This is a genomic window from Mycobacterium sp. NPDC048908 (assembly GCF_043197955.1).
Lineage (GTDB): Bacteria > Actinomycetota > Actinomycetes > Mycobacteriales > Mycobacteriaceae > Mycobacterium.
Window position 1 is genome coordinate 394,397 of the sequence record NZ_JBICUE010000004.1, and the last position, 57,671, is coordinate 452,067.

The 57,671-nt window shown below is 66.4% G+C and carries 56 protein-coding genes, 2 tRNA genes and 2 pseudogenes (2 of these 60 running past the window's edge); 28 read left to right on the forward strand and 32 right to left on the reverse strand.

Features of this window, described 5'->3' with window-relative positions:
• A protein-coding gene (locus tag ACGFK1_RS13920) for a TerC family protein (protein WP_393429567.1) crosses the window boundary here: on the reverse strand, positions 1-683 show its 5' portion. Its footprint begins 331 nt before the window's first position; only the first 683 of its 1,014 coding nucleotides appear in the window; it begins with the start codon at positions 681-683; the stop codon falls past the left edge of the window.
• Positions 684-884: 201 nt separating this feature from the next.
• On the opposite strand from ACGFK1_RS13920, the gene ACGFK1_RS13925 reads away from it, so the two are divergent.
• The 6 genes from ACGFK1_RS13925 to ACGFK1_RS13950 are packed head-to-tail and all read left to right on the forward strand — an operon-like array spanning position 885 to position 9,092.
• Complete coding sequence (locus tag ACGFK1_RS13925) at positions 885-1,514, forward strand: DedA family protein (protein ID WP_393429570.1); 630 nt, start codon at positions 885-887, stop codon at positions 1,512-1,514.
• A 12-nt stretch (positions 1,515-1,526) separates the two neighbouring features.
• Positions 1,527-5,462 (forward strand): Pls/PosA family non-ribosomal peptide synthetase, encoded by a 3,936-nt coding sequence (locus ACGFK1_RS13930; protein ID WP_393429573.1) that lies wholly within the window; start codon positions 1,527-1,529, stop codon positions 5,460-5,462.
• Entirely contained in the window at positions 5,459-6,805 is a 1,347-nt protein-coding gene (locus tag ACGFK1_RS13935; RefSeq protein WP_393429576.1) for a M1 family metallopeptidase, read from the forward strand. Before ACGFK1_RS13930 ends, ACGFK1_RS13935 begins: the two co-directional genes overlap by 4 nt.
• Entirely contained in the window at positions 6,802-8,037 is a 1,236-nt protein-coding gene (locus ACGFK1_RS13940; protein WP_393429579.1) for a hypothetical protein, read from the forward strand. The genes ACGFK1_RS13935 and ACGFK1_RS13940 overlap by 4 nt, the downstream gene beginning before the upstream one ends.
• 18 nt (positions 8,038-8,055) lie before the next feature.
• Positions 8,056-8,754, forward strand: a complete 699-nt coding sequence (locus ACGFK1_RS13945; RefSeq protein WP_393430110.1) for a glycosyltransferase family 2 protein — start codon at positions 8,056-8,058, stop codon at positions 8,752-8,754.
• Entirely contained in the window at positions 8,751-9,092 is a 342-nt protein-coding gene (locus ACGFK1_RS13950) for a DUF2304 domain-containing protein (RefSeq protein ID WP_393429581.1), read from the forward strand. Before ACGFK1_RS13945 ends, ACGFK1_RS13950 begins: the two co-directional genes overlap by 4 nt.
• A gap of 168 nt (positions 9,093-9,260) precedes the next feature.
• Here the strand turns inward: ACGFK1_RS13950 and ACGFK1_RS13955 are convergent, their stop codons facing one another.
• From ACGFK1_RS13955 to ACGFK1_RS13975, 5 genes and pseudogenes are all read right to left on the reverse strand, one after another.
• The gene (locus tag ACGFK1_RS13955; RefSeq protein ID WP_393430113.1) at positions 9,261-9,683 is read right to left on the reverse strand and encodes an Ltp family lipoprotein; all 423 of its coding nucleotides are present in this window, start codon (positions 9,681-9,683) and stop codon (positions 9,261-9,263) included.
• A gap of 87 nt (positions 9,684-9,770) precedes the next feature.
• Positions 9,771-9,938: pseudogene (locus tag ACGFK1_RS13960) on the reverse strand (DUF2510 domain-containing protein); the annotation flags it as partial.
• A 31-nt stretch (positions 9,939-9,969) separates the two neighbouring features.
• Positions 9,970-10,371 (reverse strand): DUF2510 domain-containing protein, encoded by a 402-nt coding sequence (locus ACGFK1_RS13965; protein WP_393430116.1) that lies wholly within the window; start codon positions 10,369-10,371, stop codon positions 9,970-9,972.
• Positions 10,372-10,461: 90 nt separating this feature from the next.
• A pseudogene (locus tag ACGFK1_RS13970) lies at positions 10,462-10,636 on the reverse strand (amidohydrolase family protein); the annotation flags it as partial.
• A 28-nt stretch (positions 10,637-10,664) separates the two neighbouring features.
• Positions 10,665-11,609 carry an NAD-dependent epimerase/dehydratase family protein gene (locus ACGFK1_RS13975; protein ID WP_393429584.1) on the reverse strand — a complete coding sequence of 315 codons (945 nt, stop codon included), beginning with the start codon at positions 11,607-11,609 and terminating at the stop codon, positions 10,665-10,667.
• Positions 11,610-11,653: 44 nt separating this feature from the next.
• Between ACGFK1_RS13975 and ACGFK1_RS13980 the strand changes: the two genes are divergently transcribed.
• The 4 genes from ACGFK1_RS13980 to ACGFK1_RS13995 all read left to right on the forward strand — a co-directional run bounded on the left by ACGFK1_RS13980 (position 11,654) and on the right by ACGFK1_RS13995 (position 17,047).
• The gene (locus ACGFK1_RS13980) at positions 11,654-13,417 is read left to right on the forward strand and encodes a hypothetical protein (protein ID WP_393429587.1); all 1,764 of its coding nucleotides are present in this window, start codon (positions 11,654-11,656) and stop codon (positions 13,415-13,417) included.
• 24 nt (positions 13,418-13,441) lie between these two features.
• Positions 13,442-15,739 carry an EspA/EspE family type VII secretion system effector gene (locus ACGFK1_RS13985; RefSeq protein ID WP_393429590.1) on the forward strand — a complete coding sequence of 766 codons (2,298 nt, stop codon included), beginning with the start codon at positions 13,442-13,444 and terminating at the stop codon, positions 15,737-15,739.
• Between the two features lie 95 nt (positions 15,740-15,834).
• Complete coding sequence (locus tag ACGFK1_RS13990; protein ID WP_393429594.1) at positions 15,835-16,611, forward strand: hypothetical protein; 777 nt, start codon at positions 15,835-15,837, stop codon at positions 16,609-16,611.
• Positions 16,612-16,819: 208 nt separating this feature from the next.
• A complete protein-coding gene (locus tag ACGFK1_RS13995) occupies positions 16,820-17,047 on the forward strand; it encodes a carboxymuconolactone decarboxylase family protein (protein WP_393429597.1) in 228 nt (75 codons plus the stop codon).
• Here the strand turns inward: ACGFK1_RS13995 and ACGFK1_RS14000 are convergent.
• Positions 17,021-17,093 (reverse strand) — tRNA-Thr (locus ACGFK1_RS14000). The two genes, ACGFK1_RS13995 and ACGFK1_RS14000, sit on opposite strands and share 27 nt — an antisense overlap.
• A gap of 56 nt (positions 17,094-17,149) precedes the next feature.
• Positions 17,150-18,358, reverse strand: coding sequence for a DNA polymerase III subunit delta' (locus ACGFK1_RS14005; protein WP_393429600.1), 1,209 nt, complete (start codon positions 18,356-18,358; stop codon positions 17,150-17,152).
• A gap of 81 nt (positions 18,359-18,439) precedes the next feature.
• Between ACGFK1_RS14005 and ACGFK1_RS14010 the strand changes: the two genes are divergently transcribed.
• Positions 18,440-20,047, forward strand: coding sequence for an adenylate/guanylate cyclase domain-containing protein (locus ACGFK1_RS14010; RefSeq protein ID WP_393429605.1), 1,608 nt, complete (start codon positions 18,440-18,442; stop codon positions 20,045-20,047).
• 10 nt (positions 20,048-20,057) lie between these two features.
• Positions 20,058-21,386, forward strand: coding sequence for a hypothetical protein (locus ACGFK1_RS14015; RefSeq protein WP_393429608.1), 1,329 nt, complete (start codon positions 20,058-20,060; stop codon positions 21,384-21,386).
• On the opposite strand, the gene topA is transcribed toward ACGFK1_RS14015, so the two are convergent.
• From topA to ACGFK1_RS14030, 3 genes are all read right to left on the reverse strand, one after another.
• Positions 21,383-24,184, reverse strand: coding sequence for a type I DNA topoisomerase (gene topA, locus ACGFK1_RS14020; protein WP_393429611.1), 2,802 nt, complete (start codon positions 24,182-24,184; stop codon positions 21,383-21,385). The two genes, ACGFK1_RS14015 and topA, sit on opposite strands and share 4 nt — an antisense overlap.
• Positions 24,185-24,320: 136 nt before the next feature.
• On the reverse strand, positions 24,321-24,911 hold the full coding sequence (locus ACGFK1_RS14025) for a hypothetical protein (protein WP_393429614.1): 591 nt from the start codon (positions 24,909-24,911) through the stop codon (positions 24,321-24,323).
• A 126-nt stretch (positions 24,912-25,037) separates the two neighbouring features.
• Positions 25,038-25,241 (reverse strand): cold-shock protein, encoded by a 204-nt coding sequence (locus ACGFK1_RS14030; protein ID WP_006243848.1) that lies wholly within the window; start codon positions 25,239-25,241, stop codon positions 25,038-25,040.
• Positions 25,242-25,518: 277 nt separating this feature from the next.
• Here ACGFK1_RS14030 and ACGFK1_RS14035 point away from each other — a divergent pair, with 277 nt between their 5' ends.
• Both ACGFK1_RS14035 and ACGFK1_RS14040 read left to right on the forward strand, forming a co-directional pair.
• Complete coding sequence (locus tag ACGFK1_RS14035; protein WP_393429624.1) at positions 25,519-27,855, forward strand: DEAD/DEAH box helicase; 2,337 nt, start codon at positions 25,519-25,521, stop codon at positions 27,853-27,855.
• 258 nt (positions 27,856-28,113) lie between these two features.
• Positions 28,114-29,157, forward strand: coding sequence for a PAS domain-containing protein (locus tag ACGFK1_RS14040; RefSeq protein ID WP_393429627.1), 1,044 nt, complete (start codon positions 28,114-28,116; stop codon positions 29,155-29,157).
• On the opposite strand, the gene ACGFK1_RS14045 is transcribed toward ACGFK1_RS14040, so the two are convergent.
• From ACGFK1_RS14045 to ssd, 7 genes are read right to left on the reverse strand one after another with little or no spacing between them, the layout of a single operon-like run.
• Positions 29,154-29,459, reverse strand: coding sequence for an Rv3654c family TadE-like protein (locus ACGFK1_RS14045; protein WP_393430119.1), 306 nt, complete (start codon positions 29,457-29,459; stop codon positions 29,154-29,156). The genes ACGFK1_RS14040 and ACGFK1_RS14045 overlap by 4 nt on opposite strands.
• 31 nt (positions 29,460-29,490) lie before the next feature.
• Positions 29,491-29,775 (reverse strand): TadE family type IV pilus minor pilin, encoded by a 285-nt coding sequence (locus tag ACGFK1_RS14050; protein WP_393430121.1) that lies wholly within the window; start codon positions 29,773-29,775, stop codon positions 29,491-29,493.
• Positions 29,776-29,816: 41 nt separating this feature from the next.
• Positions 29,817-30,020, reverse strand: coding sequence for a DUF4244 domain-containing protein (locus ACGFK1_RS14055; protein WP_393429630.1), 204 nt, complete (start codon positions 30,018-30,020; stop codon positions 29,817-29,819).
• A 29-nt stretch (positions 30,021-30,049) separates the two neighbouring features.
• Positions 30,050-30,625 (reverse strand): type II secretion system F family protein, encoded by a 576-nt coding sequence (locus ACGFK1_RS14060; protein WP_393429633.1) that lies wholly within the window; start codon positions 30,623-30,625, stop codon positions 30,050-30,052.
• Entirely contained in the window at positions 30,622-31,407 is a 786-nt protein-coding gene (locus ACGFK1_RS14065; RefSeq protein WP_393429636.1) for a type II secretion system F family protein, read from the reverse strand. Before ACGFK1_RS14065 ends, ACGFK1_RS14060 begins: the two co-directional genes overlap by 4 nt.
• The gene (locus ACGFK1_RS14070; protein ID WP_393429639.1) at positions 31,404-32,570 is read right to left on the reverse strand and encodes a TadA family conjugal transfer-associated ATPase; all 1,167 of its coding nucleotides are present in this window, start codon (positions 32,568-32,570) and stop codon (positions 31,404-31,406) included. The genes ACGFK1_RS14065 and ACGFK1_RS14070 overlap by 4 nt, the downstream gene beginning before the upstream one ends.
• Positions 32,567-33,637, reverse strand: coding sequence for a septum site-determining protein Ssd (ssd, locus tag ACGFK1_RS14075; RefSeq protein ID WP_393429642.1), 1,071 nt, complete (start codon positions 33,635-33,637; stop codon positions 32,567-32,569). Before ssd ends, ACGFK1_RS14070 begins: the two co-directional genes overlap by 4 nt.
• 424 nt (positions 33,638-34,061) lie before the next feature.
• On the opposite strand from ssd, the gene ACGFK1_RS14080 reads away from it, so the two are divergent.
• Positions 34,062-34,919, forward strand: coding sequence for an HAD-IB family hydrolase (locus tag ACGFK1_RS14080; protein WP_393429645.1), 858 nt, complete (start codon positions 34,062-34,064; stop codon positions 34,917-34,919).
• Positions 34,920-35,334: 415 nt separating this feature from the next.
• Here the strand turns inward: ACGFK1_RS14080 and ACGFK1_RS14085 are convergent, their stop codons facing one another.
• Both ACGFK1_RS14085 and ACGFK1_RS14090 read right to left on the reverse strand, forming a co-directional pair.
• Positions 35,335-36,072, reverse strand: coding sequence for an oxidoreductase (locus ACGFK1_RS14085; RefSeq protein WP_393429648.1), 738 nt, complete (start codon positions 36,070-36,072; stop codon positions 35,335-35,337).
• Positions 36,073-36,083: 11 nt separating this feature from the next.
• Positions 36,084-36,563, reverse strand: coding sequence for a DUF6653 family protein (locus ACGFK1_RS14090; protein WP_393429651.1), 480 nt, complete (start codon positions 36,561-36,563; stop codon positions 36,084-36,086).
• A gap of 68 nt (positions 36,564-36,631) precedes the next feature.
• Here ACGFK1_RS14090 and acs point away from each other — a divergent pair, with 68 nt between their 5' ends.
• Positions 36,632-38,578, forward strand: a complete 1,947-nt coding sequence (gene acs / locus ACGFK1_RS14095; RefSeq protein ID WP_393429654.1) for an acetate--CoA ligase — start codon at positions 36,632-36,634, stop codon at positions 38,576-38,578.
• Here acs and ACGFK1_RS14100 read toward each other — a convergent pair whose 3' ends face one another.
• Positions 38,579-39,280, reverse strand: coding sequence for a S1 family peptidase (locus tag ACGFK1_RS14100; protein ID WP_393429657.1), 702 nt, complete (start codon positions 39,278-39,280; stop codon positions 38,579-38,581).
• 91 nt (positions 39,281-39,371) lie between these two features.
• On the opposite strand from ACGFK1_RS14100, the gene ACGFK1_RS14105 reads away from it, so the two are divergent.
• Complete coding sequence (locus tag ACGFK1_RS14105; protein WP_393429659.1) at positions 39,372-39,929, forward strand: phage holin family protein; 558 nt, start codon at positions 39,372-39,374, stop codon at positions 39,927-39,929.
• Positions 39,929-40,882 (forward strand): alpha/beta fold hydrolase, encoded by a 954-nt coding sequence (locus ACGFK1_RS14110; protein WP_393429662.1) that lies wholly within the window; start codon positions 39,929-39,931, stop codon positions 40,880-40,882. The genes ACGFK1_RS14105 and ACGFK1_RS14110 overlap by 1 nt, the downstream gene beginning before the upstream one ends.
• Here the strand turns inward: ACGFK1_RS14110 and marP are convergent.
• Genes marP through nth form a run of 4 tightly spaced genes read right to left on the reverse strand, consistent with a single transcriptional unit; the run spans position 40,879 to position 44,189 of the window.
• Positions 40,879-42,069 (reverse strand): acid resistance serine protease MarP, encoded by a 1,191-nt coding sequence (gene marP / locus ACGFK1_RS14115; RefSeq protein WP_393429665.1) that lies wholly within the window; start codon positions 42,067-42,069, stop codon positions 40,879-40,881. The two genes, ACGFK1_RS14110 and marP, sit on opposite strands and share 4 nt — an antisense overlap.
• Positions 42,066-42,857: an NUDIX hydrolase gene (locus ACGFK1_RS14120; RefSeq protein ID WP_393429669.1), complete on the reverse strand. Its 792-nt coding sequence runs from the start codon at positions 42,855-42,857 to the stop codon at positions 42,066-42,068. Before ACGFK1_RS14120 ends, marP begins: the two co-directional genes overlap by 4 nt.
• Positions 42,854-43,498: a TlpA family protein disulfide reductase gene (locus tag ACGFK1_RS14125; protein WP_393429672.1), complete on the reverse strand. Its 645-nt coding sequence runs from the start codon at positions 43,496-43,498 to the stop codon at positions 42,854-42,856. Before ACGFK1_RS14125 ends, ACGFK1_RS14120 begins: the two co-directional genes overlap by 4 nt.
• Before the next feature lie 10 nt (positions 43,499-43,508).
• Positions 43,509-44,189, reverse strand: a complete 681-nt coding sequence (gene nth / locus ACGFK1_RS14130; protein WP_393430124.1) for an endonuclease III — start codon at positions 44,187-44,189, stop codon at positions 43,509-43,511.
• Between the two features lie 240 nt (positions 44,190-44,429).
• On the opposite strand from nth, the gene ACGFK1_RS14135 reads away from it, so the two are divergent.
• Positions 44,430-44,723: a hypothetical protein gene (locus ACGFK1_RS14135; protein WP_393429675.1), complete on the forward strand. Its 294-nt coding sequence runs from the start codon at positions 44,430-44,432 to the stop codon at positions 44,721-44,723.
• Positions 44,724-44,851: 128 nt separating this feature from the next.
• Positions 44,852-45,526 (forward strand): cAMP-activated global transcriptional regulator CRP, encoded by a 675-nt coding sequence (gene crp / locus ACGFK1_RS14140; protein ID WP_041312815.1) that lies wholly within the window; start codon positions 44,852-44,854, stop codon positions 45,524-45,526.
• Between the two features lie 115 nt (positions 45,527-45,641).
• On the opposite strand, the gene ACGFK1_RS14145 is transcribed toward crp, so the two are convergent.
• The 3 genes from ACGFK1_RS14145 to ACGFK1_RS14155 are packed head-to-tail and all read right to left on the reverse strand — an operon-like array spanning position 45,642 to position 47,083.
• A complete protein-coding gene (locus tag ACGFK1_RS14145; RefSeq protein ID WP_393429679.1) occupies positions 45,642-46,421 on the reverse strand; it encodes an MBL fold metallo-hydrolase in 780 nt (259 codons plus the stop codon).
• Positions 46,422-46,469: 48 nt separating this feature from the next.
• Positions 46,470-46,925: a RidA family protein gene (locus ACGFK1_RS14150; RefSeq protein ID WP_393429682.1), complete on the reverse strand. Its 456-nt coding sequence runs from the start codon at positions 46,923-46,925 to the stop codon at positions 46,470-46,472.
• Positions 46,922-47,083, reverse strand: coding sequence for a DUF4177 domain-containing protein (locus ACGFK1_RS14155; protein WP_013472940.1), 162 nt, complete (start codon positions 47,081-47,083; stop codon positions 46,922-46,924). Before ACGFK1_RS14155 ends, ACGFK1_RS14150 begins: the two co-directional genes overlap by 4 nt.
• Positions 47,084-47,131: 48 nt before the next feature.
• Here ACGFK1_RS14155 and ACGFK1_RS14160 point away from each other — a divergent pair, with 48 nt between their 5' ends.
• Positions 47,132-48,151 (forward strand): ArsA-related P-loop ATPase, encoded by a 1,020-nt coding sequence (locus ACGFK1_RS14160; protein ID WP_393429686.1) that lies wholly within the window; start codon positions 47,132-47,134, stop codon positions 48,149-48,151.
• A complete protein-coding gene (locus ACGFK1_RS14165; protein WP_393429689.1) occupies positions 48,148-49,278 on the forward strand; it encodes an ArsA family ATPase in 1,131 nt (376 codons plus the stop codon). The genes ACGFK1_RS14160 and ACGFK1_RS14165 overlap by 4 nt, the downstream gene beginning before the upstream one ends.
• A 110-nt stretch (positions 49,279-49,388) precedes the next feature.
• Here ACGFK1_RS14165 and ACGFK1_RS14170 read toward each other — a convergent pair whose 3' ends face one another.
• A complete protein-coding gene (locus tag ACGFK1_RS14170) occupies positions 49,389-49,703 on the reverse strand; it encodes a WhiB family transcriptional regulator (RefSeq protein ID WP_232004679.1) in 315 nt (104 codons plus the stop codon).
• Positions 49,704-50,047: 344 nt separating this feature from the next.
• Here ACGFK1_RS14170 and ponA2 point away from each other — a divergent pair, with 344 nt between their 5' ends.
• From ponA2 to ACGFK1_RS14190, 4 genes are all read left to right on the forward strand, one after another.
• A complete protein-coding gene (gene ponA2 / locus ACGFK1_RS14175; protein ID WP_393429693.1) occupies positions 50,048-52,510 on the forward strand; it encodes a transglycosylase/D,D-transpeptidase PonA2 in 2,463 nt (820 codons plus the stop codon).
• Positions 52,511-52,584: 74 nt separating this feature from the next.
• Complete coding sequence (locus ACGFK1_RS14180; RefSeq protein WP_393429696.1) at positions 52,585-53,538, forward strand: metallophosphoesterase; 954 nt, start codon at positions 52,585-52,587, stop codon at positions 53,536-53,538.
• On the forward strand, positions 53,535-54,641 hold the full coding sequence (locus ACGFK1_RS14185) for a PLP-dependent cysteine synthase family protein (RefSeq protein ID WP_393429698.1): 1,107 nt from the start codon (positions 53,535-53,537) through the stop codon (positions 54,639-54,641). Before ACGFK1_RS14180 ends, ACGFK1_RS14185 begins: the two co-directional genes overlap by 4 nt.
• A gap of 263 nt (positions 54,642-54,904) precedes the next feature.
• Positions 54,905-54,978, forward strand: a tRNA-Pro gene (locus ACGFK1_RS14190).
• A 71-nt stretch (positions 54,979-55,049) separates the two neighbouring features.
• On the opposite strand, the gene ACGFK1_RS14195 is transcribed toward ACGFK1_RS14190, so the two are convergent.
• Entirely contained in the window at positions 55,050-55,292 is a 243-nt protein-coding gene (locus tag ACGFK1_RS14195; RefSeq protein ID WP_393429701.1) for a hypothetical protein, read from the reverse strand.
• Positions 55,293-55,470: 178 nt separating this feature from the next.
• Here ACGFK1_RS14195 and ACGFK1_RS14200 point away from each other — a divergent pair, with 178 nt between their 5' ends.
• A complete protein-coding gene (locus ACGFK1_RS14200; protein ID WP_393429704.1) occupies positions 55,471-56,487 on the forward strand; it encodes an iron-containing redox enzyme family protein in 1,017 nt (338 codons plus the stop codon).
• Here ACGFK1_RS14200 and ACGFK1_RS14205 read toward each other — a convergent pair.
• Complete coding sequence (locus tag ACGFK1_RS14205) at positions 56,467-56,685, reverse strand: CDGSH iron-sulfur domain-containing protein (protein ID WP_393429707.1); 219 nt, start codon at positions 56,683-56,685, stop codon at positions 56,467-56,469. The two genes, ACGFK1_RS14200 and ACGFK1_RS14205, sit on opposite strands and share 21 nt — an antisense overlap.
• Entirely contained in the window at positions 56,682-57,374 is a 693-nt protein-coding gene (locus tag ACGFK1_RS14210; RefSeq protein WP_393429710.1) for a HemK2/MTQ2 family protein methyltransferase, read from the reverse strand. Before ACGFK1_RS14210 ends, ACGFK1_RS14205 begins: the two co-directional genes overlap by 4 nt.
• A 118-nt stretch (positions 57,375-57,492) precedes the next feature.
• Between ACGFK1_RS14210 and ACGFK1_RS14215 the strand changes: the two genes are divergently transcribed.
• Positions 57,493-57,671, forward strand: partial view of a phosphodiesterase gene (locus ACGFK1_RS14215; protein WP_393429713.1) — the beginning only. Its footprint extends 496 nt past the window's final position; the window shows 179 of its 675 coding nt (coding positions 1-179); the start codon lies at positions 57,493-57,495; the stop codon falls past the right edge of the window.

The window sequence follows — 57,671 nt, forward strand, 5'->3', positions numbered from 1 at the left end:
GTGAACACCAGGTACGGCTGCTGAGTCAGGCCGTAGATCGCGGGGATCGAGTCCAGCGCGAACAGGAGGTCGGTGGTGCCGAGCGCGACGATGACCAGGAACATCGGCGTCATCAGCCGCTTGCCGTTGTCCTTGATCCACAACCGCAGGCCGCCGTCCCACTTGTCGGTGAGTTTCAGGTGGCTGCGGGCGAACCGGACGACGAAGTTCTCGGCGTCGTCGTCATGGTCGGTGTCGCGGACCAGGCTGACCGCGGTGTAGATCAGGAAGGCGCCGAAAAGATAGAACACCCATGAGAACTGGTTGATGGCCACCGCGCCGAGCGCGATGAAGATGCCGCGGAAGATCAACGCCAGGATGATGCCGACCAACAGCGCCTGCTGCTGATACTTCTTCGGCACCTTGAAGCTGGCCATGATGATCAAGAAGATGAACAGGTTGTCCACGGACAGGCTGTACTCGGTCAGCCAACCTGCGAAGAACTCCAGCCCGTACTGGCTGCCGTGGTAAAACCAGGTCCACAACCCGAATCCCACCGCGAGCGCGACATAGAACGTCAGATACCCGGCCGTCTCGCGTTTCGACGGTTCGTGCGGCCGACGACCGATCACGATCACATCGAACAGCAGCACAGCGATCGTCACGCCCAGCGTGATGGTCCACTCGAGTTGGGTTACCTGCATTGATTGAGCCTCCGGCCGTCGTTGAACGCCGGAGGTCTCTTCCACCTGCGGTAATCGAACAGCAGGCCCGCGGCGCCGGTCGACCGAATGCGGTCGACGTGGTGACGACACAGCGGCGAAGGAATACTCCCCTCCGTTGCCCAGTGTGCCAGCTATGTGCCCCGATCGAAAACGGGGGCGTGTGAACATACGGTTACCCCCGTGGCCGACGCTCAACTCCCCGGTGTTTTCGCAGACGTTCAACCGCTGCTCGAGCACTACGGCTACCTCGGCGTGGCCGGCATGTTGTTCCTCGAAGATTTCGGCGTGCCGGTGCCCGGCGAGATCATGCTGATCGCCGCCGCCGTGTTCGCCGGTGCGGGCCAGATGAACCTCGCCGTGGTGTTCCTGGTCGCCGTGTTGGCCGCGGTACTCGGCGACAACATCGGCTTCGTCGTCGGCCACTTCGGTGGGCGGCCGCTCGCGGAGCGGTTCGGCCGCTACGTCTTGTTGACTCCGCAGCGACTGGACCGCGCCGAGGCCTTCTTCGACCGGCACGGCGGCAAGATCGTCACCGTCGCCCGCTTCATCGACGGGTTGCGTCAGATCAACGGACTGCTCGCGGGCATCGTCGGCATGCACTGGCTGAAGTTCCTCGGCTACAACGCCCTTGGTGCGGTGCTCTGGGTGGGCGCATGGTGCGCGCTGGGATACCTTGCGGGCGAGCACATCGTCGACATCTACGACACGTTCGAACGGTACAAGTGGTACGTCGTCGCCGCAGGCGTCGTCGTTGTCGCAATTGTGATCACGCGCCGCGTGCGGCGCCATCGCACCGGGCGCGCGGCTTAGTAACTTGTACTCGTGACGACGGAAGTAAACGGGCGCCGACCGCAGGTGCCTGCGCAGTACCTGCTGTCGTCGTCTGCGCCGGAACCGCGCACCTTGATCGACATCCTCTACGACACGGCGGCCCGCTATCCGGATGCGCCCGCACTCGACGACGGCGAGGTCCAGCTCACCTACGCCGAGCTGATCGCCGACATCGAAGAGAGCGTCGAATGGCTGGCCGCGCGCGGCATCGGCAGGGGCGACCGCATCGGCGTCAGGATGCCATCGGGCAGTTATGCGCTGTATGTGGCGATCCTCGCGACGCTGGCCGCGGGCGCGGCGTACGTGCCGGTCGACGCCGACGACCCCGACGAGCGCGCCGCACTGGTCTTCGGTGAGGCCGGGGTGGTGGGCGTCATCACCGAGAGGGGTCTAGCCAGGGCGCAGGGCGAGTCGCGCGGCTGGCGGGCCGCGGCGCCGCTGGGTCGCGACGACGCGTGGATCATCTTCACGTCCGGATCCACCGGCACCCCGAAGGGTGTCGCCGTCACCCATCGCAGCGCCGCGGCGTTCGTCGATGCGGAAGCGCAGATGTTCTTGCAAGACAACCCGATTGGGCCGGGCGATCGGGTGCTGGCCGGACTCTCGGTGGCGTTCGACGCATCGTGTGAAGAGATGTGGCTGGCCTGGCGGCACGGGGCCTGTCTGGTGCCCGCGCCGCGCTCGCTGGTCCGCAGCGGCATGGACCTGGGCCCGTGGCTGGTGTCCCGCGACATCACCGTCGTATCGACCGTGCCGACGCTGGCGGCGTTGTGGCCTGCCGAGGCGCTCGAAGCCGTGCGCCTGCTGATCTTCGGCGGGGAGGCGTGCCCGCCGGAACTGGCCGAACGCCTGGCTGTCGAGGGCCGCGAGGTGTGGAACACCTACGGTCCGACCGAGGCGACCGTGGTGGCCAGTGCGTCGCTCCTGAACGGGAAAACCGCGGTGAGCATCGGGCTGCCGCTGCGAGGTTGGGATTTGGCCGTCGTCGACAGAGACGGCACGCCGGTAGCTTCCGGCGAGGTCGGTGAACTCGTCATCGGCGGCGTCGGGCTGGCCCGCTACCTCGACCCGGCCAAAGACGCCGAGAAGTATGCGCCGATGCCCACGCTCGGATGGTCACGCGCCTACCGGACCGGCGACCTGGTCCGGCTGGAAGACGACGGCTTGTACTTCGTCGGCCGGGCCGACGATCAGGTCAAGGTGGGCGGACGTCGCATCGAACTCGGTGAAGTCGACACCGCACTGGTGAACCTGCCCGGCGTGAGCGGCGGGGCGGCCGCCGTGCGGAGGACCGCAAGCGGCACACCGCTGTTGGTCGGCTACGTGGCGAGCGCCGACCCGGCCTTCGACATCGGCAAGGCACGTGCCGCGCTGACGCAGACGCTGCCCGCGGCGCTTGTGCCACGGCTGGTGCTCCTCGAGGAACTGCCCACCCGCACCTCGGGCAAGGTGGACCGCAATGCGCTGCCATGGCCGCCGCCCGGCGGCACCGATGCCGCAGGCGAGCCTGATCTCGGCGGCACCATGGGATGGCTGGCCGGGCTGTGGCGCGAGATCCTCGCGGCGCCGATCGACGGGCCTGAGGCGGACTTCCACGCGCTCGGCGGCGGCTCGCTGTCCGCCGCGCAATTGGTGGCGGCGATGAGACAGCGCTATCCGCAGGTCACCGTCGCCGATCTCTACGACCATCCCCGGCTCGGATCGCTGGCCGGCTATCTCGACGAGCTGGATCCGCCACCCGCGGTGCAGACCCGCGTCGTGAAGCCGACGCCGCGGTTGACGCAGGCCACGCAGATTGCGCTGTCGCTGCCGCTGGCCACACTGACCGGGCTGCAGTGGGTCATCTGGCTGGCCCTGCTGAACAACATCGTCGCGCGACTACATCCGCTGCCGTGGCTGAGGCCGGTGAACTGGTGGTTCGTCGCGATCGGCTTCCTGCTCGTCATCGCCCCGCTGGGTCGGATGTCCGTCGCGGCGTTGGGTGCGCGGATCCTGCTCGGCGGGCTCGAGCCCGGCACCTACCGCCGCGGCGGATCGGTGCACCTGCGGGTCTGGCTGGCCGAGCGGTTGGCGGATGCCAGCGGTGCAGAGAATCTGGCCGGTGCGCCATGGCTGGTGTACTACGCCCGCATGCTCGGCAACAAGGTGGGCAAGGGCGTCGACCTGCACTCCGCCCCGCCGGTGACCGGGATGCTGCGGCTCGGGCACCGCGCGTCCATCGAACCCGAGGTGGATCTGTCGGGCCACTGGATCGACGGCGATCTGTTCCACGTCGGGCCGATCACGGTCGGTAACGACGCCACCATCGGGGCCCGCACCACGCTGCTGCCAGGCGCCGTCGTCGGCAAGAACGCAGACGTGGCACCCGGGTCCGGTGTGGTCGGCAAGGTCAAGAACGGGCAGTACTGGAGGGGCTCCCCCGCGGTGAAGTCCGGCAAGGCCAAGCATCCGTGGCCGGACCATCGGCCGCCACGCGCGCCGTTGTGGGTGGCCGTATACGGGTTGACGTCGATTCTGCTCGGCGCCCTGCCGCTGGCGGCGCTTGCGGCCGGGCTGGCCGTGATCGGTTGGGCCGTGCGCGATGCCACGTCACTGACCGCGGCCGTGGCACCCGCGGCACTGTGGACGCCGGTCGCCACCGTGGCCGCAGTGTTCACCTATGCCGCGCTCACCGTTGTCGGGGTACGCGCGCTGTCCGTGTGGATGCCTGAGGGGTATCACCCGGTGCGCAGCCGGGTCGGCTGGCAGCTCTGGGCGACCGAACGACTGATGGACGCCGCACGCAACTATCTCTTCCCGGTCTACGCCAGCCTGCTGACGCCGTGGTGGCTGCGTCTGCTCGGCGCGAAAGTGGGTCGGGGCACCGAGATCTCGACGGCGCTGCTGGTGCCCAAGTTCACGGTCGTCGAGGACGGTGCGTTTTTGGCCGACGACACGATGGTCGCGTCCTACGAGTTGGGTGGCGGCTGGATCCACGTGGCGAAGGCCACGATCGGCAAGCGGGCGTTTCTCGGCAACTCGGGGATCACCCAACCGGGCAGGCGGGTCCCCGACGACGGGCTTGTCGCGGTGCTGTCCGCGGCACCGCACAAGGCCAAAGCGGGGTCGTCCTGGTTGGGCAGCCCTCCGGTTCGATTGCGCCGCAAGCCTACTGCCGCCGATGTGCTGCGCACCTTCCATCCGTCGCTACGGCTGAAGGTCCTGCGTGCCCTGGTCGAGACATGCCGGCTGATCCCGCTGATCGTGACGTTCGCGATCGGGGTCGGCGTGCTGTTCGCGGTGCAATGGCTCGCGGTGCGCCTCGGTTGGGGATGGGCTGCGCTGTTCAGCGGCGTCGTGCTGCTTGCCGCGGGCGCGTTGGCAGGTGGTATCGCGGTCATCGCGAAATGGGTTGTGGTCGGCCGCATCCGCGCCATCGAACATCCATTGTGGTCATCGTTCGTGTGGCGCAACGAGGTGTCGGATACCTTCGTCGAGACCGTGGCGGCGCCGTGGTTCGCACGCGCCGCGAGCGGAACACCGGTGATGAACCTGTGGCTGCGTGCACTGGGCGCCGACATCGGCCGCGGCGTGTGGTGCGAAACGTACTGGCTGCCCGAGGCCGACCTGGTCACCCTCGATAAGGGCGCGACGGTCAACCGCGGCTGCGTAGTGCAGACCCACTTGTTCCACGACCGAATCATGCGGATGGACACCGTTGTGCTGGAACAGGGTTCGACGCTGGGCACACACTGTGTCGCGCTGCCTGCCGCGCGGATCGGGGCGGGCGCCACCGTCGGACCGGCATCATTGGTGATGCGCGGCGACGAGGTGCCGCCGTCGACGCGCTGGCAGGGTAACCCGATCGCGCCGTGGAACATGTTCGGCAAGAAGCGAGGCGGCGCCCGCAAGCCATCGTCGAAAAAGACAGAAGCCAGCGCCGCGTGACGAGGAGCAAGAAGGCGGCGAAGAAGGCCGCACCTCCGGTCATCGATCCCTATCTGCCCGCCAACGGCAACTTCGGCTACCGGGTGTCCCGTTACGAGTTGGAACTCGAATACAAAGTCGCGATCAACCGACTGGCAGGCTCCGCCGTCATCACCGCCGTCACGCTGGCGGCGCTGCAGAGCTTCACCATGGATCTCTCGGACGCGTTGCCGGTGACGAAAGTGTCGGTGAACGGCAAGCGCCCCGCCCACTTCCGCTCGGCGGGCGGCAAGCTGCACATCGCGTTGCAGGACACGCTTCCCGCAGGCGCCGCGATGAAGATCTCGGTGCGCTACGGCGGCACTCCGCGGCCGGTCCGATCCCTGTGGGGCGACGTCGGTTTCGAGGAGCTGACCGAAGGTGCGCTCGTCGCGGGTCAACCGAACGGCGCGGCATCGTGGTTCCCCTGCGACGACCACCCCAGCGCCAAGGCCAGCTTCCGCATCCAGATCAGCGCAGAAAGCCCGTATTACGCGCTGGCCAACGGTGAGCTGCTGTCGCGGCGGGTGCGGGCGGGCATGACGACGTGGACCTACGAACAGGCCGAGCCGACGTCGACGTATCTGATCACCCTGCAGATCGGCGATTACCACCGTCACCGCATGGCGAAAAACGGCGTCCAGATGCACGCCGTGCTGCCGGAGCGGTTGCGCGACAACTTCGACCACGACTTCGCCGACCAGCCCAAGATGATGAAGTTGTTCGTCAGGTTGTTCGGGCCGTACCCGCTGGCCAGTGGATACACCGTCGTGGTGACCGACGACGATCTGGAAATACCCCTTGAGGCGCAAGGCATTTCGATCTTCGGCGCGAACCACTGCGACGGCACGGGCGGCGCGGAGCGGCTGATCGCCCACGAACTGGCCCACCAGTGGTTCGGCAACTCCGTCACCGCAAAGCGGTGGCGGCACATTTGGTTGCACGAGGGCTTCGCCTGTTACGCGGAGTGGCTGTGGTCCGAGCATTCCGGCGGGCGCACCGCCGAAGAGTGGGCGCGTCACTATCATCAGCGCCTTGCCGATTCACCGCAGGATCTGCTGCTCGCCGATCCCGGGCCTCGCGACATGTTCGACGACCGGGTGTACAAGCGCGGTGCGCTGACACTGCATGTGCTGCGACAGCGCATCGGCGATGAGAGTTTCTTTGCGCTGCTGCGTGATTGGACGACGCGCTACCGCCACAGCACCGCCGTCACCGACGACTTCACCGGGCTGGCCGCCAATTACGCGCACGAATCGGTGCGGCCACTGTGGGATGCGTGGCTGTACTCGACACAGGTGCCTGCCCTCGAAGGCCCGTCGTGACGGAGGCCACAGGCCCGATCACACGCGCCAGTGTGGCGCGGGTCGGCACGGCGACGGTGCTGTCGGCGCTGTGCGGTTATGCCGTGCTGTACCTGGCCGCCCGCGATCTCGAACCGGAGGGTTTCTCGGTGTTCGGCGTGTTCTGGGGCGCGTTCGGATTGGTCACCGGCGCGGCGTTCGGACTGCTGCAGGAAGCCACCCGCGAGGTGCGCTCGGTGCGCTATACCGAGGTGATAACCGGTCCGCGCACGCACCCGGTGCGGGTCGCGGCCTTCGTCGGACTGGTGGCGGCGGCGATGATCGCCGTGACGTCGCCGATGTGGTCGGGGCACGTGTTCGTCGAGTCGCAATGGCTGAGCGTCGCGCTGCTGAGCGTCGGGCTTGCGGGGTTCTGTCTGCACGCCACCCTGCTGGGCATGCTGGCCGGGGTGAACCGGTGGACCGAGTACGGCGCGCTGATGGTCACCGACGCAGGAATCCGGGTGGCGGTGGCCGCAGCGACGTTCGTGGTCGGCTGGGGGCTGGTCGGATACCTGTGGGCGACGGTCGCCGGTGCGATCGCGTGGCTGTGCCTGCTGCTCGCGTCGCCGACCACCCGCGCGGCGGCCCGGCTGCTGACCCCAGGCGGCACGATGACCTTCCTGCGCGGAGCCTCGCATTCGATCGCCGCAGCGGGAGCCAGCGCGATCCTGGTGATGGGCTTTCCTGTGCTCTTGAAGGCCACCTCGGGCGACCTGGGCGCCGCAGGCGGCGTGGTGATCCTGGCGGTCACCCTGACAAGGGCACCGCTGCTGGTACCGCTGACCGCGATGCAGGGCAATCTGATCGCGCATTTCGTCGACCAGCGCACTGAGCGGCTTCGCTCGCTGGTGCAGCCTGCGCTGGTCGTGGTCGGCGTGGGCCTGCTCGGGGTGCTGCTGGCCGGGGTGCTCGGGCCCTGGCTGCTGCGGGAGGCGTTCGGTGCCGAGTACCGGGCCGACGGTGAGCTGCTGGCCTGGTTGACGGCGGCGGCGGTGGCGATCGCCCTGCTGACGCTGACCGGCGCCGCGGCGGTCGCGGCGGCCATGCACCGAGCGTATTCGGTGGGCTGGGTGTCCGCGACGGCGGCGTCGGCGCTGTTGCTGCTGCTTCCGGTCGGCCTGGAAACCCGCACGGTGATCGCGCTGCTCTGCGGCCCCCTGGTCGGAATCGCCGTGCACCTGGCCGCGCTTGCGAGGATGTCGCACGGGTGACCCTGTATTTTTGTCTGCATCGACACGCGCTACCACGACGTCTGGATCATCATCCCCGCCTTCAACGAGGCGAGCGTTATCGGCGACGTCATCTCTGACGTTCGCTCGGTTTTCGACCACGTGGTGTGTGTGGACGACGGCAGCCGCGACGACACCGGCGACGTGGCGTGGCGCGCGGGCGCGCACGCCGTGCGCCATCCGGTCAACCTCGGCCAGGGTGCCGCCCTCCAGACCGGCGTCGAATACGCGCGCCGCCAACCGGGCGCCGCCGTGTTCGCCACCTTCGACGCCGACGGCCAGCATCGGGTCAAGGACGTCATCCGGATGATCGATCGGCTTGCCACCGACGACGCGGACCTCGTCATCGGCACCCGGTTCGCGGATTCAGGCGTCGTCAACCACACGCCGTTGCTGAAACGGGTGGTGCTGCGCTCGGCGGCCGCGCTGAGCAGGCGCAGTCGCAGGCTGGGGCTGACCGATGCGCACAACGGCCTTCGGGTGTTCAACAAGAAGGTGGCCGACGGGCTCAACCTCACCATGAGCGGGATGAGCCACGCAGACGAGTTCATCGCGTTGGCTTACGAAAACCATTGGCGGGTAACGGAAGAACCCGTCGAAATTCTTTACACCGAATATTCGATGTCGAAGGGCCAGCCGCTGCTCAACGGCGTCAACATCATATTCGACGGTTGGTTGCGAGGGAGGATGTCGCGATGAACTGGATCCAGGCGCTGCTCATCGTGTCGGTGCTGGCACTGCTGGTTTACCTGTTGCGTTCGCGGCGCAATGCGCGCTCCAAAGCGTGGGTGAAGGTCGGCTATGTGCTGTTCGTGATCGCGGGCATCTATGCGATCCTGCGCCCCGACGACACCACGGTGGTGGCGAATTGGCTTGGGGTGTCCCGCGGTGCGGACCTGATGGAGTATGTGTTGATCATCGCGTTCGTGTTCACCACGCTGTCGGCCTACATGCGGTTCAAAGACCTCGAGTTGAAGTATGCGCGGTTGGCGCGGGCGGTCGCATTGCAGACCGCGCGCGTACCCGACGAGCACTAGGCCAAGCTTGTTAAAGAGTTATGTAGGCCCACTTGAGGTTCCGACATTCATGTCGTCGCCGAGATCCTGGTGGGGCAGACCAGGCATATGAGGGTGCCCCCTCGGCTCGCTCCCGGCGCCCTCGACGAGAACAGAGCCGCAACGAAAGCCCCACTCCTAGACCTCCGTTCAGCCTCCGTACGCCATGTTGGCACCGTACTGAGCCTGAGTCGGAGTGAAGCCGTCGTACTCCAGTTGGTGGACCAAGCCGGGAAGCGAGAACGAGGAGAAACTTAGGTAGCTCTTGGCCTTCTTGACCGCCTGCTCATTCCAGTCCACACCGCCGGCGACCTCGAGGTGCTCGACGGCGAACATAGCGTCTGACGTGCTGAACTGGTCGTACTCCAGTTGATGGATCAGCCCTTGTTTGGAGAATCCGCTGAAACTGAGGTAGCTCTTGGCCTTCGCGATCGCGTTGTCTTGGCCAGGTGTAAGGCCGCTCTTAGTGGTCGTCGGGGCGACACCCCTATTGCTGGGGATGGAACCGGTATTGGAAGACGTAGATGAGTTGCTGCCGCTGTTGCTCATGGAGCCGAACACGATCAATGCCAAAACTGCCGCACCTACTCCGAGGCCGATCTTCAGTCCCGAGGACTTGCGAGACTTCGGGGGTTGTCCCCCGGCTTGACGGGGTGGGCCGAGTGGTGCGTAATTTTCCGTCCAAACGCTGCCGTCGAAATAACGTTGGCGGCTTGGATCAGATGGATCGGGAAACCAGCCCGGTGCAGTGATAACTGGAGCCTCCCCTGCTGTCTTCGCGTGCCCCATGCGCCGCGCGGTCTGGACGGTAGCAGCTGCCGGAGACATGCAACGGCAGCCGTCAGTCGGTCCGAGAGACCTACTTATCGAAAATGTGCGTCAGCTCGTCGCGCTGTTCGGACATCTTGTTCTCGATGTAGAAGCCGTTCAATACCGACAAAGCCAAGATCACGCATGCGATGACGCGGACCCACTTGGCGGCGCCCATGAAGTACGCGATCGCCGTGGCAACCCCAACCACGGCAACACCGGTCCACACTGGACCTGAGCCCGTCATGAGACTGACCGACTGCATCGACATCAGGAGTCCGACGACGGCAAGCACGCAGACGCCAATCGCAACTGCAGTCTTCTTGCTCTTACTGTAATCGTCTGGCACACCAACCGGTTCGCCCCATGTCGCGCCGTCCCAATAGATCCGTTTACCAGGATTCAACGGGTCGGGATACCAGCCGGGCTGCGGATTGGGTGGTGCAGTCATATTTGCGGAGCGTAGGACATCTCTGCCCTGGACCACAGCGGATCCGAGCGTGTCGCACAACCGGGAGTGTCCCCTTCCCACCCCTCTGGAGTGCCGGACCGACCCCCGCAGCCCGGGAGCCAACAGCACTTCGGCGTCATAGTGCGTGTGTACGTCGATGAAGCCGGGAGCGACCTACCTTGCCCGAAGCGTCGATCACCTCCGCGCAGCCCGTTCCCGTGCCGTCGAACCACAGATCGCTGCGCACGATGACGTCGCAGGTCATGACGTCACCCTCTGGAAAAAGTGAGTGCTTACAATCTTTCTTCTGACCGGAAGTAGTCGACGGTCTTGGCGACGCCCTCGGCAATGGCAACCTGCGGCGTCCAACCCAACACCTGCTCGGCACGACTGATGTCCAGGCTCGACCGCTTGAGTTCGCCGAGTCGCGGCGGATGGAACTCGGGTTCGTCGGGTGCGCCCGCCGCGGCGGCGACCACCGAATGCAATTGGCGCACCGACGTTTCCACGCCCGTGCCGACGTTGAACCGCTGTCCGCCACCGGCCTCGCCCGACGCCTTGACGAAGGCATCGACAACGTCGTCGACGAAGACGTAGTCGCGGGTGTCGGTGCCGTCCCCGAAGATCTTGGTCGGCCGACCCGCCAACAGGGCGCGCGAGAAGATGGCCACCACCCCGGCTTCGCCGTGCGGGTCCTGGCGCGGGCCGTACACGTTGCCAGGAGCGATATGCGAGCACTCCAGGCCGTAAAGGGTGCGGAACATGTTCAGGTAGATCTCGCCGGCGACCTTGCCTGCGGCGTACGGCGACGCCGGATCCGGCGGGACGGTCTCCGGCGTCGGGAAGGTCGTCGGCGTGCCGTAGATCGACCCGCCCGACGAGGTGTGCACGATTTTGCGGACGCCCGCCTGCCGCGCCGCCTCTGCGAGGCGCACGGTACCGACCACGTTGACCGTCGAGTCGAACTGCGGATCGGTCACCGAGCGCCGCACGTCGATCTGCGCAGCCAGGTGAAACACCACTTCGGGCCTGGTCTCGGCGAGCAATCCGATCAGGTCGGCGCTGGTGATGTCGGCCTTGGCGAACTCGAACCCGTCGTGCCGCTCGGCCGCGACGATGTTCTCGCTGCGGCCGGAGCTGAGGTCGTCGACCCCGATGACAGAGTGCCCATCCGCGAGCAGGCGGTCTACCAGCGTCGATCCGATGAATCCCGCGGCTCCCGTGACCAGTGTGCGCATCGGCTCACCATACCGATGACGGCTGTCCGTACTCTCGACGAGCGATGAACTGGGTCGCCCGCACCGCCGTCGCGCTGATCGCGGTACAGCTGATCGTCCGGGCGGTGTTGGCGTTTGCGGGCTATTTCTATTGGGACGATCTGATCCTGGTTGGCCGGGCCGGCACGCAGGGCCTGCTATCGCCGGGGTATCTGTTCGACGATCACGACGGGCACGTGATGCCGGGGGCGTTCCTGGTGGCAGGCGCCATCACCAGGATCGCGCCGCTGAACTGGATCGGGCCTGCGATCAGCCTGGTGGTGATGCAGCTATTGGCGTCGCTGGCGTTATTGCGGGCGCTGCACGTCATCCTCGGCTGGCGGCCGCTGCTGCTGTTGGGATTGACGTTCGCGTTGTTCACCCCGCTGTCGGTGCCCGCGTTCGCGTGGTGGGCCGCGGCGCTGAATTCGCCGCCGATGCTGGCCGCGCTGGCCTGGGTGTGCGGCGACGCGGTGCAGTTGGTCCGGACCGGCAAGCAGAGGTACGCGCTGACGGGGCTGCTTGTCTACTTCGGCGGCCTGTTGTTCTTCGAGAAGGCGGCGGTGATCCCGTTCGTGGCCTTCGCGATCGCGGCGCTGCATTTCCACGTGACGTCGTCGGGTTCGGTGCTGACGGTGTGGCGGCGCGGTGTTCGGCTCTGGGTCTCGGCATTGGCGGTGACGGCGGCGTGGATCGGCGTCTATCTTCTGGTGGTCGACCAGAAGCGATGGAGCTTCGATGTCGCGATGACGTGGGACCTGTTGAGCCGCTCGGTCACTCACGGGATCGTGCCGGGTCTGGTTGGCGGCCCTTGGGATTGGCAGCGCTGGGCGCCGGCGTCGCCGTGGGCGACTCCGCCGGTCACGGTGATGGCGCTGGGCTGGGCGGCGCTCGCGGTCGTGCTGTCGGTGTCGCTGCTGCGCAAGCGCCGGATCGGTCCGGTGTGGCTGGTGGCCGTCGGCTACGCGCTCGCGTGTCAGGTTCCGATCTATCTGATGCGCTCGTCGCGGTTCACCGCGCTGGAGTTGGCGCAGACGCTGCGATACCTGCCCGACTTGGCGGTGGTGCTGGCGCTGTTGCTTGCCGTCGGGCTGTGCGCACCGAACCGGCAGCAGGCCGGGTGGCTGGACGCGTCGCGGCCAAGGGCGGTGGGAATAGTCTGCGCCACCGCTCTTTTCGTGGCGAGCAGCCTGTACTCGACGGCGACGTTCCTGACCAGTTGGCGCGAGAACCCTGCGCAGCCGTATCTGCAGAACGCGAAAGCCGGACTGGCCGCGGCGCACGAGAATTCGAGCGCCCCGATGCTCGACCAGGAGGTCGATCCACTGGTGTTGCAGCGGGTGGCATACCCGGAGAACTTGGCGAGTCACATGTTCGCGCTTTTGCCGAACAGACCGGAGTTCGCCGGCGCCACAACGGATTTACGGATGCTGAATGTCAGCGGGCACGTCGTCGCGGCGAAAGTCACCTGGGTGCGATCGATCGTACCGGGGCCTGCACCGAATTGCGGGTACCTGGTGCAGCCTGATTTCCCGGTCACCACGAGGCTGGACGGTCCGCTGTTGCCCGCGGATTGGACGGCGGAGATCAACTACCTCGCGAACAGCGACGGGTCGATGACGATGTCGTTGTCGGAGGGGACCGAGACGAAGGTGCCGGTGCATCCCGGCCTGAACCGTGTCTTCGTCCGGTTGGCGGGGGCGGGCGATGCAATCAAGGTGCGGGCGAACACCGCGGCGCTGTCGGTGTGTGTGGCGGCGGGGCCGGTCGGATTTGTGGCGCCGAGGTAGTGCGCCGGTTGGGATAATGGGCAGGTGAGTGTGCTGAACGCGTTCCTGTCGACGTGGTCGAACGCGCGGCAGACATTCGGTGAGGGAACCCCTGCGACCGGTGAGCAATACGACAACAGCGCGGCGTTGCGCGCGATGAAGTCGACGGTGGAGTCCGCAGCGCCGGGGTCTAAGTGGACAGGTGGTGCGGCCAACGCCTACGGGGCGGCCAACACCGAACACGCTCGGGTGTTCGAACAACTGGCTGGGCTGGATCAGCGGCTCGCCTCGCATGTGGGTGAGTCGGCGCAAGTGGTCGCGGCGGGGCGGCGCGATCTCGAGTCGGTGCGCAAGTGGGTGGTCGACGCCGCGGCCAGCACCCCGCACGGACAAGCCGGAGAGCAGATGCGGCTGGCCATCGTGCAGAAGGGCATCGCGCAGGTCCAGGACATCGTTCAGCGATCCAACGGCGAACTGAACACCATCGGCGGCAAGATCCGCGGCCTTGACCCCGAATACCAAGCGCTGGGCAACCAGAAGTTCGCGAAGGAAGGCCCGGTACTTGGTGTCGGTGTCGACAACGACGACGAGGATGAGAAGAAGTCGCACGACGAGGTCGGCAACGAAGACTCTGAGGCCCTTCAGAACGGGCAACTCACGCCCGAGCAGCATCAGCGGCTGGTCGAGAACACCACGCTGACGCCTGACCAACAAACCGCCCTCGACAACGGGACGCTCACGCTCCCACCCGAGCAGATGTCTTACCTGCAGGGCTTCTCGCGCGCGTTCGGCGACAAGACGCCCGCCGAGATCAAGGCGGTCATGGAGAAGGCCGGCCCGGACGGTGGCCGTGTTGCGGACGTGTTCCAGCTCGCCTCCAATCCCGCAGTCGGTGGGAAGGCCGCTCTGCCGGACGGCATTCAGAAGGTGCTCGACGGGCCGGTGTTGACGCCGTTGGGTTACGGAGAACCGACCCACAACCCCGATGGATCGATCGGTCTTCCCGAATTGAAGACGGCCTCGACGCCGGTGGCTGGGTTGAACGATCTGGCTGACGTCATCCAGCGCGGAAACCGCGACCTCCAAGTGGGCAGCGCGTTGGATTCCGGCATGTTCGAGAAGAGCCGACAGTTGCTCGAGCAGTCGAATGGGTGGCCCGTGCCGGGCAACGATCCGATGGCCGATCGTCCGCGCTGGTACCACCAGGTGGTCGATCCGACACTGCAGAACATGTTCAACGCGGTCAATTCCGATGACATGGTGATCCACGACGCGGTGACCGGTTCGGGCGGTGAGAAGTTCTTGAACAACCTCACGCAGCATCAATGGCAGGACGACGGGCTCGCTGCTGGCGGACTGTTCGACTGGGTGGGCGATTCGGCGGCTCACGATTCGACAGGGCGGGCGACGGAGACCGCGCACACCTTGGCGGAGTACACCAGTAGCCACTCCAACCAGCTATTGAATCTGCCCGATACACAGGGGCAATCGCTTGGACAAGTCAACCCCGAACTCACCCGCGACTGGGCGCGTGCTTTCTCTCCCTACATGGACGATATGGTCGGTATGAACACCGGTGACAGCAATGGACTGTTCGCCCCGCTCGATCCCGACGGCGGCAATCTCGAACCGGTCAACACGCGACACCTGATGAGCGTTCTCGCGTCAGACCATCCGCCGCTGGACCAAGCTGTTGATGCCAACGTTCCAAAGACTGCGAGCCAGATCGCGATGGAGAGTTCCCAATCGCACATGAACAAGATGTTCGACATGGCGGCGCACTCGGTCACGGATGGCACGCCGGGCGAGGATAACTACGCGATGAAAGCAGCTGGAAAGCTTCAGGCGGCAATGGATCTCGGTTCCTACGACGAGCGATTCGACGCTACGCACGACGCCGCGACCGCCGCCCACGAGTCTTACGAATTGCGGTCCAGGTTATGGGATCTCGGCAAGGATGTGGTCGGCGAGCTGCCCGGAGGCTCGGCCGCAGGCGGGGTGGCCAACCTCGGTAAGGAGTTCTTCATCGGCTCGGAGCCTGTCATGCCGGGAGTCGACAACGTCCACGCCCGCGACATGTTCCCGGTGCACATGCACATGGCTGCTGCATTGGTCACTGCCGGTGCAGGCGACCCGTACTTGCGTGCTCAGATCGAACCATATCTTGCTAACGGAGAGTTCAAACCTCCTATCCAGGGTGGCGGAGGTACTTACGCGACGTTCTACAGCGATCTCACCAGCTATCTGACAACAGTCGGACACGACAACGTTCTCAACACGATGACTGACGAGTACTGGCGCGCCTATTCCGGAGCGATCACGAACGCGGGGCCTCCGAAATGAAGCTGATTCGTTGCATTTCAGCGGTTACCCTTGTCGCCCTTGGTGGTTGCGGCACGCCTGCCGAGGCGCCCCAGACCTCGTCCCAACCTGGCCAGGTGTTTCCGAACTGGCCCCCGTTGCTGAACGATTTCCGGTTCCACTGGTCGGCAGAACCGGGAATCGACGTCACCACCGGCCCCGCCATGGTGGTGCGCGCATATTTGGAGTCGTACGACGTCGCCCAAGCGACCTTCAATGCCGACAACGTCTACCCCGGCTTCAACCGCGCGACACCCGAAAACCTTCCGCATGAAGGTAATTACGAGTGGCAACTCGTCAATGTTCGGCCGATGGGTTACCCGTTCACCGCCAAGCCTGAGGATGCCCAGCCACGTTTTGGCTACGCGCCGTTGCATTTCCTGGAGCTCACTGCGACAGATAACGGCTACCGTGCCGTCGTCTGCAGCGGTGAGTACGCGGAATTCGTAGCAAGCCGTACGCGGCCGGGCAAATTCGTTTCCGTCGATGCCGACGAAAGTGACGGGCAGGCCATTCCGCGCGGGTCCACTGGCGCCTTCGTGAACCAGATCGAGCTCACACAGCACGATCCGCGCGTCGGCCCGCACCCGCCTGCGGCGCCGACTGTTCCGCAGAAAGGTCCCGTGCCCGCGCCAACCGAGGATGTCTTCGGCAACTGGTTCATCACCGCCGCGGGAGGCTCGTATTGGGGGCCCAAGAGCGACCCTAAGTCGCTCCGTCGCGATCTGCGGGAGCGATGCGAAGCCGCCATGCCCACGCCCGCTGCCGAACGCATCGCAATGATGACCGGCTTCAAAGATCAGCCGCCGCCACACGGCGAAGCAATACCGGGCTGGCCCGCGAAGGCACAGTGACGCCGTGTCGATCGTGATGGCATGACAGAAGCGCGTGAACATAATCTCCAGGTCTTCCGCGAGCTGCCGCCCGGCGTCGAGCCAGTCCTGCGTGACGGCAAGTTCGGCGACGAGCTACTCGAAATCGGCATCGACAACATCGCTCGGCGTCCCGCATCGCACTGCGCCACCGATGAGCTCATGTTCCACGTGCAGATCGCCCGCACCAATGGGGCTGAGCGAAGCCGAGATCGCCGAAGTCATCTACCACGCCAGCGGCTACGCCGGGTTTCCCGCCGCCAATACCGCCTGCAGGATCGCCCGCGAGGTGCTGACCTGGCCGCTGACTCGGCGAGGGACCGCGAATTGCCATAATCTGCGGGCGAGTCGTGTGCAGACACGGTCGCTCGCGCGGAAAAAGAGAAACTTGAGCCACCTAGGAGAATCGAACTCCTGACCTGCTCATTACGAGTGAGCCGCTCTACCGACTGAGCTAAGGTGGCGTGCCCGGTCTAGCCAGGCGGGACGAGTCTACGGCAGGCCGCGGGAGCAACCCAACTCAGTTGCGCAGCGCTTGCCCGACCGTGGCCACCATCGCATCAACCGCGAACTTCGGCTTCACGTTCACCGCCAGCGCCTCCCGGCACTCCAACACCGCCTCGATACACCGCAGCAGGTCGTCCGGTGACGCGTGCGCGGCCATCGCCGCCACCCGATCGGCCATATCTGGATGATTCGCCTGCACATCCCCCGCCCCGGACGAAACCAGCAATGCGTCGCGGAAATACGTCGCCAGATCGATCAACGCGCGGTCCAGCGCGTCGCGCGACGCCCGCGTCTGACGCGACTTCTGCCGTTTCTCAAGATCTTTGATCGCACCGGTGGCACCGCGCAGTGTCCCCGCGGTGCCCTTGCCGGTGCCGCCGGCACCGAGCGCCGTGCGCAATTCCTCGGTCTCCGCCTCGTTGCGCCCCTCGGTCAACGCCCGCGCCTCGGCCTCGGCCGTCGCCACCAACTCCTCGGCCGCCGCGTACGCCCGCGACGGCGTGGCCGCGTCGCGCGCCAATCCCAGCGCCCGCTGACGGCGCTCACGCGCCTGCTCGTCGGTGGCCAACCGGCGCGCGCGCCCGACGTGGCCCCCGCTGACCGACGCTGCCCAACGCGCCTGGTCCTCCGGCAGCCCATCGGTGTCGATCAACACTCGGGCGATCGCCTCGACCGGCGGCGTCACCAGCGCCACGTGCCGGCACCGCGAGCGCAGCGTGATCGCGATGTCCTCGGGATCCACTGACGGCGCACACAGCAGGAACACCGTCGACGGCGGCGGTTCCTCGACGACCTTGAGCAGCGCGTTCGCCGCACCTTCTGTGAGCCGGTCGGCGTCCTCGACCACCACGATCTGCCACCGCCCTGTCCCCGGCCGCCGCGACGCGATCTGCACGATGGCGCGCATCTCGTCGACGCCGATCGACAGCCCCTCGGGGATGATCCGCCGCACGTCGGCATGCGTGCCCGCCATCGTCGTGGTACACGCCCGGCATTCACCGCAGCCGGGGACGCCGTCAAAGGTGCACTGCAACGCCGCCGCGAAACACACCGCGGCGATCGACCGGCCGGATCCCGGCGGCCCGGTGATCAGCCAGGCGTGTGTCATGGTCCCAGCTGTGAGTCCACTGTGAGCCGAATCACCCCGCGCGGCCTGCGCGGCCGCAACCAATTCCGCTTCCACGGCGTCTTGACCCACTAGACGCGAAAACACACCAGCCATCGAGATCACAGTAATGCTGCGAACCGACACGTCCGTCCCACAGCGACCTTTTCCGTCCGCCCAGCCCGATACGGTTGACCTGTGACCACCGACGCCATCCCGATCGGGCGAATCAGCGCATTCGTTCGCTGGGCGGCGCGCACCCCATGGCCGGTGTTCACGCTCGGCATGCTGCAGAGCGACATCATCGGCGCGCTGTTCGTGCTCGGCTTTCTGCGCTTCGGGCTGCCGCCCGAGGACCGCATCCAACTCCAGGACCTGCCCGCCTTCAACCTGGCGGTCTTCCTCGGCTACCTGTTCCTGTCGTTCACCGTCGGCTCCTACCTGAGCCTGCGGCTGCTCATCCCGGTCATGCGGTGGCAACGCCGCGACACGCTGCTCGGCGACACAGATCCCGCCGCCACCGAACTCGCGCGCGCCCGCGCACTGAAGATGCCGTTCTACCGGACCCTGATCAGCGTCACCAACTGGTGCCTTGGCTCGGTCGTCTTCATCGTCGCCAGCTGGCCGGTGGCCAGCAAATCAGCGCCGGTCGTGGCGGTCGCCACCGGCCTTGGCGCCACCGCGACGGCGATCATCGGCTACCTGCAGTCCGAGCGGGTGCTGCGGCCGGTGGCCGTCGCGGCCCTGCGCGGCGGGGTGCCGGAGAACTTCCGTGCCCCCGGGGTCATCCAGCGCCAAGTGCTGACATGGGTGTTGTCCACGGCGGTGCCCGTGTTGGCCATCGTGCTCGCGCTGGTCGCCAGCAAGTTTCAGATCCTCACCGCGTCCGCCGACCGTCTCACCACGCCGATCCTGCTGCTGGCAATCGCCGCACTGGTGATCGGGTTGTTCGGCACGGTCCTGGTGGCCATGTCGATCGCCGATCCGCTGCGCCAATTGCGTTGGGCCCTTGGCGAAGTGCAGCGCGGTAACTACAACGCACACATGCAGATCTACGATGCCAGCGAATTGGGTTTGCTGCAGGCCGGATTCAACGACATGGTGCGGGATCTGGCTGAACGGCAACGGCTACGCGACCTGTTCGGCCGCTACGTCGGCGAAGACGTGGCCCGCCGCGCCCTCGAGCGGGGTACCGAACTCGGCGGCCAGGAGCGCGACACCGCAGTGCTTTTCGTCGACTTGGTCGGCTCGACCCATCTGGCGTCGACCATCCCCGCGTCCGAGGTGGTCAACCTGCTCAACGAGTTCTTCCGCGTTGTCGTCGACACCGTCAACCGGCACGGTGGATTCGTCAACAAGTTCCAGGGCGACGCGGCGCTGTGCATCTTCGGCGCGCCCATCGAACATCCTGACGCCTGCGGCGCCGCCCTGGCGGCCTCACGCGAACTGCACGACGAACTCATCACCGTGCTCGGCGAGACCGAATTCGGCATCGGCGTCTCGGCCGGGCGTGCGATCGCCGGACACATCGGCGCGCAGGCCCGGTTCGAATACACCGTCATCGGTGACCCTGTGAACGAGGCGGCGCGGCTCACCGAGTTGGCCAAGCTGGAGCCCGGCCATGTGCTCGCGTCGGCCATCGCCGTCAGCGGCGCGCTGGACGCCGAGGCGCTGTGCTGGGACGTCGGCGAGATCGTCGAACTGCGCGGCCGCACCGCGCCGACGCAGCTTGCTCGACCGCTGAACTTGGTGTCACCCAACGCTATCGACGACGTTGACGAGGTCTCCAGCGACGTCTCCAGGTAGCTTGGCGCCCATGACAACCGACGCAGCAGTGCCGGCGTGTGGCCGATGCGGGTCGACCGTGCTCCACCACGTGGTGTACGGCATGCCAACTCACGAGATGTTCGAGGAGGCGGAGCATCGGCCGGATCTGGAGCTGGGCGGTTGCGTTGTGATGCCAGGGAACTGGACCACCGCGTGTCTGACGTGCGGACAACGGCAGTACCTCGCAGACCGCGACGCATCCGTGTGGACAACCGCGACCCCGCCGGACGTCGCGGCGCTGATCACCACGTATGCCGCGCGGGTCCGCGATGCCATGAACATGGCGACGACGCCGGCCGTATCGTACGCGGGGCTGTGGCTTCTGCTGGCGCGGTTGGCGCCGGTCGCCTCGGATAACCACCGAGGCCGGCTTGCCGAGGCGCTCCAAACGTCCTGCGAGGCCGCCGCATCGCAGGCCACGGATCTCCTCGCCGCGCCCCATCCCACCATCGCCGCCGCGCTGGGTGCGTGGTCGCGGTTCCCGGTCAACGCCGCGCTGCCCGTCGTGCTCGACGCCCTGCCCGATCAGGGGCGCCTCGACCGCTGGGCAGCCGAGCACACCCGCGGCCTCATCGAGCGGTTCCCGATTGAAATCGATTCCGAGACAATGCTGGTACTCGCCACCGCGCTCGTACTGCAGCCCCGCTGGAGCAGCGAACTCGGCAGGGACGACAACGGGTTGCTCCTTCTCGACGGCGAACTGCAGGCCGTCGTCGAAACGCGAGCGGCCGGCCATGTCGCCGTCGCCAAGCCGTTCAGCGAGGACGGGGTCGACGTGGTGAGTGTCATTGCCGCACCGGGGGTTTCGCCGCCCGAAGTGTGGCGTGCTGTCGACGAGGTCGTTGCCGAACTCAACCGTGGCGCGCTGTGGCACGGTGGATACCCCGGCGATGCCCTCACCGACGGGCACTCCTGGACGGTCAGGCACACCACCGAACGGTTCGTCGAATGGGACGCACCTGAAGACCACACCGATCTTTGGCGCAGTCACCTACCACGCTGGAGCAACGACACCGTCACCACGCTGACCGATGCACCAGGCGTGGCCGAGGTCGTCTCGTCGCTCGCCGAGGCCGCACCTGAACTCGCCGGACCTGTTGGCTGCGTTCAGGCGGCCACCGCCGGTTACGACGAAAATGGGTTCACCGCCGCCGCGGTCACCGCAGTCGCCGCGGCCGCAGGAGTACCAAAGTTCGTCGAGCGCACCATCCGTCGTGTCGATGTCACCTTCGACCGGCCCCATGCCGTCGTGGCCATCGCGCGCGGCGGGCGATGGGAGGGCGTGCCCATTTTCCATGCCTGGGTCACGCCGGATTAGCTTTTCTTCGCGGCCTTTGCAGCCTTCTTGGCGGGAGCCTTCTTCTTGGCGGCCGCCTTCTTGGTCCGCTTGACCGGGCCACGTGCGCGGCGATCGGCGAGTAGTTCGGCGGCGCGCTCGTCGGTGAGCGACAGCACATCGTCACCTTTACGCAGACTCGCGTTGGTCTCGCCGTCGGTGACGTACGGCCCGAACCGGCCGTCCTTGATCACCATCGGTTTGCCCGTCGCGGGATCGCTGCCGAGCTCACGCAGTGGCGGGGCAGCGGCGCGTTGCCCGCCACGACGTTTCGGTTCGGCGTAGATCTTCAGCGCCTCGTCGAGCGTGATGTCGAACATCTGCTCTTCGGTCGCCAGCGAGCGAGAGTCAGTGCCGCGCTTCAGATATGGGCCGTAACGGCCGTTCTGCGCGGTGATCTCCTCCCCTGTGTTCGGGTCGACGCCGACGACCCGCGGTAGCGACAGCAGCCGCAGTGCATCCTCGAGCGTCACCGTCTCCAGGTCCATCGACCGCAGCAGTGAACCGGTGCGGGGCTTCGGACCCGTGGGCTTCTTGCCCTTCTTGGCCGCCGACCCGGCACCATCATCGGGTTCGTCCGGCTCGGGCAAGACCTCGGTGACATACGGACCGTAACGCCCGTCCTTGGCCACGATCTCGTGACCGGTGGCCGGATCGATCCCCAACGAGCGGCCTTCTTGCGGTGTGGCGAACAGCTTTTCGGCCAACTCGAGCGTCAACTCGTCGGGCGTGAGTTCGTCCTTGAGATTCGCCCGCTGCGGCTTCGGCTCACCGTCCTCGCCGGCAACCATGCGCTCGAGATACGCACCGTTCTTGCCGACCCGGACATAGATCGGCCGGCCCTGGTCGTCGTCAAACAGCTTGATGGAGTTGACTTCTCGGGCGTCGATGCCTTCCAGGTTCACGCCGACGAGTTTCTTCAGACCGCCCGACCGCGCGATGGAGTCCTGGACGCCGTGCTCGCCGCCGAAGTAAAAGTTGTTGAGCCAGTTGGTGCGTTGCTCGTTGCCCGCGGCGATCGCGTCGAGCTCGTCTTCCATGGCGGCGGTGAAGCCGTAGTCGACGAGCCTGCCGAAGTGCTGTTCGAGCAGACCGATGACCGCGAACGCCACCCACGACGGCACCAGGGCACTGCCCTTCTTGTGGACATAGCCGCGGTCTTGAATGGTCTTGATGATCGACGAGTACGTCGACGGCCTGCCGATCCCGAGATCTTCCAGCGCTTTGATCAGCGACGCCTCGGTGTAGCGGGCGGGCGGCGACGTGGTGTGACCGTCGGCGGTCAGTTCCTTGGCGTCGATGCGCTGCCCCTGCTGCAGATTCGGCAGCCTGCTCTCGGCGTCATCGGCCTCACCGCCGGCCTGCTCGTCGATGCTCTCGACATACGCCTTCAGGAAGCCCGCGAACGTGATGGTGCGGCCACTCGCGTTGAACACCACCTGCTCACCGGAGCTGGCAGCGCCGGAGATCCGCAGCGAGAGGGTGGTGCCCCGCGCGTCGGCCATCTGCGAAGCGACCGTGCGCTGCCAGATCAGCTCGTAGAGCCGGAACTCGTCGGTGTCGAGTTGGCTGTGCAGCTGCCCCGGCGTGGAGAACACGTCACCGGCGGGTCGGATGGCCTCGTGCGCCTCCTGCGCGTTCTTCACCTTGCGCGTGTACTGCCGCGGCGTCGGATGCACGTACTCCTCGCCGTACAGCTGGCGCGCCTGGTTACGTGCGGCATCGATAGCGCTGGCCGACAGCGTCGTCGAGTCGGTACGCATATACGTGATGTAGCCGTTCTCGTACAGCCGCTGCGCGATGCTCATCGTGCGCTCCGAGCTGAACCGCAGCTTGCGGCCGGCCTCCTGCTGCAGCGTCGAGGTCATGAACGGCGCGTACGGCCGACGGGTGTACGGCTTCTGCTCGACCGAGGACACCGCCAGCTGGGCACCCCGCAGCCCGGCCGCCAGGGCGACCGCGCTGGTCTCGTCGAGCACCAGCACCTCGTCGGGCTTCTTCAGGTCGCCCAGCGAGTCGAAATCGCGCCCGGTGGCCACGCGGCGGCCGTCGACAGAGTTCAGCTTGGCGGTGAACGTGGGCGGCTGCGCCTGCGGATCGGACACGCTGGCGTCGAGTTCGGCGGTGACGTCCCAGTAGCCCGCGCTGCGGAACGCCATCCGTTCGCGCTCGCGGGAGACGATGATGCGGGTCGCGACCGACTGCACGCGGCCTGCGGACAGCTTCGGCGCGACCTTCTTCCACAGCACCGGACTGACCTCGTAGCCGTACAGCCGGTCCAGGATGCGCCGGGTCTCCTGCGCGTCGACCAGGTCGTTGTCCAGGTCACGCGGGTCCTGCGCGGCCGCCCGGATGGCCGGTTCGGTGATCTCGTGGAACACCATCCGCTTGACCGGGATCCTCGGCTTGAGCGTCTCGAGCAGATGCCAGGCGATGGCCTCGCCCTCGCGGTCGCCGTCCGTCGCCAGATAGAGCTCGTCGACGCCCTTGAGCAGGTCTTTCAGCTCCGCAACGGTGCTTTTCTTCTCGGGGCTGATGATGTACAGCGGCTCGAAGTTGTGTTCGACGTTGACCCCGAGCCGCGCCCACGGCTCCGACTTGTACTTCGCGGGCACATCGGCGGCGTTGCGCGGCAGGTCGCGGATGTGCCCGCGGGACGACTCGACGATGTAGTTGGAGCCCAGGTAGCCGGCTATTTTGCGCGCCTTGGTGGGCGACTCGACGATGACGAGTCGCCTCACATTGCTGTTGCGGCCGCTGCTGCGGTCCCCCTCAGCCACCTCTGTTTACGCTCCACTTCTTCTGTTGCAACGGGCCCAAGATATATAACGCCTCGGTCGAATCCAGACCCGCTGGCAACTGACAATTTCGCACCCCGCGGCAGCCGACGCAAACTGACCCCCTTGGCCAGGCGCGTCAAAGACGGGGCCATTGTTCAAACGCCTCGACGCTTCCTGGTGGTTCCCCTACGTTCTCTACCAGGCGCGATAGCCGTCGGCGCCCGCTGATCCGCAAGGCGGGATGCGACCCTCTGGTGCCGATCAAAGTGGGGGCTATCCCTACCCGCATCATGGCCGACGCCAGCGCCGCATGGGTATCGGGTGCGTGCGGATCGAGACCCAGCAAGTACCGGTCCACTTCGGGGGTACCCGCGGCCAGCGTCCAGGCCCGCAATTCGCGCGGGCCGGGCAGCCAGTGCGGCGGCACGGTCTTGACGGCTCCGAGGGTCCAGTCGCGGGCGATGGCCATCAGCCGGGGGTCTGCCGCCGTGCGCACCAGCGGCGTGTTCTCGTCGGTGCGGGCGATCTCGGCCTGCAGGCCCGCCTCGGTGATCATCTCCGCGAGGCCCTCGGCGCGCCACAGTTGATCCACGACGATCGAGAGGCGCGCGGCTCGCTGTGCGCCATTACCGACCAAGACCACCTGGCCCGGTGCGGCGAGGATCCCGGTCAGGTCGGCGACCGCTGGCGGCACCGACTCGGCCGAGAAGAACGACAGCTGACTCACGTCACCGACAGTAAGCCAGCGGTGCGTGACTGATGCGCTGCCGGGCCGCTCCTGGCCTCCGATAAACGAAAACGCCCCGCGCCCTCCGATAGAGGATGACGCGGGGAGTTGTTCAGTTTCGCTTGCTCAGACGGCCCGAACACCCGTGGCCTGCGGCCCCTTGGGGCTTTGGCCTACCTCGAACTCGACTTTCTGGTTCTCCTCCAGGGTGCGGAATCCGCTGCCCTGAATTTCCGTGTAATGAACGAACACGTCCGCAGAGCCGTCCTCCGGAGCGATGAAGCCGAAGCCCTTCTCCGCGTTGAACCACTTCACAGTTCCCTGTGGCATTTCCTTGATCTTTCCTTTTCTTTTTTCCGGGTGCGGTCCACCGTGTTTCGGTACACCGGGCCCGTTCCGACCGCTTCACCTTCGCGGAGTAATCGGAACTGACCCGACCTACATTCCTCGCAGGAACCGCGATCGCAACGTCGATCCTGCGAGTGCTGATACACGAACACAGAAGCTGCGACCGCGCTAAGTCAATCATGTTCAGAGCTGGTGCGACAGTCTCGGCGTGGTCGAGTGGGGAACAATTCACTTACATCGGTGTTTCAGGAGGCAGTCTGTGTCAAATCCGGAGTCGGATTTCGGTCGCGCGCTGCTCGCATGTGCGATCGACGGCACGGATCCCGACGAACAACCGTTGCGGCACGTCGCAGACCTGCCGGCGCGTCGCGGACGACCGCAGGCGTGGCCGCCGTGGGCCGACCCAGATGTCGTGCAGGCGTTCATTGATCGCGGTATCGAGACACTGTGGTCGCATCAGCTCGCCGCCGCCAATTTCGCGCGCGACGGTCGGCATGTCGTGCTCAGTACAGGCACCGCGTCAGGAAAATCTTTGGCGTACCAATTGCCGATATTGACGGCGCTGAAAGAAAACTCGCGCGCGCGGGCGCTTTATCTGTCGCCGACGAAAGCACTCGGCCATGACCAACTGCGGACTGCTGTCGCGCTCACCGAAGCCGTGCCGGCATTGGCCGGCGTCGCGCCGACTTCATACGACGGCGACAGTCCCAGCGAAGTGCGGCGTTTCGCTCGGGAACGGTCGCGCTGGATCTTCTCCAACCCGGACATGATCCACCTGTCGCTGCTGCGTAACCATCCCAGGTGGGCGGTGTTCCTGCGCAACCTGCAATTCATCGTGGTCGACGAATGTCATTACTACCGCGGTATTTTCGGGTCCAATGTGGCGATGGTGCTACGCCGTTTGCTGCGGCTGTGCGCGCGTTATTCCGCCACGTCGGCAATGCCCACGGTGATTTTCGCCAGCGCCACCACCGCCCAGCCTGCGGCTACCGCCTCGGAACTCATCGGTCAGGCCGTCACCGAGGTCACCGACGACGGGTCGCCGCACGGCGCACGGACGGTCGCGCTGTGGGAGCCTGCGTTGCGCGATGACCTGCAGGGCGAAAACGGCGCTCCGGTGCGACGTTCGGCGGGTGCCGAGGCGGCGCGGGTGATGGCCGACCTCATCGCCGAGGGCGCGAGGACGTTGACGTTCGTGCGTTCGCGGCGCGGCGCGGAATTGACGGCGCTGGCTGCGCGCGCCCGACTCGAAGACGTCGCACCCGACCTTGCCGACAAGGTTGCCTCGTATCGCGCCGGGTATCTGGCCGAAGACCGCCGCGCGTTGGAACGTGCTCTGGCCGAGGGGGAATTGCGCGGCATGGCCACCACGAATGCGTTGGAATTGGGGGTGGACATCGCTGGTCTGGATGCGGTGGTGCTGGCCGGGTTCCCCGGCACCGTGACGTCGTTCTGGCAGCAGGCCGGCCGCTCCGGTCGACGCGGACAGAGCGCGCTGATTGTGCTGATCGCGCGTGACGATCCGCTGGACACCTATCTCGTGCATCACCCTGCTGCGCTGTTGGACAAGCCGATCGAGCGGGTGGTCATCGATCCGTCGAATCCCTATGTCCTTGGGCCACAACTGCTTTGCGCAGCGACCGAACTCCCGATGACGGAGGCCGAAGTGCGTATGTGGAACGCCGAGGAGGTGGCTGAGACGCTCGTCGACGACGGCCTGCTGCGGCGGCGGCCCAGCGGCTACTTCCCCACCCCTGGTGTCGATCCGCATCCCGCCGTGGACATCCGCGGTTCCTCGGGCGGCCAGATCGCGATCCTCGAGGCCGATACCGGCCGACTGCTCGGCAGCGCTGGTGTCGGGCAGGCACCCGGCTCCGTTCATCCCGGCGCGGTGTATTTGCATCAGGGTGAGAGCTATGTGGTCGACTCACTCGATTTCGAAGACGGCGTGGCGTTCGTGCACGCCGAAGACCCGGGCTACACGACGTTCGCCCGCGGACTCACCGACATCGTCGTCACCGGACAGGGTGAGCGAAACACGTACGGCCCAGTGACGGTTGGCGTCGTCCCGGTCTCGGTCACCAATACGGTCACCGGATATCTGCGCCGCCGCCTCGACGGCGAGGTGATCGACTTCGTCGAACTCGACATGCCCACCCGCACCCTGGACACCGTGGCAGTGATGTGCACCGTAACGCCGGAGGCGTTGCAGCACAACGGAATCGATTTGCTGCGTGTGCCGGGAGCGCTGCACGCGGCTGAACACGCGGCGATCGGCCTGCTGCCGTTGGTCGCCAGTTGCGATCGCGGCGATATCGGCGGACTCTCGACCGCGATCGGTCCGGTGGATGGGCTGCCGACGATATTCGTCTACGACGGCTATCCCGGTGGGGCTGGCTTCGCTGACCGTGGCTTCCGCAAGATCGACACCTGGTGGGCGGCGACGGCAGCGGCGATCGAGGCCTGCGAATGCCCGCTGGGCTGCCCGTCGTGTGTTCAGTCGCCGAAATGCGGCAACGGCAACGACCCGCTCGACAAAGCGGGCGCGGTGCGCGTCCTTCGTCTCGTCCTTGGAGAGCTACAGGGGCACCAATGAAAAATGGGGGCGACCCACCCCTCGGCGGTCGCCCCCATGGGCCCACCGCCGGGGATGACGAGAGCTCGGTCGGACAACTCGATCCGTTCCCAACCCCAGAAGCAGGTCGCAGACGCAAAATACCTCGTGGCAGAGCTCACCTGCAACTTCTGGACTCATAACCAACGCGAATTCGTAGCCTTAACGCGCCGAAGGCTTCGGATTCCGTAGTCTCCTCGGCCGACAGGCGGCCGTTGGCCCGGCGGTAAAATCGCCGCCATGACCCACGACTGGCTGCTCGTGGAGACACTTGGCAGCGAGCCCGCCGTGGTGGCACAAGGCCCTCGGACCAAGAACCTCATCCCCATCAGTGCGTTTCTGAGACGTAACCCACACCTGATGGCCATCCAATCGGCCATCGGGGAAACCGTGCGCGCCGGCCTGGGCCTGAGCAGCATCACGCCGAAGAACGACCGCGTGATTCGTACCGAAGTAGTCAAGATGTCCGACGGGTTGATTCACGGTGTCCATCTGTGGATCGGGCCGCCCGACCTCGAACCGCCCGAGCGGCCGATACCTGGGCCGCTGATTTGGGACCTCGAGGCCGGCGTGGCCACCGACACCCGCGAGTCGCTGTGGAACAGCGGATGGGATCCGGAGACGACACCCACACACAACCGGGCGTTCGCCGACGACCTGCCGCGCCGCGAGCTCAATCCGAGTGAGGCAACGGTGCTGTGCATGGTGATCAAGCCGGAAGTCGGCACGACGTTCGCCAGCACCTGGGACGTCCGCGATTTCAACGGCGATCCCATCACCATCGGATTCGTGTCGCGAGTCGTTCGCCAGAGCCAGGATGACGGCACAGAGCGGCTGATCTGCCGCGCGATGAACTGGCGCAGCGTGCGCGAGGATTCTGCTGTGCCGCAAGACCATTTGGCGCAGCGGATTCTCGAGGGCCTGGCGCAACCCGGCGTGCACCGGTGCCTGGTCGACCCGCATCGCTGGACGCTGCTGAAGTGGCTCGATGACCCGGTTCCGTTCTTCGACTGGCGCGCCAGCATGAAGGGCCCGCGTGCTGTGAATCCGACTGACCAGCCTCAGATGACCAAGATGGCAGACGATTTCGTGTCATCCGGGACTGCGTCGGGTGTCCTTCGGATGACGGCCAACGGCGGTGGGTGGACGCCGGTTCACGTGACGGTCAATCGGGTGCAGCTTGACGGCGACGTCTACGCGGGCCTGGCGACGATGCGCATCCCCACCGAATCGGAGATCGCGGCGGCCGGGCCGGTCGACGCCGGCGACACCGCCCGCCACTAATGGTGCACCGGGCCGGCCTTCGCGGTAGCGCGAGCAGGCCCGACGCCGAATCTGTCGAGCGATAGCGCGGCTTCGACGGTGATCACGACGTCAAGGCCGTCGACCGCACACCGAGTCGAGTTGGTACCCATGGCGCGCGCCAGTGCGACCGCTCGCGCGCACGCGGCATCGGCGCCACTGCCCAGGTGCGCCGCAGCGGCCAAGGCCGCCAGGTCGGCGGAGGCCTGCGCCCGGTGACGTGCGATCACCGCGGATCCGACGTGCACCCCACCGACGGTGAGCGCCAACAACACCGCCATCATCGCCACCGCGATCAGGCTCGCCGACCCCTGCTCAGCCCGAGCCAGGTTCGGCCGCGGCGACCGCCTCGGCTTCAATACTGACCCCCGGCAATATCGGCGACCGCGCAGCAACGGTGGCAACGACCAATTCCCCGTCGCGCCGCATCCGCACGATCGCCCCATCGGGCGCAATGCGCTGCGCCGCAACCGTGGCCGATTCATCACCGCGTGCGGCAAGGCGGGCCGCCTCGCGCGCGGCGTCGATGCAGCGCACCTGCATCGAGACCGCGGTGAGCCCTGCCGCGCACAAGACGAGCACCACCACCAGCGAAGCGATCGCGAAAGCCGCTTCGACGGTGACGCCACCGGCCTCATCGCCTAGACGTTCGTGTTCAGTGCCCGGTTGATGATGTTGGTCAACGCACTGACGATGGAATCGCCGGTGATCACCGTGTACAGGATCGCCCCGAACGCCGCCGCGGCGATGGTGCCGATCGCATACTCGACCGTCGACATTCCGTCGTCGCCGAAGACCAGCAGCGTCAGTCGAGCCCACAGTGGTCGAAACTTGTTGCCTGTCATGCTGTTTCCCCCTCATCTCTGGTCGGCCATCACAGAATTCCTGACCGCAACACGTCACCGGCCAACCCGGCGACCACGGGCACGATGCCCAGGCACACGAACGCGGGCAGATAACACAGGCCCAGCGGTCCGGCGATCAACACCGAGGCCCGCTCGGCGGCGGACTTCGCCGCGGCCGCCGCCTGGTGGCGCGACTGGTCGGCCAGTTCCGCGACAGCCTGCGCGAGCGCCGTGCCCGACGACGCGGAACGCCGAGCCAACCGCATGAGTGCCTCAACGCCGTCGCTGCCGGGACCATCCGCACCTGTCCACGCCACACTGGGGTCGGCGCCCAGCGCCAACAGGTCAGCGGCGCGGTTGAGCAGGCGCGCCAACGGCGCGGACGCCGATGCCGCGGTCGCCGACGCCGCCGTCGACACCGCCATCCCCGAACGCAGGCATGCGGCGAACACATCGAGACTGGATGCGGTGGCCAGTGGATCGTCGGCAGGCGGCGCCGCTGCCGGACGCCCCGGCCCTACAGTGCCGACTCGCGCCCGCAGCCGTGGCCGCGAATCACCGCCGACCACCAACGCCGCCGCTAAAAGCAATGCAGCCCAAGTCATTTCAACACCCGCGCCGTGATGTGATCAGACCACAGCAGACCGCTGCAGGCCAACGTGGCCCCGATGACCAGCAACCAGCCGCCCACGCCGGTGGAGAGCAGGAAGCTCAGTGGGCCGGCGCCGATCAGCTCGCCGAGGCCGACCCCAAGCACGGGCAGCCCCGCGAGGACCGCAGCGGTGGTCCGCGCGCCCGTCATCCCGGCGTCGACGTCGGTCCGGAAGCGTTCACGCGCGACGATGTCACGCTGGCCGGTCTGCATGAGCGTCGCGATTGATAAGCCGTGTTCTTGGGCCAGCTGCCAGCAGACGGCCAACCGTTCCCAGTGTGCGGGCATCAATGATCGGCCGGACACGCTGCGCAGGCCCGCCGCAACATCGGCACCGAGTCGAGCGCGTGCTGCCACCGCACGCAACGACTTCGCAACGGAACCGTCGATCTCCGCAGCGGCGACGTCGAACGCGGCCACCGGGTGCGCGCCGGCGCGCAGTTCGGCAACCAGAGCATCCAGCGCGCCCTGCAGCGCACGCGATTCGGCGGCGCGGAAGGCAGCCCGGACGCGGCGTCGTCTGCGCAGCCATACCGTCACCCCGACAACGGCACAGGCCGACACCACACCGATCGGCAGCACGACACCCAACACCACCGCGACGACCACCGCTCCCGGCAGCGCAGGTATTCGACGTCGCGGCGGCGCCGGTGGGCCGAGAACTTGGAGCCTGCCGCGAGGTTTACCCGGCAGCACAAGCAGCGCGGCCGCCAGCGCCACCGCCGCAACGCTCACAGCGCGGCCCTGCCGCGCAGCAACGACACCAATGCCTCTTCGCCCTGCCCGAACCCGGTGTCGAGGTGCCACGCCGTCACGACGCGTACGCGGTCGTCGCTGCCACGTTGGAGCACCCCGATCTCGGTCAGCTTGCGGACGCCGCCGGGGGCCCGGCTGACATGCAGCACCACCTGCACGGCCGCGGCCAGTTGGCTGTGCAACGCCGCACGGTCGAGCCCACCGACAGCGGCGAGGGCTTCGAGCCGGGCAGGCGCCTCGGACGGGCTGTTGGCGTGCACCGTGCCGGCGCCGCCGTCGTGACCGGTGTTGAGCGCGGCCAGCAGGTCCACCACTTCAGCGCCTCGTACCTCACCGACGACGATCCGATCGGGGCGCATCCGCAACGCCTGCCTGACCAGATCACGGACCGTCACTTCGCCTACCCCTTCGACGTTGGCACCGCGCGCGACGAGCTTGACCAGATGCGGATGCGCGGGCGCGAGTTCGGCCGCGTCCTCCACGCAGACGATGCGTTCAGTCGGCGCGACGGCGCCCAACACGGCGGACAGCAGCGTCGTCTTACCGGCGCCCGTCCCGCCGGAGATCAGGAAGGCCAGCCGCGCCGCGATGATGTCTTCGAGCAGTGCGCGGGCGTCGGCCGTGATGGCGCCTGCCCGGGTCAACGCGTCGAGATCCTGGGTGGCCGGGCGCAGCACCCGCAGCGAAACACAGGTGCCTGCGGCGGCGATCGGTGGCAGCACCGCGTGCAGTCGAACGCTGAACTGCCCCGTGCCGACACCCGTGAGCTGGCCGTCGACCCAGGGCTGCGCCTCATCGAGACGCCGGCCTGCCGACAACGCGAGGCGCTGCGCGAGCCTGCGCACGGCGACTTCGTCGGGAAATCGAATCGAGCTGCGGCGCAGACCGTCCCCGTCGTCGACCCACACTGCGTCCGGTGCGGTGACCAGCACATCGGTGGTGCCGTCAGCACACAACAGCGGCTCGAGAATGCCCGCACCGGTCAACTCGGTCTGCAGTACGCGCAGGCTGCTCAGCACCTCGCTGTCGCCGAGCACCCCGCCGGACTCCGCACGGATGGCGGCGGCCACCACGTCGGGCCGCAGCGGCCCTGACTCCGCGGCCAGCCGCTCACGCACCCGATCGACCAACGAGCCAGTCATGCCGCCGACACCCTGCGCTCATGCAGAACCGCCAGTACCTGCCGCGCCGCCGCGGCCAGTGGGGACCGTCGACGCAGCCGCAGCCCACCGCATTCGAGCGCGTCGGCCACCCTTGGTTCGGCACGCATCGTGGCCAGCAACGGCAACCCGACAATCTCGGCCACGTCTCGCGCTGAAAGGCCGCCCGGCGACGGACCCCTGACGACGACGCCTGCGTTGGGATTGGCCGCCGACACCCATGGGCCGATTGCCGCTGCGGCAGCGCATGACCGCACGTCGGCCGGGGTGATCACAACGACGAGATCGGCCACGTCGAGCACCGCCTCAACCGCGCTGGTCGACCGCCGCGGCAGGTCGCAGATCACCGTCGCGCCCCCGCGACTGCCCGCGTCGAGCACCGCGCTGATCGGCGCCGCGTCGATGTCGACCCCAAGCCGTCCGCCGGACAACACCCGCACCCCGTGTCGGTGCGGCAACGCCTCCCGCAACGCCGGGTAATTGAGCCGGCCGCCCTGCAACGACAACTCCGGCCAACGCAAACCCGAATCTCGTTCGCAACCCAACACCAGATCAATCCCGCCGCCCCATGGGTCCGCATCGACGAGCAGCGCATCGGAAGCTGCTGCCGCCGCGTGCGCCAACGCGGTCGAGAACACCGACGCGCCTGCACCTCCTCGGCCCGCGATCACCCCGATGACCGCGCCGTGACACGCCCCGTCTCGACACGCCTCGGCGGCGTTGGCCAGGGCAGTCATCAGATCACCGTCTTCGACGGGCAGCGTGATGATCTGTTGTGCGCCCACAGCGATCGCGGCCTGAAAGTCGGCGGAATGAGGTTCGGCCCCAACGATCAACACGACCCTGGCGCGCCGAGGCAATGCGCGGTGGGCACATCTTCCTGCGGCGGACGCGTCCAGCACCACCGCCGCGGCGGCCGACCACGCGTTGCGCCCCGACGGATCGGTGGCGTGCACAACCGGAACGCCGACGGCCGCCGCGACGCGGTCGACGTCGGCTCGCAGAGACGGGTCCCCGACCAGCGCCAGGATCCCAGCGGTTGCGGTCATGACCTCAGGCTGCAGCCGACGTCCGACAGCCCGCTACGGGCGGGGGGACATCTGTGGATGGATGCGAGGCTGGGGACAACCTGACAAACCAGTTGGTATGTCCCGTGAAAATCGCATTCCGCAACTAACGCGATACCAAGGCGTTGTCCCTATTGCGAAGAACCCCCCAAAAAGGGACGACCCCCGCCAGGGGGGGAGGAGGCGGAGGTCGTCGTGTATCAGCCCCGGGGGGTCGGGCTGATGCACACCCGGCATAAGCCGAGTAATGCTCACTATACACACGGCACTGCGGATGGGCGCAAGTGCTGCTTGCCAGAGAAAGCACCGGACAGCAGGAAAGGCTGCAGTTACCGGCAGGTGTCGTGAACTGCCAGTTTGTACACTCTGTCGCCTCTTGTCACGCACCGCACCCTATGCTGGCGGTGTGACCGCATCCGAACCGGCGGCCGACGCGGCGAGTACGTCACAAGCAACACCGGCGGCTGGCAAACCCATTCGGACGGCCGCGTTCTTCGATCTTGATAAGACGGTCATCGCCAAATCCAGCACACTGGCCTTCAGCAAACCTTTCTTCGATCAAGGGCTAATCAATCGGCGCGCAGTTCTGAAGTCGACTTACGCCCAGTTCCTGTTCCTGATGTCGGGCGCGGACCACGACCAAATGGACCGAATGCGGTCGTACATCACCAATATGTGCGCCGGATGGGACGTCGAACAGGTGAAATCGATCGTCAACGAGACGCTGCACGACATCGTCGACCCGCTCGTGTTCGCGGAGGCCGCCGAGTTGATCGCCGACCACAAGATCTGCGGTCGCGACGTCGTCGTGGTGTCCGCCTCCGGCGAGGAGATCGTCGCGCCGATCGCGCGAGCGCTGGGCGCCACCCACGCGATGGCCACCCGCATGGTCGTCGAGGACGGCCGTTACACCGGGGAGATCGCCTTCTATTGCTACGGCGAAGGCAAGGTGGAGGCCATTCGACAGCTCGCCGCCCGTGAGGGCTACGCGCTCGAACACTGCTACGCCTACTCCGATTCGATCACCGATCTGCCGATGCTCACCACCGTCGGACACGCATGCGTGGTGAACCCCGATCGCGCATTGCGCAAAGAAGCCGGGGCGCGCGGTTGGCCGGTGGTCACCTTCTCCAAACCGGTGTCGCTTCGCGACCGCATTCCCGCGCCGTCCGGCGCTGCCGTCGCCACCACCGCAGCGGTCGGTGTGAGCGCCTTGGCCGCTGGCGCGCTGACGTACTCGCTACTGCGTCGTTTCGCTTTCTGACGCGACACTTCGTGTGGTAGCTGAGACCCCGGTTACGATCGCGAGACACCGATCAATTGGGCCTTGATGTGACGACAGTCACGGAGTACAAAGGAAGCACGGAAGCCTGGGGCGGCCAAGACCGAGCCGGAAGAGAAGGCTCGACCTCCCAAACCCGGCATCCCAGCACGGATCCCGGCACCCACGCGGAGCACATACCGCGGAATAGGTAAAAGTGTTGCGGGCCTGCGTGATTGCGAAGAGCGGACGGCCACGACGGCCCTTTGGGTGGGGTTGCAGTCGTAGCGCATCGCGAGGACGCCGAGGCCACCCACGCAACCCACAAAGCACGCTTGGTAACCGGAGTCCGTGTTAGCGGGCGGCGAGCCGAATCAGTTCGGAGCGTCGCCCGCTTCGCGTTGCTGAGACCGTGAAGTCAGCCCTGCGCCTTCGCGATCGTCAACGCTTCCCTGGCGCCTGCGTGTAAGGCCTCGGCGCTCAACACCAGCCACGCCGCCAGACCATCCGGCGTGCCCGATGCGAAGCCACGCGCCGCGGCCCGATAGTCGCCGGAGCGCTGCATCCAATACATTTCGGGAACGCCTAGGCCGTGCGGGTCCAGTCCGCTCGCGATTGTCACCAGCCGGGACACGGCGCGCGCCACCACGCCGTCGGCTGTGCCGAACGGCGCCAGCGTCAGCAATTCTCCGTGCACCACGGCAGCGAGCACGGTGGCAGGCACCTTCGTCCCGCCCGTGACGATGTCCGCCAGCAACGCCAGCCGGCGGCCGACCTCGTCGCCGCCGCGGGGCCTGCCGAGCCGGTCCTCGGCGGCCAAATCGGCTGCTGCCAATGCGTGCAATCGGGCGATGGCTTGCAGAGGGGCGCGCTGCCACACGCCGACCAACGAGGTCGCTCCACCCTCCAGCGCCTCCGAGACCCTCAGCGCGCCTGCCAGTACCGGGTCTGGCTCGACGTCCTTCGAGAACTGCAGTGCGCCCCCGTCGAGCACCGACGACGCCCGGGCCGCCCGCAGCGCGGCCTCCGCGGCCGTCGCAGGCCATCCCCGCAGATTCACGCGATGGCGGTGCGCCCGGCCGAGTGCCTCCCGGGCTTCGTCGCCCGCCGCAGCCACACCGGGCAACTCGGCCAACGGGGCCAGCGGATCGGTCACGGCAGCACAGGCTACTGCGTGCCCTCGTAGAAAACGACCAGCCGGTCGATCCGCCACAGCTGACCGAGAACGATCAACGTGGCGCCGAAAACCGTCGGCCACACCTCCAGCACGACGAGGCCGTAGACCAACAGGATGAATCCCGCGGCGGCGATGGGTGCCAGCAGGCGCAGCACCGTGAGCTGATCGGGCGGCACCCGGTCGCGGTCCTGCAGCCACAACTTTTCGCCGTAGATGCCCTTGGCCGCCCATGTCGTCGGCGCCTCGACCGGAGCGAAGACATGCGGGTTCAGCCAGAGCCACGCGATCACCGCGGCGACGGGCACCAGGCACCACCAGCCCAGCCATACCCGACCCCAGACGGCCAGGATCATCAACGGGATGGCCGCGAAACGGGTCCAAACGCTCCACGGGTTGGCGTGGCGCTTCCATGCCTCATCGCTCATCCGGAACGTCCCCGCCACCCTGGACATGCCTGACATGACGCCCATGCGGTCATTGTGCGCCGTGTGGCGCGACCCAACGTCGATGCAACGTCCGGGTGACTAGGCTCACAGATATGTCCGACGCGCAGACCGAAGTCCAGTCCGTCTACCCGCCAGCACCCGAATTCGCCGCCGAGGCCAATGCCTCTGAGGAGATGTACCGCGACGCAGAACAGGACCGTCTGGGGTTCTGGGCGGCGCAGGCCAACCGGTTGGCGTGGGCCACACCGTTCGACGAGGTGCTGGATTGGTCCGGCGCCCCCGTCGCGAAGTGGTTCGTCGGCGGCAAGCTCAACGTCGCCTACAACTGTGTCGACCGGCATGTCGAGGCGGGCAATGGTGATCGGGTGGCGATCCGCTGGGAGGGCGAGCCCGGCGACAGCCGCGAACTGACGTATGCCGACCTGCTCGCCGAGGTGAGCAAGGCCGCCAACACGCTGACCGAACTCGGAGTCGTCGCGGGCGATCGGGTCGCGATTTACATGCCGATGCTGCCGGAAGCGATCGTGGCGATGCTGGCGTGCGCACGCCTCGGAGTGCTGCATTCGGTGGTGTTCGCCGGCTTCTCGTCGGCGGCGCTGGCGGCCCGCATCGAGGATGCCGAAGCCAAGCTGGTGATCACGTCCGACGGTCAGTACAGACGTGGGCAGGCAGTGTCGCTGAAGGAGTCGGTCGACGAGGCTTGCGAAGGTCAAAAGTCGGTCGAGCATGTTCTTGTGGTGCGGCGCACTGAAATTGACACGCCGTGGACGGACGGGCGCGACCTGTGGTGGCACGAGACCGTCGAGAAGGCATCGGACAAGCACACCCCTGAGGCTTTCGACTCCGAGCATCCGTTGTTCCTGCTCTACACATCGGGCACCACCGGCAAGCCCAAGGGCATCATGCACACCTCCGGCGGGTACCTGACCCAGTCGTCCTACACGCACCACAACGTGTTCGATATCAAGCCGGAGACCGACGTGTACTGGTGCACAGCGGATATCGGCTGGGTCACCGGCCACACCTACATCGTCTATGGCCCCCTTTCGAACGGGTGCACTCAGGTCGTCTACGAGGGCACCCCGAACTCGCCGAACGAGCATCGCCACTTCGAGATCATCGAAAAGTACGGCGTCACCATCTATTACACCGCACCCACGTTGATCCGGATGTTCATGAAGTGGGGTCGCGAGATCCCCGACGCCCATGACCTGTCAAGCCTGCGACTGCTGGGCAGTGTGGGTGAGCCGATCAACCCCGAGGCGTGGCGCTGGTACCGGGATGTGTTCGGCGGCAACAAGACTCCGGTCGTCGACACCTGGTGGCAGACCGAAACCGGAGCCATCATGATTTCGCCTCTGCCCGGTGTGACCGCAGCCAAGCCCGGTTCGGCGATGAAGCCGCTGCCCGGTGTCTCGGCCAAGATCGTCGACGAAGAGGGCAACGAGTTGGTGCCCGGTGCTGATGAAGCCGAACACGTCACCGGCTACCTGGTGCTCGATCAGCCGTGGCCGTCGATGCTGCGCGGCATCTGGGGCGACCCGGAGCGGTATAAGCAGACGTACTGGTCACGGTATGCCGACAAGGGTTGGTACTTCGCAGGCGACGGAGCGCGCGTCGACAACGACGGGTCGATCTGGCTGCTCGGCCGTATCGACGACGTGATGAATGTTTCGGGTCACCGCATCTCCACCACGGAAGTGGAATCGGCGTTGGTCGGGCATTCCGGGGTCGCCGAAGCTGCGGTCGTCGGCGCCAGCGATGAGACCACCGGACAAGGCATCTGCGCGTTCGTCATCCTCGAGGCGCACGCCAAGGACAACGACAACATGGTCGAGGAGCTACGCAACCAGGTGGCCAAGGAGATCGGCAAGATCGCGCGGCCCCGCGAGATCCACGTCGTCCCCGAGCTGCCGAAGACGCGCAGCGGAAAGATCATGCGGCGACTGCTTCGCGATGTGGCCGAAGGCCGCGAACTCGGCGACACCTCAACGCTGGTGGACCCCAGCGTGTTCGAAGCGATTCGGGCGGGTAAGTAGCTAGGCTGCCGCGGCGCCGACCGGGACGAAACCCGTACCCGGTCGGTTCTTGGCTGTGATGTCGGCCAGCTGCGTGTTGAACGACATGGTGACCGCTGGAGTGTGCAACGGGATGTATTTGACGACGCATGTCGGCAGGTCCTCGCTGAAAGCGCCGTGGATCATGCCGACGAGACGGTTGTTGACGGTGACCGGAGCACCGGAGTCGCCGGGCTGACCGCACACCTGATTGACGATCGTGCCGGGCTGCTCGCCCGGCCCCCACGTCACCCCGCACGAATAGCCTGTTGTCCGACCGAGTTTGCACGCGACGTCGCCGAACACCGGATCCGGGCCGAGCCCGTCGATCTGAAAACCGTTGACATTGTTGACCGGCTGCACCTTCTGCGGGTCGAACTGGATCACCGCGTAGTCGAGCGCGTCATTGCCTGCCACCATCGTGCCCAGCACGCCGGCGGCCTCGGCCCCTTCAGCCGACACCCGCTCGCCAGGCCCGCCGCAGTGTGCGGACGTGAAGCCGACAAGGTTGCCGCGATTGTCATTGCCGATGGCGGTGAGCGTGCAGAACGTGTCGCCTTCGATGACGATGCCCGAGCCGCCTCCGAGCGGCACCGGCGCGTCGGCGTGAGCAAACGGCGCCACCAGCCCACACAGCGCGGCGATCACCGCCGAGATCGCCAGGCAGCGGACGCTGGACCTCAAGTATCGAACTCCCATCCCTGTGCCGCCTGACCGTTCAACGTGGCCAGTCTATCTTCGGCCCGGATCGTTTCCGTGGACGCCACGTGGCAACATGAACGCGACTGACACCGGATGCCGGGGAGGAAGTGTTTCCGTGAGTGATCGCAGGGATGGCGTGCCGACGACCGTGACGTCGATACCGCTGGTCGACCCGCACGCACCCAAGGAGAACCCGTCGATCGGTGACCTGGTCAAGGATGCGACGGCTCAGGTATCCACGCTGGTACGAGCCGAAGTCGAACTGGCCAAGGCGGAGATCACCCGCGACGTCAAAAAAGGCCTCACCGGCAGCGTCTACTTCATCCTCGCCCTTGTCGTGCTGTTCTACTCGACCTTCTTTTTCTTTTTCTTCCTCGCCGAGTTGCTCGACACCTGGCTGTGGCGGTGGGTGGCGTTCCTGATCGTCTTCGCGCTGATGCTGGTGGTCACCGGTGGGCTGGCCTTGCTGGGATATCTCAAGGTGCGACGCATCCGTGGGCCGCAGAAAACGATCGAATCGGTCAAGGAGACCCGCGAGGCGCTCACCCCCGGTCACGACAAGGACAAAGCCATCACGGCATCGCCTAACGGCGAAGGCCCCGGCGCGCAGACCGATCCGTCAGGCTGGTAATGGCCCCACCCGACCCGTCGGTAGTTCGCATCGACGGTCCGTGGCGGCATCTCGAGGTGCACGCCAACGGGATTCGCTTCCATGTGGTGGAGGCGGAGTCGGGGCAGGCCGCCACGTCGACTTCGCTCGCGGACCGGCCACTGGTGATCCTGTTGCACGGCTTCGGTTCGTTCTGGTGGTCGTGGCGCCACCAGTTGCGCGGGCTGTCCGGTGCCCGAGTGGTCGCGGTCGACCTGCGGGGCTACGGCGGCAGCGACAAACCGCCACGCGGATACGACGGTTGGACGCTGGCAGGCGACACCGCGGGCCTGGTGCGGGCGCTCGGCCACAAACGGGCGACGCTGGTCGGGCATGCCGACGGTGGACTGGTCTGCTGGGCCACCTCGGTGCTGCACCCACGGATGGTGAGGGCGATCGCCGTGGTCAGCTCGCCGCATCCCGTCGCGCTGCGGACGTCTACGCTGACCCGGCGGGACCAGGGACGGGCGCTACTGCCGTCGATGCTGCGCTATCAGGTGCCGATGTGGCCCGAACGTTCTCTGACACGCAACAACGCCGACGAGCTGGAGCGCCTGGTGCGCAGTCGCGCCAGCGGCAAATGGCTTGCCTCCGAAGACTTTTCCGAGACGATCGGGCATATGCGGCGGGCCATCCAGATACCGTCGGCCGCGCACTCGGCGCTGGAGTATCAGCGCTGGGCGGTGCGCAGCCAACTTCGCGGCGAAGGCCGACGGTTCATGCGCTCGATGAAGCGGTCACTGGCCGTGCCGGTGCTGCATTTGCGCGGCGACGCGGATCCCTACGTGCTCGCCGATCCGGTCTACCGGACGCAGCACTACGCACCGCGCGGCCGCTACGTATCGCTCGCGGGCGCAGGGCATTTCGGTCACGAGGAGGCGCCCGAACTGGTCAACGAGCAGCTGTCGAGGTTCTTCAAGCAGGTGTACGGCTAACCGCCGACGCAGGTGCCCGTCGGGACCCGCTGGGTGTTGCCGATCTTGGCCATCTGACGCGACACCTCTTTGGCGGTCAGCACGAAGCCGGTGTCCGCGTCGTCAACGGCCGCACCGAACACCACGCCAAGCACCTGGCCGGAGCGGTTGATCATCGGACCACCCGAATTGCCTTGCCGCACAGTACCTCTGATGGTGTACACCTCGCGGGTCACGGTCGCCGAGCGGTAGATGTCCGGGCCGTTCAGTTCGATGATCTCGCGAACCCGGGCCGGGGTCGCGACGAAATCGCCCCCGCCGGGATAGCCCATCACGATCGCGTCGGTGCCCGTCGGCGCCGAACCCTCGGCGAACTGCAGCGGCGCTGACGGCAGATTCGGCACGTCGAGAATCGAGATGTCGGCTTCGGGATCGTAGGACACCACGCCTGCGTCATAGGTCTGGCCGTCCACCTCGACTGTGACGCTGTCGGAGCCTGCCACCACGTGAGCGTTGGACATCACCCGATTCGGTCCGACCACGAAACCGGTGCCCTCCAACACTTTTTGGCAGCTTGGTGCCACGCCGCGGATCTTGACCACGCTGGGCCTGCTGGCGGCCACCACGGTGTCGCTGGCCAGCGCGGCGTCCGGCGCGTCGACCGCGATGATCGGGGTGCGGCCGTATTCGGACAGCACATCGGGCAGCCCGGACGTGTCGAGCAACGCCGACAGCCGCGTCGGCACCGACTTCAGCCAACTGGGCGCCACCTCGTCCACTTGGGCCAGCACCTTGGAACCGCGCACAGCGGCCGCCAGGTTCGGCTGATCCGACGACGTCAGCGGGGTGGCCAGCATCCAGGCGGCGACCAACACAGCGACAAGCTGCAGGCCAACGCCGATGATCGAGTCGACAGTGCGCAGTGCGCGGTTGCGCAGCGCGCCGCGCACCGCGCGCCCCAACACCACTCCGGCGATCTCACCGATCACCACGAGCGCGAGGATCAGAAACAACGTCACGAACAGCTTGCTGCGGGGACCGCTGATGTGCGACACGATGTGCGGTGCCAGCAAGACTCCCGCAACCGCGCCCAGCACCACGCCGACGAACGACAGCAATGAGCCAAGCGCGCCCGAGCGCCATCCGGAGATGGCGGCCACGAACGCGATCGCGAGCACGGCGAGGTCGAGCCACTGTGACGATGTCATTGTTGAGCTTCACCGTAGCTGCCTTCGTGCCCGACGAGCGCCATTGCGTCCTCGAGTTCCCGCACATCGTGGGTGTCCCACGGTTTGGCCCAGCCCGCGACATCGAGCATCGCCGAGATCACCTGGCCGGTGAAACCCCACACCAGCATCTCGTTCAGCAGAAATGCCGGACCTGCGAATCGGCGGGTGTTTTCCTTGCGGTACACCATGATTCGGTTCTCCGGGTTGATGAATGCCCGCACCGGCACCCTCGCAACGATCGCGGTCTCGCGCTCATCGACCACGGCCACCGGCCCCGGATCCTGTGAGTACGCCAAGACCGGCACGACATGGAAACCTGACGGCGGGATGTACATCCGCTCCAGCGTGCACAGCGGCTGCAGTCGGCTGGTGTCGATACCGGTTTCCTCGTTGGCCTCGCGCAGCGCCGTGTGCACCGGCCCCGCGTCGCCGGGATCGGCCGCTCCTCCCGGGAATGCGGCCTGGCCCGCGTGGTGGCGCAGGGTCGAAGCACGCACGGTTACCAACAGGTCGGCGTCGTCGGGCAAGCCTCCGGACGGCGATTCGGCGGGACCGGAGAACAGCACCAGCACCGCGGCGTCGCGCTTCTCCCCGGTGATCGCGGCCTTGGTGTTGGCGGCGGTCACCAGCGCCATCACCTCGGGTGGCACTCGCCTGCGGTACGCCCGCTTGACGTCGGTGCAATTGTCGGTCAGCGGCTTGAGCCAGGACGGCGCGGCGTGCGGGTTGAGGGGGTTCAGTTCATCCGCAGCAGTGCCCCAACTCACGCCGGTACTCCTAACTCGGGGTCCACCGCCGCGGCGATCTCATCGGCGCTTGCAAACGACCTCGGCAGGACCTGGGCAACGCTACCGTCCGCACGCAGCACCACGGTGGCGGGCATGACGTTGGGCACCTTCAAGGCGGCGGCGACGAGCCTGCGCCCGTCCTGCAGTGTGGGAAGCCGGACACCGAGTTCGGCCAGCCGCAGCAGGGCCGCCTCCTCGTTCTCGTCCTGGTGCACGGTCAACACGGTGACAGCGGACCCGGAGCGGCGTTGATATTCGGCCATCGCGGGCAGTTCCTGCGCGCACGGCGCACACCAGTAGGCCCACAAATTGAGCACCGTCGGGCGGCCCGCGACGGCCTTGGCCACGTCGACCCTCGTCCCGTCTCCCGCGCATTCGAGATCGATGTCACGCAGCCGCTCGGGCCCCTGCCCGCCGCCGACCGGACATGGCGGTAGGTCGGCGCGCGCCCGCGGCCCAGCGAGCGCCTCCGGGGTGTCGGCATCGCGGTGCTCACGGGTTTGGCCTGCGCCAATCGACCCGGTCGGCGTCCGTTCGTCGCCGAGCTGAGCCCACAGCGCCACACCAAGCGCGACCACGATGACCATCACCGCGACGGTCCACCGGGTCGACGTGCTCATTACGAGCACATTAGAGGCCGGCCAGTGCCAGCAGGTGCTCGGTCTCGGGGCCCTTGACCAGCGGGGCGGCGATCAGGGGGTCGGTCGGCCCTGTGCCGAACGACGGGCAGTCCTTGGCCAGCACGCACACTCCGCATGCCGGCTTACGGGCATGACACACCCGACGGCCGTGGAAGATCACGCGGTGAGAAAGCAGTGTCCACTCCCGGCGCTCGATCAGCTCACCGACGGCGTGTTCGACCTTGACCGGGTCCTCCTCGGCCGTCCAGCGCCAGCGCCGCACCAGCCTGCCGAAGTGCGTGTCGACGGTGATGCCGGGAATGTCGAACGCGTTGCCGAGGATGACGTTGGCGGTCTTGCGGCCCACGCCCGGCAGCGTCACGAGCTCGTCCATGGTGTTCGGGACGTTGCCGTCGAACCGCTCCACCAGTTCCTGGCCCAGCCGCATCAGAGAGTTGGCCTTGTTGCGGTAGAAACCGGTGGGCCGGACGAGCTCTTCGAGTTCGGCGCGGTCGGCCTGCGCGTAGTCGACGGCCGTGCGGTAGCGCTTGAACAGTGCAGGCGTGGTCAGGTTGACCCGCTTGTCGGTGCTCTGCGCGGACAGAATGGTCGCCACCGTCAGTTCGAGCGGATTGGTGAAGTCGAGCTCGCAGTAAACATGCGGAAAAGCCTGTGCCAGCGTGCGATTCATTCGACGCGCACGACGAACCAGGCCGACGCGGGTTTCGTTGTCCCACTTCCGGGATGAAGCCTTCTTAGCCGGCTTGGAGGTCTGCGTCACCGTCACGCTTGCCAGCGTACGCAGGGGGTACGACTGCTTCGGCGCGCACAGGTGCGGACCGGTGGCATTTCGTGATCCCGCTGAGACCTTGGCCGTGTTTACTTCACCCTTGTGTCTTGGTTGCTCGCTGCGTTTATCCCGGCGTTGCTGATGCTGGCGACATTCGGGCTGCAGCGGCTCGAATCGAGCCTCGACGCCGACACCGTCTCGGCGACGGATGTCGCCGAGTTTCTCGATCAGGCAGAGCCGCGTGACGTCACCACGCTGGCACGAGAAGGCATGGGCCGTGCGCTCGACGGGATGCATCAGCGGTTGGGTGAAAAAGAATGGACACTGGTGGCCCCGACCAGGGCGCACGAGATGTCAAGTTTGCCAAATCGACTGGTGATGCATCATCGGGCCAATCCTGAATTTCAGCCGACCCGACATGCCAATCGTGTGTAGCGTGGGCTAGTCGCGCTGGAGGCTCAATGCCGACAACGTCGGCGTGGCCTACCTCTAGACTGATCTCGTTAACCAGTAAGAGGTCGGCTGGTGCATGTCATATCACCGAACAGCTTAAGAGGGGCAACGTGGACGAGATCCTGGCGAGGGCCGGAATCTTCCAGGGGGTCGAACCCAGCGCCGTATCCGCGCTGACCAAGCAATTGCAGCCGGTCGATTTCCCCCGCGGACACACCGTGTTCGCAGAGGGTGAGCCCGGCGATCGGTTGTTCATCATCATCTCCGGCAAGGTCAAGATCGGCCGCCGCTCACCGGACGGTCGGGAGAACCTGCTCACGATCATGGGCCCGTCGGACATGTTCGGTGAACTGTCGATCTTCGACCCCGGTCCCCGGACGTCGAGCGCGACCACCATCACCGAGGTCCGCGCGGTATCCATGGACCGCGACGCGCTGCGCGCGTGGATCGCCGACCGGCCCGAGATCGCCGAGCAACTGCTGCGGGTGTTGGCCCGCCGGCTTCGTCGCACCAACAACAACCTGGCGGACCTGATCTTCACCGACGTGCCGGGCCGAGTCGCCAAGCAGCTGCTGCAGTTGGCGCAGCGATTCGGCACCCAGGAGGGCGGCGCGCTGCGCGTCACGCACGACCTGACGCAGGAGGAGATCGCCCAATTGGTCGGTGCCTCACGTGAGACGGTCAACAAGGCGCTGGCCGATTTCGCCCACCGCGGCTGGATTCGCCTCGAGGGCAAGAGCGTGCTGATCTCCGACAGCGAACGGCTGGCCCGCCGAGCGCGATAAGGATCGCGCGAGCATCCAACACCGAGCGCGATAAGGATCGCGCGAGAATCCAACACCGAGCGCGATAGCGATTTGTGTGCAGATTGGAGCGGTGAGCGCTCCTAAACGCAGAGGATCACCTAGAACGTAGGTAGTCCAGCTGCGCTTGGACACTCCATTCGGCTGCGTCCCATAGCTTTTCGTCGACGTCGGTGTAGACGTGTTCGACGATCTTGCGTGCCGAGGCGTTGTCGCCGAGCGCACGCAGCGCATCGCGTACCTGGTCCAACCGCTCCTCGCGGTGGGCCAGGTACATCGCGCTGACAGCTTCCAGGTCGCCGAGGTCTGGACCGTGGCCGGGCAACACGGTGCGCTGCCCGAGTCCGTTGAGCCTGCGCAATGACTCCATGTACGCGCCGAGGCTGCCGTCCTCGTTGTCGATGACGGTGGTGCCGCGTCCGAGCACCGTATCGGCGGTCAACACCGCGTCGTCGAGGAGAAACGACACCGAGTCGGCGGTGTGGCCCGGCGTCGCCATCACCGTGATGCGTAGTCCCGCCGCGTCGATCACCTCGCCGTCGACGAACGGCCCACCCATACCGCGAAGGAACCCGCTGCCGACGGACCGGACCACCGCGCCGGTGCGCTCGACGAGCTTGTCGATGCCGCCGGTGTGGTCCTCGTGCTTGTGGCTGATCAGCACCAGCGGGATCTTGCCGAGTTCGGCGATCTTCGCGATGTGCTCGTCATCCTCCGGACCCGGGTCCACGACGACCATCTCGTCGCTGTCGGGGCCGCGCAGCACCCAGGTGTTGGTGCCGTCCAGCGTCATCAAGCCGGGGTTGTTGCACAGCAGCACCGACGCGGTCTCGGTGACCGGACGCAGCAGCCCGTACGCGGGATGCTCGAGCGTCACGCGACCTGCGTCCGATCGTCGCTCACGCGACCTCCGTCCGATCGTCGCTCACGCGACCTCGACGACGAGCTCGACCTCCACCGGCGTGTCCAGCGGGAGCTCCGAGACCCCGACAGCCGAGCGCGCGTGCTTGCCTGCCTCGCCGAACACCTCGCCGAGCAGCTCCGAGGCCCCATTGATGACGCCCGGTTGACCGTTGAACCCCGGCGCGGAGGCGACGAACCCGACCACCTTGACCACTCGGGTGACGCTGTCGATGCCGACCAGCGAATGCACGGCCGCCAACGCATTCAGCGCGCATATCCGGGCCAGGGCCTTGCCGTCCTCGGGGCTGACCACGCCGCCCACCTTGCCGGTCTGCGGCAGCTTGCCTCCCTGCATCGGCAGCTGGCCCGCGGTGTAGACCAGGTTGCCGGTGCGAACGGCGGGCACGTAGGCACCCGCGGGCGGGACCACATCGGGCAGCTCGACACCGAGTTCGGCGAGCCGTTGTGAAGCGCTCACTTCGCCCTCTTCAGATATGCGACGTGCTGCTCACCGGTCGGGCCCGGCAGCACCGACACCAGTTCCCAGCCGTCCTCACCCCACTGGTCGAGTATCTGCTTCGTCGCGTGCGTCAGCAGCGGGACGGTGGCGTATTCCCAACGGGTCGGTTCGCTCATGTGCCTGAGCTTATCGGGCACCGATTTCCTCCCAGCTAGCATGCAGGTGTGGCTACCTCAGCGAATAGCGGTAGACCGGTCGGCTGGCCGTCTCGCCTGACAAAGGCGCGTCTGCACTTCGTCACCGGCAAGGGCGGCACCGGCAAGTCGACGATCGCGGCGTCTCTGGCGCTCGCGCTCGCGGCGGGCGGACGCAAGGTCCTGTTGGTCGAAGTCGAAGGGCGCCAAGGCATTGCGCAGCTGTTCGACGTGCCGCCGCTGCCCTACGCCGAGGTCAAGATCGCAACCGCCGACGGCGGCGGCACCGTCAACGCTCTGGCGATCGATACCGAAGCCGCGTTCCTCGAATACCTCGACATGTTCTACAACCTGGGCCTCGCGGGCCGCGCGATGCGCCGAATCGGCGCGGTCGAGTTCGCGACGACGATCGCACCCGGCCTGCGCGACGTGCTGCTGACAGGCAAGATCCGCGAGATCGTCACCCGCGCCGAGAAGGGCAAGCAGCCCGTCTACGACGCCATCGTGGTGGATTCGCCGCCAACGGGCCGCATCGCCAGGTTCCTCGACGTCACCAAGGCGGTGTCAGACCTCGCCAAGGGCGGCCCGGTGCACTCGCAGGCCGAAAGCGTCGTCAAGGTGTTGCATTCCGACCTGACGGCGATTCATCTCGTCACACTGCTCGAAGCGCTGCCGATCCAGGAGACGGTCGAAGCCATCGAGGAACTCCGTGATCTGGACCTGCCGATCGGCAGCGTGATCGTCAACCGCAACATCCCGGCCTATCTGTCCGCCGACGACCTGGCCAAGGCGGCCGAAGGCGACATCGACGCCGACGCCGTGCGCACCGGCCTGCAGAGTGTCGGAATCACGTTGTCCGACAGCAACTTTGCTGGCCTGTTGACGGAGACCATCCAGCACGCGACGCGGATCACGGCACGCGCCGAAAGCGCCGAACAACTCGATGCGCTCGACGTGGCGCGATTGGAACTGCCACAGATCACCGACGGCGTCGACCTCGGCAGCCTCTACGAACTCGCGGAAGCACTTGCCCACCAGGGGGTCAGATGAGCACCACACCGCCGGCCCTCGACATGGGCTCGATCCTGACCGACACCTCGAACCGGGTCGTGGTGTGCTGCGGCGCGGGCGGTGTCGGCAAGACCACCACTGCAGCGGCAATGGCGTTGCGGGCGGCCGAATATGGCCGCACCGTCGTCGTGCTGACCATTGACCCCGCCCGACGGCTGGCCCAGGCACTGGGCATCAAGGATCTCGGCAACACGCCGCAGCGGGTACCGCTTGCCCCCGAGGTGCCGGGCCAACTGCACGCCATGATGCTGGACATGCGCCGCACATTCGACGAGATGGTGATCCAGTACTCCGGACCCGAACGCGCACAAGAGATTCTGGACAACCAGTTCTATCAGACGGTTGCCACGTCGCTTGCGGGCACGCAGGAGTACATGGCGATGGAGAAGCTCGGCCAGCTGCTCGCCGAGGATCGATGGGACCTTGTGGTCGTCGACACCCCACCGTCCCGTAACGCCCTGGACTTCCTGGACGCCCCAAAGCGGTTGGGCGGCTTCATGGATAGCCGGCTGTGGAAGCTGCTACTCGGCCCCGGCCGCGGCATCGGCAAACTTGTGACCGGCGCGATGGGACTGGCGATGAAGGCGCTGTCAACCGTGCTTGGCTCCCAGATGCTCTCCGATGCAGCGGCGTTCGTGCAGTCGCTGGACGCCACATTCGGCGGCTTCCGGGAGAAGGCCGACCGCACCTACGAACTCCTCAAGCGGCGCGGCACGCAGTTCGTGGTGGTGTCGGCCGCCGAGCCCGACGCGCTGCGGGAGGCGTCCTTCTTCATCGACCGGCTGTCGCAGGAGCACATGCCGCTGTCCGGTCTGATCCTCAACCGCACCCACCCGATGCTGTGCGATCTACACGCGGAGAAGGCGGAGGAAGCCGCCGAGGAACTCGAGAAGAAGGACCCCGACGCGTTGGCGGCCGCGGTGCTGCGGATCCACGCCGACCGGGCGATGACGGCCAAGCGCGAGATCAGGCTGCTGTCGCGGTTCACCGGCGCCAACCCACACGTCGCGATCGTCGGTGTGCCTTCGCTGCCGTTCGATGTGTCGGACCTCGAGGCGCTGCGCGCCATCGCCGACCAGATCACCGGCGAAACTGCCGCGGCGTAGTCGGACGACGATCAAGCGGCGGAACGCCGCGTTGAGAAGTCCGACAATTGCCTTAGTACGACGACGATCGACTTAGCCGCGAATCGAAGGTCTGCAGTTACTGAGACGGCCTAAACCGCGCTGCGGTGCTTGCGTTGGGCGGCAAAGAACTCAGCCCACGAAACCACCTCGGGGTGCTGCTTGAGCAGGGCGCGGCGCTGACGCTCGGTCATCCCACCCCATACGCCGAACTCGACGCGGTTGTCGAGGGCATCGGCGCCGCATTCCAGGATCACCGGGCAGTGCCTGCAGATGACCGCGGCTTTGCGTTGGGCGGCGCCTCGTACGAACAGTTCATCGGGATCCGCCTGCCGACAGCGTGCCTGCGATACCCAGGCAATACGGGCCTCGGCCTCCGCGCCATGGACGATGCTGTGTGCTGACATGTTCGGGGTTGTCCTCCGCGCGGCGGTCCTCGTACCTGACACCAGCGATCCCTTCGTTCCAAGCCGCCGAGCTAGCGCAGCGACGGCGTAGTCCTCCGGAGTAGAACGCTGATGCGATCTACGCCACATTGCGACGGTCGAGTGTGACCTGCATCGCACTGTCAGCTCAACTTAGGTGGTCAGGGCGGTTCTTGGCAACAGTCTGGAAGGCACTTTTTTGGGACGACCGTGCCGTCAAATCGCAGAATTGACGCAAGGGCAGGTCGGTGCCCACCCCGCGTCCGGCAATCGACCGACATGAACTGCCATTTTGTCGCCTGATTCCCCTCGTTAGTCTGTACGTCATGCCGGAGCAGCCGCCGAAGAGACCGCCTGCCGTGCCCCCCACGGTGACGGTCATCAAGCTCGCCTGGTGCTGTCTTCTGGCCAGCGTGGTCGTCGCGGCGATGCTGTTTCCTGTCGTGGGTGGCATCGGGTTGTTGTCCAACCGCGCCTCCGACGTGGTGGCCAACGGTTCCGCGCAGCTGGTCGAGGGTGAGGTGCCTCAGGTATCGACGATGGTCGACGCCAAGGGCAACGTGATCGCGTGGCTGTACTCCCAGCGCCGGTTCGAGGTGCCAAGCGATCAGATCGCCAACACGATGAAGCTGGCGATCGTCTCGATCGAGGACAAGCGGTTCGCCGAGCACAACGGTGTCGACTGGCAGGGCACGCTGACGGGGCTGTCGGGCTACCTATCCGGAAACCTGGACACCCGCGGCGGCTCCACGCTCGAACAGCAGTATGTGAAGAACTACCAACTGCTGGTGGTCGCACAGACCGACGCGGAGAAGCGCGCCGCCATCGAGACGACTCCAGCGCGCAAGCTGCGCGAGATCCGCATGGCGCTGACCCTGGACAAGACGTTCACCAAGCCGGAGATCCTGACCCGCTATCTGAATCTGGTGTCGTTCGGCAACGGTTCCTACGGCATCCAGGACGCAGCGCAGACGTACTTCGGCATCAACGCCTCCGAGTTGAACTGGCAGCAGGCGGCGCTGCTGGCCGGGATGGTGCAGTCGACGAGCGCACTGAACCCGTACACCAACCCCGACGGCGCGCTGGCACGTCGAAACCTGGTGCTGGACACCATGATCGACAATCTGCCCGAGCACGCCGATGAACTGCGTGCCGCCAAGCAGCAGCCGCTCGGCGTGCTGCCGCAGCCCAACGAGCTGCCGCGGGGCTGCATCGCCGCGGGGGATCGCGCGTTTTTCTGCGACTACGTACTCGATTACCTCGCCCGCGCGGGCATCAGCAAGGAGCAGGTCGCCAAGGGCGGCTACATGATCAAGACGACGCTGGATCCCGACGTCCAGATACCGGTGAAGTCGTCGATCGACAGCATCGCGGCACCAGACCTCAACGGCGTCGCCAGCGTGATGAGCGTGGTCAAGCCCGGCAAAGAGTCGCATCCAGTGCTCGCGATGGCCAGCAACCGCACCTACGGCCTGAACACCGATGCCGGGGAAACGATGCAGCCGCAACCGTTCTCGTTGGTCGGCGACGGCGCGGGTTCGGTTTTCAAGATCTTCACCACAGCCGCTGCCCTCGATATGGGCATGGGCATCAACGCCCAGTTGGACGCCCCGGCCCGGTTCGAGGCCAAGGGCCTCGGCAGCGGCGGCGCGAAGGGTTGCCCCGCGGCCACCTGGTGTGTGCAGAACGCGGGCAACTATCGCGGCCAGATGAGCGTCACCGATGCGCTGGCCACCTCACCGAACACCGCATTCGCCAAGTTGATCTCGCAGGTGGGCGTGCAGCGGACCGTCGACATGGCGGTGAAGCTGGGCATGCGGTCCTACGCGCTGCCCGGCACTGCACGCGATTACGACCCGCAGAGCAACGAAAGCCTGGCCGACTTCGTCAAGCGGCAGAACCTCGGCTCGTTCACGCTGGGCCCGATCGAGGTCAATGCGCTCGAGTTGTCGAACGTCGCGGCGACGTTGGCGTCGGGCGGCACATGGTGCCCACCGAATCCGATCGACAAAGTGACCGACCGCAACGGCAAGGACGTCGCCGTGACCACCGAGACCTGTGAGCAGGTGGTGCCCGAAGGGTTGGCGAACACGCTGGCCAACGCGATGAGCAAGGACGACACCAACGGCACGGCCGCAGGGTCGGCCAGTTCGGTGGGCTGGGACCTGCCGATGTCGGGCAAGACGGGAACCACCGAAGCGCATCGGTCGTCTGCCTTCCTCGGATTCACCAACAACTACGCCGCGGCCAACTACATCTACGACGACTCGACGACGCCCGGTGATCTGTGCTCGTTCCCCCTGCGGCAGTGCGGTTCGGGAAACCTGTTCGGCGGCAACGAACCGGCACGCACCTGGTTCACCGCGATGAAACCGATCGCGAACAACTTCGGCCCTGTCGCACTGCCACCCACCGATCCGCGGTACGTCGACGGGGCGCCGGGCTCCAGGGTGCCGAGCGTGTCGGGCATGAACCAGGACACCGCGCGGATGCGGCTCAAGGAAGCGGGCTTCCAGGTCGCCGACCAAGCCACGCCGGTGAACAGCAGCGCGCCGTACGGCGCGGTCGTCGGCACCACCCCAGCGGGTCAGACGGTGCCGGGTTCGATCATCACGATTCAGATCTCCAACGGCGTTCCGCCTGCGCCGCCTCCGCCGCCGCCGGGGGCGATCCCCGGACTGCCGGGCATGCCGCCGGAGATCGGCACGACGGTCGTCGAGATTCCGGGATTGCCGCCGATCACCGTCCCTGTGCTGGGTCCGCCGCCGCCCGCACCGCCCCCACCGTGATCAGGGCTGTGCAGTTGGCCACGCTGCGACTCCGGAAGTCGATGCTCGCCGGTAACTGGCAGTAGGCTTTCTGCATGCCTGCCGCTTCATCGATCCTGAAAAACACTGCCGCCGTGGCCGTTGGTTCGGTCGTAGCCGGGATCGGTTATGCGTCGCTGATCGAGCGCAACGCATTCGTCATGCGCGAAGTGACCATGCCGGTGTTGTCGCCGGGATCGTCACCGCTGAAGGTGCTGCACATCAGCGATATCCACATGCTGCCCAGGCAGCGGCGCAAACAGGCCTGGCTTCGTGAGCTGGCCCGCTGGGAGCCCGACCTGGTGGTCAACACCGGCGACAACCTGGCGCACCCCAAGGCGGTGCCCGCCGTGGTCCAGGCGCTGAGCGAGCTGCTCGCGGCACCAGGGGTGTTCGTGTTCGGCAGCAACGACTACTTCGGGCCGCAGCCGAAGAATCCGGCGAAATACCTGACCAACCGCGGCCATCGCGTGCACGGCGAGCCGCTGCCGTGGCAGGACCTGCGGGCGGCGTTCACCGAACGCGGCTGGTTGGACATGACGCACACCAAGCGCGAACTCGAGGTGGCCGGTCTGCGGATCGCGGTGGCCGGTGTCGACGATCCGCACCTGTCGCGGGACCGCTACGACACCATCGCCGGACCGGCGAGTCCCGCCGCCAACCTGACGCTGGGGCTGACGCATTCACCGGAGCCGCGGGTGCTGGACCGCTTTGCCGCCGACGGCTACCAATTGGTGATGGCCGGCCACACCCACGGCGGCCAGCTCTGCCTGCCGTTCTACGGTGCGATTGTCACCAACTGCGACCTCGACCGGTCCCGCGCCAAGGGCGCGTCGCGCTGGGGCGCGCACACCCAACTGCACGTCTCGGCTGGTCTGGGCACCTCGCCCTACTTCCCCGCGCGGTTCTGCTGCAGGCCGGAGGCCACGCTGCTGACCTTGGTGGCGGCACCGATCGGCGGCCGTGACGCCGGTAATCGGGTGGAATCGCGCCTCAGCAGCGTGCAGTGATCGACAAGGCCGCGACAGCAACTCGCAGCCAACCCCGTGCGTGGGTCGACAACGCGGTCCGACTGATCGAGGCCGACGCTCGCCGGAGCGCGGACACCCATCTGCTGCGCTATCCGCTGCCCGCGGCATGGTGCGACGGTTGTAACGTCCAGCTTTATCTCAAGGACGAGACCACCCACATCACCGGCAGCCTCAAGCACCGGTTGGCGCGGTCATTGTTCCTCTACGCGCTGTGCAACGGGTGGATCGGCGAGGGCACCACGGTCATCGAGGCGTCGTCCGGGTCGACAGCGGTTTCCGAGGCGTACTTCGCCGCGCTGCTCGGACTGCCGTTCATCGCGGTGATGACGTCGTCGACCAGTGCAGCCAAGATCGCACTGATCGAATCACAAGGCGGCCGTTGCCATTTCGTCGCCGAGGCATCGCAGGTCTACGCGGAGGCCGAGCGGTTGGCCGACGAGACGGGCGGCCACTACCTCGATCAGTTCACCAACGCCGAACGTGCCACCGACTGGCGTGGCAACAACAACATCGCCGAATCGATCTTCGAGCAGATGCGCATGGAGGCGCATCCGGTCCCGGAGTGGATCGTGGTGGGTGCCGGCACCGGCGGTACCTGCGCGACCATCGGCCGGTACATCCGATATCGGCGCCACGCCACCGGGTTATGCGTGGTGGACCCGGAAAACTCGGCGTTTTTTCAGTCGTATGCGCAGGGCCGCCGCGACGTCGTGACCGGTAAATCGTCGCGCATCGAGGGCATCGGGCGTCCGCGCGTCGAACCGTCGTTTCTGCCCAGCGTGGTCGACCGCATGGTCGCGGTGCCCGACGCGGCGTCGATCGCCGCGGCGCATCACGTCAGCAGAGTGCTGGGCCGACGGGTGGGACCGTCGACGGGGACGAATCTGTGGGGAGCGTTTGGCCTGCTGGCCGAAATGATCGCCGATGGGCGCAGCGGATCCGTCGTGACCTTGCTCGCCGACAGCGGTGACCGCTACGCGGACACTTACTTCTGCGACGAGTGGCTGACCAGCCAGGGCCTGGACCTGTCGGCCTCGGCCGAGGCGCTGGTGGAATTCGAGCGATCGGGGCGCTGGCCCTGATCCTCAGAACCTCCGGTGAGCGGCCCGTCGGAGGTCAGAAACAACCACAGTGCGGCCAAGGCGAAGAATCCCAGGTAGATGGAGGCTCCAAGCCCAGTCATATCTGCCTCGATTCGTAGTCAACGCCGTTAGTGTGCATAACGTCACCGACAACCGACATCCTTCCCGCGGCGTGTCGTGATCTACGCCTCTGAGCGGGCGGCGGCAGGAAAAGCCGTTTGGCTTCACCGACCGCCGGTGCGATACGCTGTCGTGGCTTCACGCGGGGTGTGGCGCAGCTTGGTAGCGCGCTTCGTTCGGGACGAAGAGGTCGTGGGTTCGAATCCCGCCACCCCGACAAATTTGAGAGCAGTTGCAGAGGCGACCTTCACGACGAGGGTCGCCTTTGCGCTTCCCGAGCCGTCAGCGTTACGCGTAGATGCCGCCGATGCTTCGCCGAGGCTTCGAGGGAACCTTCGTGAGCACCATCACCGAACTCAACTCGACAAGGCCGATGAGTAGCAGTGGCCACAGCGCGCCTGCGGCTACGCTGACCAGCGACGGGTGCATTGCGGGTGACGCGCGGTGAGACAGACGCTTGCCCGCTGCATACGCGGTGAAGGTCGCGACCACCCACCCGACGAAGTAAATAAGTAGTACGGTGCCGACCACGACGTCCCCCTGCGACTCGACAACTCTGGGAGCCGATTTCCCCATCAATCTTAGAGCCAACCAAACCGCGACGACGCGAGGCTCGCAGGCACGGCGACGGTCTTTCACAGCTGACGGCATGCATTCTTTGCGTTGTTAAACAGTTTGACTACCTGCCAAGTGGGGAATCACATCCCATGTGACTTTGCCGTCGACTTCTGTCGAACCCAAATTGCCCCGCGCGGTCGGTCCGCTGTCCGCCACCATCATCGAGGCCCTGCGCGCGCGGCCAGCCCTTCACGACCGCCCACTCGACGTTCCGCTCTACGAGGCGGACCCGTACGGCCTCGACCTGCAGCTGGCCCTCTACATTTGCTATGAACTGCACTACCGCGGCTTCGACAACGTCAATCCCCGGTGGGAATGGAACCCGTCGCTGCTGCGCGTACGCGGGCGGCTCGAGGACGTCTTCTTGACCGCGGTCCGCCAAGAAGTCGGTGAGATCGCAGCCGACGAAACCGCGGCCGATGCGATGGATGCCTTGTCGATCGAGCCCGCCAACGGCACCGGCCCGTCGTACTACCTTCGCGACACCGGCAGCTGGGATCAGATGCGCGAGTACTTCGTACACCGCTCGCTGTACCACCTCAAGGAGGCCGACCCGCACGCCTTTGCGATCCCGCGGCTGATCGGTCAGGCCAAGGCGTCGTTCGTGGCGGTCGAGTTCGACGAATACGGCGGTGGCAGAGGCGCTTTGGTGCACCAGCAGCTCTACGCCGACCTGATGGACGCCGCCGGCCTGGACTCCGGTTACCTTGCGTACTTCAACGACGTACCCGCCGACGCACTGGCGTCGGTCAATTTGATGTCGCTGTTCGGTCTGCACCGCGAGTTCCGCGGGGCGGCCATCGGCCATTTCGCGTCAACGGAAATCACCTCATCGCCGGGTTCACGGCGCCTGGTCGACGCGTTGGAGCGGATGGGCGCACCCCAACCGTGCATCCGCTTCTACCACGAACACGTGGTCGCCGACGCCGTGCACGAACAGGTCGTTCGGGCGGACGTCGTCGGGGATCTCATTGCCCGCGAGCCACACCTGGAGCGCGATGTGGTGTTCGGTATCAAGGCGCGCGACGTGGTCGAGAACCGACTCGCAGACCACGTGATGCAGTGTTGGCAGGCGGACCGGACGTCGCTACGCCGGCCGCTTGGCTGACCGCTGCGGCCGCATCCGGCAGCGGTGACTCGTGTCGCACAGCGGATAGTCCTTGCTGCGGCGGCAGGTACAGATCGCGACCATGAACCTGTCGGACTCCACCACGCTGCCGTCGGGCATTTCGATGCGTACCGGGCCCTGGACCATCACCGGCCCGGACGGCACCACCCGCACGATGCGGGCCTCTTCGTCGCTCACGGCTTGTCCGCCCTGATCACCAGCAGTTCTTCCTCTCGACGGCCCGGATCGAGCCGCCCGGTTTCCTCGAGCCATTCGGCACGCGAATTCAGCACCGGGCCAAACGGAATCCATTGCCAGGCAATGATTTCGGCGTCGAGCCCGGCGCCGGCCAGCTGTGCCAGTGTCTCGCGCGGGCCGGCGAACTCCGATTGCACCAGCAACATCGTGCCGCCGTGCGCGAGTAGCTGTGTCGCGGTCTCGCACAACGGATCGAGCACCAGACGGCCGTTGTACCCGGCGTCCCACGCCCGGGACGGTCCCAGAGGCGTCGGCAACTGGATGCCGTCGGCGGCCGGATCATGCGGCACATAAGGCGGGTTGCACACCACCAGGTCGTACGGCCCGAATTCGACTGCGCGGGCCCATGAACCGAGGTGCACCGCCACATCGACCCCTGCCGCTGCCGCGTTGGCCCGCGCGCACTGGACGGCCCGCGGGCAGATGTCGAACGCGCTGACTTCCGTCGCGCCCTGCTCATAAGCGGCGGTCGCCACGACCCCGGTGCCGGTGCACAGGTCGGCGACGCGATGACCACGAGCCAGACCGGTTTTCTCCATGACATCGATGAGTAGCTGCGAATCCTCTTGCGGCGTGTACACGCCCTCGATCACGGCTGACACATCCAGGTCGGTGTATGCGGTGGTCACATCGGCCTTTCGACAGGGTTAGCTTGCGCGACGCGCGCTGCCTGATTAATGCCCGGTATCGGCGCGGTTAAACACATGTGTGCGTTTTGCGCGTGGCTGTTCCGGGCACCCGTAGCCCGTGCAAGCTTCAGACATCGTCGCGTTGCCGATCCGGCTAGGCGCGGCCGCCCGTCACCGTCGCCTGTTTCATCCGAGTGGGGTGTTGGCCGAGGGCTACCTCGAAAGGGTGGCGCCACCGGAGGGTGGGCTGCCGATGCCGTCATGCGACGTAATCGCCCGCGTCTCGAAAGGCGTCGG

Coding starts and splice junctions, on each gene's coding strand:
- ACGFK1_RS14170 (WP_232004679.1), bottom strand. CDS start 49,703: ATGTCAGCACACAGCATCGTCCATGGCGCGGAGGCCGAGGCCCGTATT.
- ACGFK1_RS13965 (WP_393430116.1), bottom strand. CDS start 10,371: ATGACTGCACCACCCAATCCGCAGCCCGGCTGGTATCCCGACCCGTTG.
- ACGFK1_RS14135 (WP_393429675.1), top strand. CDS start 44,430: ATGCTGGCGACATTCGGGCTGCAGCGGCTCGAATCGAGCCTCGACGCC.
- ACGFK1_RS14110 (WP_393429662.1), top strand. CDS start 39,929: ATGGCCCCACCCGACCCGTCGGTAGTTCGCATCGACGGTCCGTGGCGG.
- ACGFK1_RS14015 (WP_393429608.1), top strand. CDS start 20,058: ATGACAACCGACGCAGCAGTGCCGGCGTGTGGCCGATGCGGGTCGACC.
- ACGFK1_RS13975 (WP_393429584.1), bottom strand. CDS start 11,609: ATGCGCACACTGGTCACGGGAGCCGCGGGATTCATCGGATCGACGCTG.
- ACGFK1_RS13980 (WP_393429587.1), top strand. CDS start 11,654: ATGAACTGGGTCGCCCGCACCGCCGTCGCGCTGATCGCGGTACAGCTG.
- ACGFK1_RS14165 (WP_393429689.1), top strand. CDS start 48,148: ATGAGCACCACACCGCCGGCCCTCGACATGGGCTCGATCCTGACCGAC.
- ACGFK1_RS14180 (WP_393429696.1), top strand. CDS start 52,585: ATGCCTGCCGCTTCATCGATCCTGAAAAACACTGCCGCCGTGGCCGTT.
- ACGFK1_RS14055 (WP_393429630.1), bottom strand. CDS start 30,020: ATGACAGGCAACAAGTTTCGACCACTGTGGGCTCGACTGACGCTGCTG.
- ACGFK1_RS13995 (WP_393429597.1), top strand. CDS start 16,820: ATGGGGCTGAGCGAAGCCGAGATCGCCGAAGTCATCTACCACGCCAGC.
- ACGFK1_RS14045 (WP_393430119.1), bottom strand. CDS start 29,459: ATGATGGCGGTGTTGTTGGCGCTCACCGTCGGTGGGGTGCACGTCGGA.
- ACGFK1_RS14060 (WP_393429633.1), bottom strand. CDS start 30,625: ATGACTTGGGCTGCATTGCTTTTAGCGGCGGCGTTGGTGGTCGGCGGT.
- ACGFK1_RS14125 (WP_393429672.1), bottom strand. CDS start 43,498: ATGAGCACGTCGACCCGGTGGACCGTCGCGGTGATGGTCATCGTGGTC.
- ACGFK1_RS14030 (WP_006243848.1), bottom strand. CDS start 25,241: ATGCCACAGGGAACTGTGAAGTGGTTCAACGCGGAGAAGGGCTTCGGC.
- acs (WP_393429654.1), top strand. CDS start 36,632: ATGTCCGACGCGCAGACCGAAGTCCAGTCCGTCTACCCGCCAGCACCC.
- ACGFK1_RS14005 (WP_393429600.1), bottom strand. CDS start 18,358: ATGGCTGGTGTGTTTTCGCGTCTAGTGGGTCAAGACGCCGTGGAAGCG.
- nth (WP_393430124.1), bottom strand. CDS start 44,189: ATGAATCGCACGCTGGCACAGGCTTTTCCGCATGTTTACTGCGAGCTC.
- ACGFK1_RS14105 (WP_393429659.1), top strand. CDS start 39,372: ATGAACGCGACTGACACCGGATGCCGGGGAGGAAGTGTTTCCGTGAGT.
- ACGFK1_RS14090 (WP_393429651.1), bottom strand. CDS start 36,563: ATGGGCGTCATGTCAGGCATGTCCAGGGTGGCGGGGACGTTCCGGATG.
- ssd (WP_393429642.1), bottom strand. CDS start 33,637: ATGACCGCAACCGCTGGGATCCTGGCGCTGGTCGGGGACCCGTCTCTG.
- ACGFK1_RS13950 (WP_393429581.1), top strand. CDS start 8,751: ATGAACTGGATCCAGGCGCTGCTCATCGTGTCGGTGCTGGCACTGCTG.
- ACGFK1_RS14040 (WP_393429627.1), top strand. CDS start 28,114: ATGACCCACGACTGGCTGCTCGTGGAGACACTTGGCAGCGAGCCCGCC.
- marP (WP_393429665.1), bottom strand. CDS start 42,069: ATGACATCGTCACAGTGGCTCGACCTCGCCGTGCTCGCGATCGCGTTC.
- ponA2 (WP_393429693.1), top strand. CDS start 50,048: ATGCCGGAGCAGCCGCCGAAGAGACCGCCTGCCGTGCCCCCCACGGTG.
- ACGFK1_RS14070 (WP_393429639.1), bottom strand. CDS start 32,570: ATGACTGGCTCGTTGGTCGATCGGGTGCGTGAGCGGCTGGCCGCGGAG.
- ACGFK1_RS14155 (WP_013472940.1), bottom strand. CDS start 47,083: ATGAGCGAACCGACCCGTTGGGAATACGCCACCGTCCCGCTGCTGACG.